66 protein-coding genes, 1 tRNA gene and 2 pseudogenes (1 of these 69 cut by a window edge) are annotated in these 55,672 nt (G+C 48.6%); 10 read left to right on the forward strand and 59 right to left on the reverse strand.

The genetic code is table 11. From position 1 onward, the window contains the following. The first annotated feature begins 136 nt into the window (after window positions 1–136). Together CKW00_RS06845 and CKW00_RS06850 are read left to right on the forward strand one after the other, a co-directional pair. Window positions 137–874 (forward strand): tryptophan-rich sensory protein, encoded by a 738-nt coding sequence (locus CKW00_RS06845; RefSeq protein WP_095821945.1) that lies wholly within the window; start codon window positions 137–139, stop codon window positions 872–874. Window positions 875–958: 84 nt separating this feature from the next. Next, a pseudogene (locus tag CKW00_RS06850) lies at window positions 959–1,231 on the forward strand (DNA/RNA non-specific endonuclease); the annotation flags it as partial. A gap of 1,012 nt (window positions 1,232–2,243) precedes the next feature. Here the strand turns inward: CKW00_RS06850 and CKW00_RS06855 are convergent. From CKW00_RS06855 to CKW00_RS06875, 5 genes are all read right to left on the reverse strand, one after another. Beyond that, window positions 2,244–2,951 carry a Crp/Fnr family transcriptional regulator gene (locus tag CKW00_RS06855; RefSeq protein ID WP_095821946.1) on the reverse strand — a complete coding sequence of 236 codons (708 nt, stop codon included), beginning with the start codon at window positions 2,949–2,951 and terminating at the stop codon, window positions 2,244–2,246. A 64-nt stretch (window positions 2,952–3,015) separates the two neighbouring features. Continuing rightward, window positions 3,016–3,249 (reverse strand): heavy-metal-associated domain-containing protein, encoded by a 234-nt coding sequence (locus CKW00_RS06860; RefSeq protein WP_026907428.1) that lies wholly within the window; start codon window positions 3,247–3,249, stop codon window positions 3,016–3,018. Between the two features lie 65 nt (window positions 3,250–3,314). Further along, complete coding sequence (locus CKW00_RS06865) at window positions 3,315–3,614, reverse strand: hypothetical protein (RefSeq protein ID WP_026907429.1); 300 nt, start codon at window positions 3,612–3,614, stop codon at window positions 3,315–3,317. 33 nt (window positions 3,615–3,647) lie between these two features. Beyond that, window positions 3,648–3,881 carry a heavy-metal-associated domain-containing protein gene (locus CKW00_RS06870; RefSeq protein WP_054788693.1) on the reverse strand — a complete coding sequence of 78 codons (234 nt, stop codon included), beginning with the start codon at window positions 3,879–3,881 and terminating at the stop codon, window positions 3,648–3,650. Window positions 3,882–4,073: 192 nt separating this feature from the next. Continuing rightward, complete coding sequence (locus tag CKW00_RS06875) at window positions 4,074–5,927, reverse strand: heavy metal translocating P-type ATPase (RefSeq protein ID WP_095821947.1); 1,854 nt, start codon at window positions 5,925–5,927, stop codon at window positions 4,074–4,076. Between the two features lie 458 nt (window positions 5,928–6,385). Here CKW00_RS06875 and CKW00_RS13675 point away from each other — a divergent pair, with 458 nt between their 5' ends. Continuing rightward, on the forward strand, window positions 6,386–6,541 hold the full coding sequence (locus tag CKW00_RS13675) for a hypothetical protein (RefSeq protein WP_158221284.1): 156 nt from the start codon (window positions 6,386–6,388) through the stop codon (window positions 6,539–6,541). 139 nt (window positions 6,542–6,680) lie between these two features. Here the strand turns inward: CKW00_RS13675 and CKW00_RS06880 are convergent, their stop codons facing one another. From CKW00_RS06880 to CKW00_RS06905, 6 genes are all read right to left on the reverse strand, one after another. Further along, on the reverse strand, window positions 6,681–8,306 hold the full coding sequence (locus tag CKW00_RS06880) for an L-lactate permease (RefSeq protein ID WP_095821948.1): 1,626 nt from the start codon (window positions 8,304–8,306) through the stop codon (window positions 6,681–6,683). A gap of 39 nt (window positions 8,307–8,345) precedes the next feature. Beyond that, window positions 8,346–9,299 (reverse strand): L-lactate dehydrogenase, encoded by a 954-nt coding sequence (locus tag CKW00_RS06885; protein ID WP_095821949.1) that lies wholly within the window; start codon window positions 9,297–9,299, stop codon window positions 8,346–8,348. A gap of 204 nt (window positions 9,300–9,503) precedes the next feature. Further along, a complete protein-coding gene (locus CKW00_RS06890; RefSeq protein ID WP_095821950.1) occupies window positions 9,504–9,686 on the reverse strand; it encodes a PspC domain-containing protein in 183 nt (60 codons plus the stop codon). Window positions 9,687–10,284: 598 nt separating this feature from the next. Next, on the reverse strand, window positions 10,285–10,704 hold the full coding sequence (locus CKW00_RS06895) for a PaaI family thioesterase (RefSeq protein ID WP_095821951.1): 420 nt from the start codon (window positions 10,702–10,704) through the stop codon (window positions 10,285–10,287). Window positions 10,705–11,256: 552 nt separating this feature from the next. Next, the gene (rlmH, locus tag CKW00_RS06900; RefSeq protein WP_095821952.1) at window positions 11,257–11,736 is read right to left on the reverse strand and encodes a 23S rRNA (pseudouridine(1915)-N(3))-methyltransferase RlmH; all 480 of its coding nucleotides are present in this window, start codon (window positions 11,734–11,736) and stop codon (window positions 11,257–11,259) included. Further along, window positions 11,733–12,179: a MarR family winged helix-turn-helix transcriptional regulator gene (locus tag CKW00_RS06905; RefSeq protein WP_095821953.1), complete on the reverse strand. Its 447-nt coding sequence runs from the start codon at window positions 12,177–12,179 to the stop codon at window positions 11,733–11,735. Before CKW00_RS06905 ends, rlmH begins: the two co-directional genes overlap by 4 nt. A 130-nt stretch (window positions 12,180–12,309) precedes the next feature. On the opposite strand from CKW00_RS06905, the gene CKW00_RS06910 reads away from it, so the two are divergent. Continuing rightward, window positions 12,310–12,732: an organic hydroperoxide resistance protein gene (locus CKW00_RS06910; RefSeq protein ID WP_095821954.1), complete on the forward strand. Its 423-nt coding sequence runs from the start codon at window positions 12,310–12,312 to the stop codon at window positions 12,730–12,732. 110 nt (window positions 12,733–12,842) lie between these two features. Here the strand turns inward: CKW00_RS06910 and CKW00_RS06915 are convergent, their stop codons facing one another. The 28 genes and pseudogenes from CKW00_RS06915 to CKW00_RS07035 all read right to left on the reverse strand — a co-directional run bounded on the left by CKW00_RS06915 (window position 12,843) and on the right by CKW00_RS07035 (window position 32,215). Beyond that, complete coding sequence (locus CKW00_RS06915; RefSeq protein ID WP_095821955.1) at window positions 12,843–13,466, reverse strand: flavodoxin family protein; 624 nt, start codon at window positions 13,464–13,466, stop codon at window positions 12,843–12,845. 68 nt (window positions 13,467–13,534) lie between these two features. Further along, window positions 13,535–14,767 (reverse strand): M48 family metallopeptidase, encoded by a 1,233-nt coding sequence (locus CKW00_RS06920; protein WP_233129733.1) that lies wholly within the window; start codon window positions 14,765–14,767, stop codon window positions 13,535–13,537. A 391-nt stretch (window positions 14,768–15,158) separates the two neighbouring features. Further along, the gene (locus tag CKW00_RS06925) at window positions 15,159–16,376 is read right to left on the reverse strand and encodes a S1C family serine protease (RefSeq protein ID WP_095821956.1); all 1,218 of its coding nucleotides are present in this window, start codon (window positions 16,374–16,376) and stop codon (window positions 15,159–15,161) included. A gap of 60 nt (window positions 16,377–16,436) precedes the next feature. Next, window positions 16,437–17,231 (reverse strand): MBL fold metallo-hydrolase, encoded by a 795-nt coding sequence (locus CKW00_RS06930; RefSeq protein ID WP_095821957.1) that lies wholly within the window; start codon window positions 17,229–17,231, stop codon window positions 16,437–16,439. Then, window positions 17,232–18,113, reverse strand: a complete 882-nt coding sequence (locus tag CKW00_RS06935) for a two-component system regulatory protein YycI (RefSeq protein ID WP_158221285.1) — start codon at window positions 18,111–18,113, stop codon at window positions 17,232–17,234. Continuing rightward, window positions 18,113–19,450, reverse strand: a complete 1,338-nt coding sequence (locus CKW00_RS06940; protein ID WP_095821959.1) for a YycH family regulatory protein — start codon at window positions 19,448–19,450, stop codon at window positions 18,113–18,115. Before CKW00_RS06940 ends, CKW00_RS06935 begins: the two co-directional genes overlap by 1 nt. Continuing rightward, complete coding sequence (gene walK, locus CKW00_RS06945; RefSeq protein WP_095821960.1) at window positions 19,447–21,300, reverse strand: cell wall metabolism sensor histidine kinase WalK; 1,854 nt, start codon at window positions 21,298–21,300, stop codon at window positions 19,447–19,449. The genes CKW00_RS06940 and walK overlap by 4 nt, the downstream gene beginning before the upstream one ends. Before the next feature lie 6 nt (window positions 21,301–21,306). Further along, window positions 21,307–22,011 carry a response regulator YycF gene (gene yycF / locus CKW00_RS06950; protein WP_095821961.1) on the reverse strand — a complete coding sequence of 235 codons (705 nt, stop codon included), beginning with the start codon at window positions 22,009–22,011 and terminating at the stop codon, window positions 21,307–21,309. Window positions 22,012–22,303: 292 nt separating this feature from the next. Then, a tRNA-Phe gene (locus CKW00_RS06955) sits at window positions 22,304–22,376 on the reverse strand. 380 nt (window positions 22,377–22,756) lie between these two features. Continuing rightward, a complete protein-coding gene (locus CKW00_RS13680) occupies window positions 22,757–22,924 on the reverse strand; it encodes a hypothetical protein (protein ID WP_158221286.1) in 168 nt (55 codons plus the stop codon). 133 nt (window positions 22,925–23,057) lie between these two features. Then, window positions 23,058–23,378 (reverse strand): hypothetical protein, encoded by a 321-nt coding sequence (locus tag CKW00_RS06960; RefSeq protein WP_095821962.1) that lies wholly within the window; start codon window positions 23,376–23,378, stop codon window positions 23,058–23,060. A gap of 89 nt (window positions 23,379–23,467) precedes the next feature. After that, entirely contained in the window at window positions 23,468–23,788 is a 321-nt protein-coding gene (locus CKW00_RS06965) for a 3-isopropylmalate dehydratase small subunit (protein ID WP_095821963.1), read from the reverse strand. Continuing rightward, the gene (locus CKW00_RS06970; protein ID WP_095821964.1) at window positions 23,772–24,443 is read right to left on the reverse strand and encodes a hypothetical protein; all 672 of its coding nucleotides are present in this window, start codon (window positions 24,441–24,443) and stop codon (window positions 23,772–23,774) included. Before CKW00_RS06970 ends, CKW00_RS06965 begins: the two co-directional genes overlap by 17 nt. 2 nt (window positions 24,444–24,445) lie before the next feature. Continuing rightward, window positions 24,446–24,865 (reverse strand): hypothetical protein, encoded by a 420-nt coding sequence (locus tag CKW00_RS06975; RefSeq protein WP_095821965.1) that lies wholly within the window; start codon window positions 24,863–24,865, stop codon window positions 24,446–24,448. Between the two features lie 197 nt (window positions 24,866–25,062). Further along, window positions 25,063–25,260, reverse strand: coding sequence for a hypothetical protein (locus CKW00_RS06985; protein ID WP_095821967.1), 198 nt, complete (start codon window positions 25,258–25,260; stop codon window positions 25,063–25,065). Next, window positions 25,260–25,985: a hypothetical protein gene (locus CKW00_RS06990; protein ID WP_095821968.1), complete on the reverse strand. Its 726-nt coding sequence runs from the start codon at window positions 25,983–25,985 to the stop codon at window positions 25,260–25,262. Before CKW00_RS06990 ends, CKW00_RS06985 begins: the two co-directional genes overlap by 1 nt. 139 nt (window positions 25,986–26,124) lie before the next feature. Further along, window positions 26,125–26,502, reverse strand: a complete 378-nt coding sequence (locus CKW00_RS13935; RefSeq protein ID WP_408640531.1) for a cysteine-rich VLP protein — start codon at window positions 26,500–26,502, stop codon at window positions 26,125–26,127. Between the two features lie 132 nt (window positions 26,503–26,634). Continuing rightward, a complete protein-coding gene (locus CKW00_RS13835; protein ID WP_095821970.1) occupies window positions 26,635–26,817 on the reverse strand; it encodes a hypothetical protein in 183 nt (60 codons plus the stop codon). A 30-nt stretch (window positions 26,818–26,847) separates the two neighbouring features. Next, window positions 26,848–26,952 (reverse strand): annotated as a pseudogene (locus CKW00_RS13940) (hypothetical protein); the annotation flags it as partial. Between the two features lie 250 nt (window positions 26,953–27,202). Further along, complete coding sequence (locus tag CKW00_RS13685) at window positions 27,203–27,355, reverse strand: hypothetical protein (protein ID WP_158221288.1); 153 nt, start codon at window positions 27,353–27,355, stop codon at window positions 27,203–27,205. Between the two features lie 29 nt (window positions 27,356–27,384). Next, entirely contained in the window at window positions 27,385–27,543 is a 159-nt protein-coding gene (locus tag CKW00_RS13690) for a hypothetical protein (RefSeq protein ID WP_158221289.1), read from the reverse strand. Between the two features lie 111 nt (window positions 27,544–27,654). After that, complete coding sequence (locus tag CKW00_RS13905; protein ID WP_269845285.1) at window positions 27,655–27,783, reverse strand: hypothetical protein; 129 nt, start codon at window positions 27,781–27,783, stop codon at window positions 27,655–27,657. Window positions 27,784–27,827: 44 nt separating this feature from the next. After that, the gene (locus CKW00_RS07010) at window positions 27,828–28,358 is read right to left on the reverse strand and encodes a hypothetical protein (protein WP_095821972.1); all 531 of its coding nucleotides are present in this window, start codon (window positions 28,356–28,358) and stop codon (window positions 27,828–27,830) included. A gap of 372 nt (window positions 28,359–28,730) precedes the next feature. Then, on the reverse strand, window positions 28,731–29,279 hold the full coding sequence (locus CKW00_RS07015; protein WP_095821973.1) for a helix-turn-helix domain-containing protein: 549 nt from the start codon (window positions 29,277–29,279) through the stop codon (window positions 28,731–28,733). 22 nt (window positions 29,280–29,301) lie between these two features. Continuing rightward, the gene (locus CKW00_RS07020; RefSeq protein WP_095821974.1) at window positions 29,302–29,487 is read right to left on the reverse strand and encodes a hypothetical protein; all 186 of its coding nucleotides are present in this window, start codon (window positions 29,485–29,487) and stop codon (window positions 29,302–29,304) included. A 42-nt stretch (window positions 29,488–29,529) separates the two neighbouring features. After that, window positions 29,530–30,471: a hypothetical protein gene (locus tag CKW00_RS07025; protein ID WP_095821975.1), complete on the reverse strand. Its 942-nt coding sequence runs from the start codon at window positions 30,469–30,471 to the stop codon at window positions 29,530–29,532. A 527-nt stretch (window positions 30,472–30,998) separates the two neighbouring features. Beyond that, window positions 30,999–31,223, reverse strand: coding sequence for a helix-turn-helix domain-containing protein (locus CKW00_RS07030; protein ID WP_095821976.1), 225 nt, complete (start codon window positions 31,221–31,223; stop codon window positions 30,999–31,001). A gap of 704 nt (window positions 31,224–31,927) precedes the next feature. Further along, entirely contained in the window at window positions 31,928–32,215 is a 288-nt protein-coding gene (locus CKW00_RS07035; protein ID WP_095821977.1) for a hypothetical protein, read from the reverse strand. A 256-nt stretch (window positions 32,216–32,471) separates the two neighbouring features. Between CKW00_RS07035 and CKW00_RS07040 the strand changes: the two genes are divergently transcribed. From CKW00_RS07040 to CKW00_RS13695, 3 genes are all read left to right on the forward strand, one after another. Then, the gene (locus CKW00_RS07040) at window positions 32,472–32,696 is read left to right on the forward strand and encodes a helix-turn-helix domain-containing protein (protein WP_095821978.1); all 225 of its coding nucleotides are present in this window, start codon (window positions 32,472–32,474) and stop codon (window positions 32,694–32,696) included. Between the two features lie 32 nt (window positions 32,697–32,728). Next, window positions 32,729–32,989 (forward strand): helix-turn-helix domain-containing protein, encoded by a 261-nt coding sequence (locus tag CKW00_RS07045; RefSeq protein WP_158221290.1) that lies wholly within the window; start codon window positions 32,729–32,731, stop codon window positions 32,987–32,989. A 138-nt stretch (window positions 32,990–33,127) separates the two neighbouring features. Then, entirely contained in the window at window positions 33,128–33,268 is a 141-nt protein-coding gene (locus CKW00_RS13695) for a hypothetical protein (protein ID WP_158221291.1), read from the forward strand. 781 nt (window positions 33,269–34,049) lie between these two features. Here CKW00_RS13695 and CKW00_RS07050 read toward each other — a convergent pair. From CKW00_RS07050 to CKW00_RS07085, 8 genes are all read right to left on the reverse strand, one after another. Further along, the gene (locus CKW00_RS07050) at window positions 34,050–34,892 is read right to left on the reverse strand and encodes a helix-turn-helix domain-containing protein (protein WP_143544231.1); all 843 of its coding nucleotides are present in this window, start codon (window positions 34,890–34,892) and stop codon (window positions 34,050–34,052) included. A 251-nt stretch (window positions 34,893–35,143) separates the two neighbouring features. Continuing rightward, window positions 35,144–36,124, reverse strand: coding sequence for a tyrosine-type recombinase/integrase (locus tag CKW00_RS07055; protein ID WP_095821981.1), 981 nt, complete (start codon window positions 36,122–36,124; stop codon window positions 35,144–35,146). Window positions 36,125–36,381: 257 nt separating this feature from the next. Beyond that, window positions 36,382–36,924: an LOG family protein gene (locus CKW00_RS07060; protein ID WP_095821982.1), complete on the reverse strand. Its 543-nt coding sequence runs from the start codon at window positions 36,922–36,924 to the stop codon at window positions 36,382–36,384. Between the two features lie 78 nt (window positions 36,925–37,002). Further along, complete coding sequence (locus tag CKW00_RS07065) at window positions 37,003–38,295, reverse strand: adenylosuccinate synthase (RefSeq protein WP_095821983.1); 1,293 nt, start codon at window positions 38,293–38,295, stop codon at window positions 37,003–37,005. 138 nt (window positions 38,296–38,433) lie between these two features. Further along, on the reverse strand, window positions 38,434–39,795 hold the full coding sequence (gene dnaB / locus CKW00_RS07070) for a replicative DNA helicase (RefSeq protein ID WP_008590355.1): 1,362 nt from the start codon (window positions 39,793–39,795) through the stop codon (window positions 38,434–38,436). 28 nt (window positions 39,796–39,823) lie between these two features. Continuing rightward, entirely contained in the window at window positions 39,824–40,270 is a 447-nt protein-coding gene (gene rplI, locus CKW00_RS07075) for a 50S ribosomal protein L9 (RefSeq protein WP_095821984.1), read from the reverse strand. Next, complete coding sequence (locus CKW00_RS07080) at window positions 40,267–42,240, reverse strand: DHH family phosphoesterase (RefSeq protein ID WP_095821985.1); 1,974 nt, start codon at window positions 42,238–42,240, stop codon at window positions 40,267–40,269. Before CKW00_RS07080 ends, rplI begins: the two co-directional genes overlap by 4 nt. Before the next feature lie 30 nt (window positions 42,241–42,270). After that, entirely contained in the window at window positions 42,271–43,218 is a 948-nt protein-coding gene (locus CKW00_RS07085) for a YybS family protein (RefSeq protein ID WP_095821986.1), read from the reverse strand. Between the two features lie 154 nt (window positions 43,219–43,372). On the opposite strand from CKW00_RS07085, the gene CKW00_RS07090 reads away from it, so the two are divergent. Beyond that, entirely contained in the window at window positions 43,373–44,188 is an 816-nt protein-coding gene (locus CKW00_RS07090) for a histidinol-phosphatase (RefSeq protein WP_095821987.1), read from the forward strand. Window positions 44,189–44,334: 146 nt separating this feature from the next. Here CKW00_RS07090 and serA read toward each other — a convergent pair whose 3' ends face one another. Next, complete coding sequence (gene serA / locus CKW00_RS07095; protein ID WP_180962539.1) at window positions 44,335–45,918, reverse strand: phosphoglycerate dehydrogenase; 1,584 nt, start codon at window positions 45,916–45,918, stop codon at window positions 44,335–44,337. Between the two features lie 215 nt (window positions 45,919–46,133). Between serA and CKW00_RS07100 the strand changes: the two genes are divergently transcribed. Together CKW00_RS07100 and CKW00_RS07105 are read left to right on the forward strand one after the other, a co-directional pair. Then, the gene (locus CKW00_RS07100; RefSeq protein ID WP_095821989.1) at window positions 46,134–47,810 is read left to right on the forward strand and encodes a peptide ABC transporter substrate-binding protein; all 1,677 of its coding nucleotides are present in this window, start codon (window positions 46,134–46,136) and stop codon (window positions 47,808–47,810) included. 136 nt (window positions 47,811–47,946) lie between these two features. Beyond that, a complete protein-coding gene (locus tag CKW00_RS07105) occupies window positions 47,947–48,582 on the forward strand; it encodes a YczE/YyaS/YitT family protein (RefSeq protein WP_095821990.1) in 636 nt (211 codons plus the stop codon). 55 nt (window positions 48,583–48,637) lie between these two features. Here CKW00_RS07105 and CKW00_RS07110 read toward each other — a convergent pair whose 3' ends face one another. From CKW00_RS07110 to CKW00_RS07160, 11 genes are all read right to left on the reverse strand, one after another. After that, window positions 48,638–49,165 (reverse strand): YceI family protein, encoded by a 528-nt coding sequence (locus CKW00_RS07110; RefSeq protein WP_095821991.1) that lies wholly within the window; start codon window positions 49,163–49,165, stop codon window positions 48,638–48,640. 111 nt (window positions 49,166–49,276) lie between these two features. Next, window positions 49,277–49,576: a TIGR04104 family putative zinc finger protein gene (locus CKW00_RS13700; protein WP_158221292.1), complete on the reverse strand. Its 300-nt coding sequence runs from the start codon at window positions 49,574–49,576 to the stop codon at window positions 49,277–49,279. 101 nt (window positions 49,577–49,677) lie between these two features. Next, the gene (gene rpsR / locus CKW00_RS07120) at window positions 49,678–49,902 is read right to left on the reverse strand and encodes a 30S ribosomal protein S18 (RefSeq protein WP_008590340.1); all 225 of its coding nucleotides are present in this window, start codon (window positions 49,900–49,902) and stop codon (window positions 49,678–49,680) included. 47 nt (window positions 49,903–49,949) lie between these two features. Beyond that, window positions 49,950–50,432 (reverse strand): single-stranded DNA-binding protein, encoded by a 483-nt coding sequence (gene ssb, locus CKW00_RS07125; protein ID WP_095821993.1) that lies wholly within the window; start codon window positions 50,430–50,432, stop codon window positions 49,950–49,952. A gap of 12 nt (window positions 50,433–50,444) precedes the next feature. Then, window positions 50,445–50,735 (reverse strand): 30S ribosomal protein S6, encoded by a 291-nt coding sequence (gene rpsF, locus CKW00_RS07130; protein ID WP_008590335.1) that lies wholly within the window; start codon window positions 50,733–50,735, stop codon window positions 50,445–50,447. 120 nt (window positions 50,736–50,855) lie between these two features. Beyond that, window positions 50,856–51,953 (reverse strand): redox-regulated ATPase YchF, encoded by a 1,098-nt coding sequence (ychF, locus tag CKW00_RS07135; protein WP_095821994.1) that lies wholly within the window; start codon window positions 51,951–51,953, stop codon window positions 50,856–50,858. 161 nt (window positions 51,954–52,114) lie between these two features. Continuing rightward, window positions 52,115–52,273 carry a DUF951 domain-containing protein gene (locus CKW00_RS13840; RefSeq protein WP_233129735.1) on the reverse strand — a complete coding sequence of 53 codons (159 nt, stop codon included), beginning with the start codon at window positions 52,271–52,273 and terminating at the stop codon, window positions 52,115–52,117. 19 nt (window positions 52,274–52,292) lie between these two features. Beyond that, a complete protein-coding gene (locus tag CKW00_RS07145; RefSeq protein WP_095822041.1) occupies window positions 52,293–53,138 on the reverse strand; it encodes a mechanosensitive ion channel family protein in 846 nt (281 codons plus the stop codon). A gap of 154 nt (window positions 53,139–53,292) precedes the next feature. Further along, complete coding sequence (locus CKW00_RS07150) at window positions 53,293–53,997, reverse strand: DUF554 domain-containing protein (RefSeq protein ID WP_095822042.1); 705 nt, start codon at window positions 53,995–53,997, stop codon at window positions 53,293–53,295. A 92-nt stretch (window positions 53,998–54,089) separates the two neighbouring features. Continuing rightward, window positions 54,090–54,923, reverse strand: a complete 834-nt coding sequence (locus CKW00_RS07155) for a ParB/RepB/Spo0J family partition protein (RefSeq protein ID WP_095821995.1) — start codon at window positions 54,921–54,923, stop codon at window positions 54,090–54,092. Next, window positions 54,904–55,672 carry the 3' portion of a ParA family protein gene (locus tag CKW00_RS07160; protein ID WP_095821996.1) on the reverse strand. The gene runs 5 nt beyond the window's last position, so 769 of the gene's 774 nt are visible here — the last part of the coding sequence; the start codon falls outside the window, past its right edge; the stop codon is at window positions 54,904–54,906. The genes CKW00_RS07155 and CKW00_RS07160 overlap by 20 nt, the downstream gene beginning before the upstream one ends.

The raw sequence follows: 55,672 nt of genomic DNA on the forward strand, positions 1-55,672 counted from the left end.
CCCATATTCCAAATATCCCCTTTATTTTCATATAAAGGTTTCGACCGCAACCATAAACTTCTATAGTTCTAAAGAAAATGGACGAAAAACGAAGAAATTCTAAGAAAACGTTAATTTAAAGAGGGAGTGAGGCTAGATGCCTAAACAACGAATATGGGCTATCGCTTATCCGATAGCTTTTGGCCTTATGATCTTTTTAAACTACTGGAGCGCCACGAATGTCGGTATCGTAGCCGACAATAACCAGGCGATTATCCAGCCTGCAGGGTTCGCCTTTTCCATTTGGGGACTGATTTATATCCTGCTTTTCATCTGGATCATCAAACGGTTTTTCGATAACACGTGGGTAGGGTCCCTGGCGTCCCGCTTAACTTTCTGGCCCATTGTCAACTTTCTCCTGAACGGGCTCTGGATCGTCGTGTTTACCCAGCAGTTGCTGGTTGTATCAACCCTGGTGATCGCAGCCATTCTGACTACCCTCGTCTTTATTCATACCTCAATTACGAAGGGTGACTATAACTGGTTCGATCGGCTGCCGTTCTCCATTTATTTTGCCTGGGTGACCGTTGCGACGATTGTGAACGTGTTCGCGGTAACCGCCAGCCTGGAGGTGGAAACCATCCTCGGTCTCGGCGAGCTGGACTGGACGCTTATCATGCTTGCGGCAGCAACCCTCATCGGCAGTATCGTCGCCTTCCGCTATAGCGACTGGCTCTATCCACTCGTCATTCTCTGGCCGTTCTATGGTATTTATGTGGTCAATGAAAATGAATACAGCAGTTTGAATATAACGCTGCTGATCACCAGTATCGTGCTGGTAATCGTGGCCCTCATTACGGTTGTTAAGAAGTTCCGGACCAAACAAACAGCATAGGTGTATCCGTGGGGATGCAAATAGAAAATACCAAGCGCTGGAATTGGTAAGGAAACCGGCACTTGGTATTTTTCTAATCGAACAAACGAGATTATGGACACTTTTGATAACGTGAACCCGGATGAAGTGAATGCGTCTCTCGGACTGACACAGGATGATGCTTCCGATTCCTCTCCTTCTTCTGATGCCCCCAGCAATGCCGAAGAAGGGGATGTTTCCAGCGTGGATGCGAATGGCAATGGCCAGGTGACCATCCAGGAGGCTAAAGATGCCGGTTTCTCTATGCCGATCACCAGTGATCACTGGTTGTATCCATACATGGATGATAGAGATGGTGATGGAACGGTGGGAGAATAAACCTCTCCAGGAGACGGAGAAGAACATTCTTAGCCAGCCTCGGAGGATAAAAGAAGCAGACGAGAAGAAAGGCGTTCCCTTCTCTCTTTATTTTAGAATAAACGTCTATGACTGCCTCCCCATTGCACAAAGGGAGTGTTTGCTATGAGTGAATAACCTCCTGATTTTCTCACTTTCTAGTTACCTGTTTTCATGTTTCTTACGTAATCATTAACACAATAGCACAATGATTTAATGGCACAATGTCACATTAACTCAATAACACAATTACTCAATAACACAAAAAAGAAGACATTCTAGGGTAGATCTTATACTACCAAATCATTTGTAGGAAAGCGTTCGTCATCTGTTTACGAATGACCAGTTTTCCCTTTTCTTTATAGATGTCATAAGTCATATGTAGTATAGCTTTAAAAGAAAGGGTGTTCGTTCCCCTCTAGTTATCTAAAACAATCACTTCCAAAAAGAAACGGTCCTCTTCTTCCAGTGTCAGGTGAGTATCAATCGATATTCAACATTGACTGAACACTCCAAACACCCGAAATGGCAGTAATATCTTTGTTTACTTAAATTATACCCTGTTTGAACATTCAAGGTAAAATGGCAACCCCTAAGCCTTAAGGCAAATAGTTTTATTCAGCAATCGCGCCCGATTGTGGAAGATGGTTATTTAACTAAAGCCCCCGTTACTTTAAGTACACTAATTCACAATCCAAATTATAATGTTAACATAAATTTCCAATTACTTAGTTATTTATCAGAGGAATTAGCTTAGTTATTAGGGGGTGTTTTGCTAATGAATTATGCAGTTGACACAAGTTTATGTCGTCTTGGTAAAATAAGTGCCAAATAAGTAGCCATTTCTCTTTCTTTTTGTAGATAAACATTGTTAAATCAACAAAAATTAGCAATCCATTTTATATGCTAATTGGATTGCTAAAAGGTTTGTTATTTTATGTTTTGTACTATTAAACTTAACACGTTAGATGATGGCACGCTACTCTGCTTATATTTATTCAGTATGAAGTAACAATTGATCTAAATCCATTATTTTAATTTTCTTTTTCGGTAACTGTTTAATCAATCCAAGTTCTTCTAGAGTAGTAAATTTACGGCTGATTGTTTCTGGTGTGGTACCAAGATACGAGGCTAAATCCTTTTTGGACATTGGTAAGATAATCGTTGGACTATCGCCACTTCCCTTTTCAACATTCTCAGCTAAAAAGGATATAATGCGGGTTTCTACATTTTCAATCGCTACTTGTGTGGTTTGTTTTTCAGAATCCTTTAAACGCATCGTTACTTCTGACAGTATTTTTAATGAGATTTGCGGATATTCCACCAAATACTTCTGTAAATCACCTCGTTTAATTAAACAAATGGATGTATTTTGTAGTGCTTCCGCATAATTCTCATGAATACTTCCAGGTTGGAAAATGGCGACTTCACCTGTAAAATCACTAGGATTTAAAATGCGAACAAGTTGTTCTTTTCCAGAATCCGATAAGCGGTAAATCCGAGCCTTACCTGAATTGATAATATATAAGGTATCATCTTCCTCATCTGCACGGAATAACATTTCCCCTTTTTTAAGATGAAGTATCTTGGCAGATTCCGCAATCAAATCCATTTGTGAGTCTTCCAAATGGTTGAAAATGGGAACAATACGAATACATTCTGCATGTCCATGTTGGTGATGACAACATTGGTTTTGTTCCAAAATAACCTCTCCCTTTTATAAAAAGCCTAAGAGGGCATCCTAGGCTTCCTTTCTATTCACTCGATTAAGCAGGTTTTACCTTTGATTTGACAACAGGATATCCTAAGTCTTCAATTGCCTTTTCGATATCGTTAATAGCGACTGCTTCTGAATCAAAATCTACTTTTACTTTACTTGCATTGAACATTACTTTCAAGCTATCTTGATTCACACCGTTTATTCCTTTCACCGCATTTTCAATCTTTTGGAGACAAGATGGGCAAGATAAGGTTTCTAATTGAATCGTTGCTTTTTGCATAAATCATTTCCCCCTTCATTTTTTAACGACCGTAAACCAATCTATTCTTTTGTTTTTGAGTTACTTTAAGCCTGATATGCTTTATCTACTTCTGATAACATCTCGAATGTGCCTGCATACGTTTCACATACATCTCCAGGAATGGTGTAGTTGTCTGTGATTTTTCGTAATTGAGCAAATTCAGCATCTAAGTCAGGTTTGTTCGTACCTGCGTCTTTTACTTTTCCACTAATTGTTTCAAACAATTCACGTACTTCAAAGGCTTCTGGGTGATTCTTACCATGGGCCCGTGTAATTGCAGTGGTGTATAAATCCAGTTTTTCAAAATGGTTTGTTATTACTTCGTTAAATGTTTGTTCAGACATTATTCGTTCCCTCTTTCTTGTGATTTTTTGGTCTTAGGCCGATTTTACTTTTGATTTGACGACTGGATATCCTAAGTCTTCAATGGCTTTTTCGATATCGTTAATGGTGATCGTTTCTGAATCAAAATCTACTTTTACTTTACTAGCATTAAATAATACTTTTAAGCTATCTTGATTAACCCCGTTTAATCCTTTCACCGCATTTTCAATCTTTTGCATACAAGATGGACAAGATAATGTTTCTAATTGAATAACTCCTTTTTGCATGAATTATTTCTCCTTTCATCTTATCTTTGATTTTTTTGTTTTCCCTCTTCTTTTTTACAATTTAAGTATAGTTCAGGTTCAACGAAATGAAATTGATGCAAATCAAGTTTTAAGAAAAAGTAGGGGAGTATTTTGTTCTTCCTACCTGAATACTTCCCCTTTATCATTCATCAAGACTGGTTTCTATTAAAATTATTCTCTCAAACGGTATCGAAGCAATCTCATACCATTCAAGATGACTACTAAGATACTTGCTTCATGAACCAACATCCCGATTGACATATTCATCCATTCACTAAATAGTAGGCTGGCAAGTAAGACTAATACCACACCAACTGCTATGGTAATGTTCTGTTTCATGTTTCTTGAAGTTGATTTTGTTAAGCCTAATGCGTGTGGTAAACGACTAAAGTCAGAATTCATTAAAACAACATCTGATGTTTCAATTGCAACATCTGTTCCACTTCCCATGGCGATTCCGATATCTGCTAAGGCTAGTGAAGGACTATCATTCACTCCATCACCGACAAAGGCAATGATCCCGCCTTCTGCTTGCATTTTTTCGATATAAGCAGATTTTCCTTCCGGTAGCATATGACCATGTGCTTCTGTTAACCCAAGTTCTCGAGCAACTAAATCTACGGTTCCTTGGTTGTCCCCAGAAAGAACGACAAGGTTTTTGACCCCTAGTTTTTTCAGTTTTTGAAGATCTTTTTTAACACCTGGACGGATTTGATCCCGAATACCCATCAGAACGTTTAATTCTCCGTCGACCGCAGTTAACACAAGAGAATTCCCATTTTTCTCAAAGCGTTCGACGTCTTTTTTAGCTTTTTCGCTTAATTTCACATTTTCCTTTTCCATTAAAGCTACGTTACCAACGGCTATACGATGAACACCTATTTTTGCTACAATTCCGCCACCTTTAACGACTTCGGTTTCTTCAACAGTAGAGAAAGTTGTCTCGCCAATATCCTGTAGGACAGCTTTCGCTAGTGGGTGGTCCGATTCACGCTCCACACTTGCTAAATATCCTAGAACCTCTTCAGTATTTTTTCCGTAAAATTCTTTTTCGGCAACTTCAGGGTTTCCTACTGTCAATGTTCCTGTTTTATCAAAAACGATAGTATCTACTCTGCTAAAGTCATTGATAACTTCACTACCTTTTAGGAGGACACCATTACGTGCACCGTTTCCGATACCGGCAACGTTGGATACAGGTACCCCGATAACTAATGCACCTGGACATCCTAAAACAAGAATCGTGATAGCTAGTTCAATATCTTTTGAGAAAAACCAAACAATAAAACCAAGGACTAACACAGCTGGTGTATAGTATTTTGAGAATCGGTCAATGAAACGTTCTGCTTCTGATTTGGAATCCTGTGCCTCTTCCACTAATTCGATAATTCTACCAAATGTTGTATCTTCTCCAACACGATCAGCTCGAATTTGGATCGTTCCATTTTCTAAGATAGATCCTGCAAATACTTCAGAATCAACCTTTTTACTTACAGGTAGAGATTCTCCAGTAATACTTGCTTCATTAATGTGACCTTCACCAATTAACACTGTTCCATCTACCGGAACTTTTACACCCGTTTTAACTAATAAAATATCACCTTCGTCTACATCATCGACATCTACTTCTTCAAATTCTCCGTTTTCCATTTGCTTTAAAGCACTTTCTGGTGCCAGCTCTGTTAATTCTTTAATGGCAGAACGTGTTTTGTTCAAGGTACGTTGCTCCAAGTAAGAACCAAATAAGAATAAGAAAGTAACGATGGCTGATTCCTCATAATTTTGAATCAATACTGCCCCAATAACTGCAATGGTAACTAAAACATCAATACTGACAACTTTTACTTTTAATGCCTGATAGGCTTGAATCGCAATTGGTGCTACACCAAGAATAGATGCAATGATGAGCGACCAATTGAAAATGGCCATGTTGTCTAAGGAAAATCGTCCGAAGAATGCAAGTGCAATCAAAATTGCACTGATCAGTGTAATGGAATTCTTTTTACTTAATATATATCTTTGCATGTTGATTCCCTCCAATTTCATTTTCATTTGTATTCCTTGTTGATGACTCTAGTATAGGATGTTTCTATGAAATAAAAATTGATTCGAATCAAGTTCTATTGGGGGTAGTACCAACATTTCACCGTAAAACTCACGCTAAGTTATTTTTAACCACTAAATCAACCTTCTCCACTACAATAAGAAGTGGAAAAATAATTCTACGCTATATATTAGGGAAGATATAAAAGGCAAAAAGGCGCTGGATGGCCCATCCTTTGGTGTTTGTCTAAATAAAAATAGCGTAGAATGAGACATCTACGCTATTTTACAACTTCATTTGTAAATAAAATACTTAACGTGAGTAATGTGTTAAAAAGTTGGTGGTACCCCTATTGTAAAAGTGAAAAATTATAAAAGAACAGCATAACAAAACCAGGGACCTTCAGGAAAAGTATGGGAACAGAAAGGGACGTGTCCTCATGGATCGTACCATAGCTATCGAAGAAGCTTTGGCCGGGACAGGCGAAAAAGATTGGATCCTGATTACAGGGAAAGGGCATGAAACGTATCAGCAAAGCTATCATTATCCTGTGAAAAACGATGAAGAAGCTGTTTCGTTTTTGGACGAAAAGTGATGGGGGAGAAAGCATATTGTCCGTGCATGGAGTGGCTGTGAATGGTGAATTGTGGTTTGACTTAACATAACGAAGATGGAAAACACGCGGGGTTCTTTGCGGGAACCGGCGTGTTTTCCATGTTTGTAGCCGAGCGTGGTCAGATACCGGCTAAAGATAATAAAAATGTAACGAGACAAACGATTAGCAACAAACCTAAACTGTATTTCAAGGTCATTTGGAACAACTTGGATTCCTTGCCTGTCTCTTTTACCGCGGCGGTGGCTATCGCAATAGATTGCGGAGAAATAAGCTTAGCCATGACTCCGCCTGCTGTATTGGCTGCAAGTAACAGGGATGGGTTGGCCATGATCTGGTTCGCCGTAACAACCTGTAAATGGCCGAACAGGGCGTTGTTGCTGACGACAGAACCGGTGATGAAGACACCGATCCATCCGAGGATAGGACTGAATAAAGGAAACAGATCCCCTGTTTCAGCTAATGCCAGTCCGATAGTGGAACTTAGCCCGGCAAAATTGGACAGATTTGCAAAGCCCATGACGAAACAGATCGTCAGCACAGGAATCCATAATTCCTTGATCGTCAACTTCAATGACTTCATTCCTTCAGTCAAGGTGATCGCAGAACTGAACCACCCCGTAAGAAGAACAGCCACTAAAATGGCAGTACCGGTTGCAGATAACAGATCCAGTTTGAAGAGAGCATCCAGCGTTGTGACTTCAGGTGCAATCGGCGGTGCTTTCTGTATTTCCTGATGAAGAAAAGGAATGGGTATAAAGGTCGTCGTTTGTTCCAAAAGCCCGTCTTCCCTGAATAGAGCTTTGAAAGAAGGTAAGCTCCACAATGTGATGGTTGCGGTCAGAATATAGAAAGGAGACCAGGCTTTGATGATTTCTTTCAGGCTGTAGGATTCTCCCTGTTGAACCTCTGGAGCATTCGCTTCCCGGTGTATAGTCTTCGGTTGCCATTTTCTCAGAAACAGGGCGAGACCACCCATGCTTAATAGAGCAGCGAGAATGTTCGCAAGCTCAGGACCGAGGAATAGAATCGTGAAGATCTGCGTTCCTGTGTAAATACCGCTGACAACGAATAATGCCGGTAATGTTTCAGCTACTCCTTTGAAGCCACTCAGGATGAAGACGAGTAAGAATGGTATGATAAACGAAATCATCGGTAATAGGTAGACCAGGGTACGTGAGAGTTCCATCGTTTCAAGGTTCCCCATCTGTGCCCCTACGATGACAGGGATCCCGATGGCTCCGAAGGCTCCGGACGCCGCGTTGGCAATCAGGCATAGAGCTGCGGCTTTCAGTGGACGGAATCCGAGTTCCACAAGTAGAGCAGCACTGATGGCGATCGGCACCCCGAAGCCCGCGGCTCCTTCGAGAAAGGCATTGAAACTGAAGCCGATCAGCAATAATTGAAGCCGCTGGTCATGGGAGATGGAAGCTATACTGGAACGAATGACTGTGAATTTCCCCGTGTGTACGGCAATTTTGTATAACCAGACAGCCATAATGACGATATAGCCGATCGGCCACAAACCATTGGCTACCCCGTGAAGAGAAGCGGACAGAGCTTTCGTGATCGGCATATCAAAAAATAGGACGGACACGAAGATGCTTAGCATAAGCGTCAGAAATGCAGCCAAGATCCCTTTCATTTTGAACCGTGTCAGCGCGAGAAAGAAGAAGAATATAGGTAAAGCCGCAAGGAGAGAACTGATAAACATATTTCCAAAAGGGTCGTACTGCTGTAACCACATAAGGCATCACTCATTTCTGGAATTGAATTAAGATGTCGGCTAGTTTTCGAAGTTGGTAGTCAGGATGTTTTTCAGCACTTCAGCGCTGTGGTTGAACAACTGTTGTTCCTTTTCATTCAGGCTCACTTCTACGATATTACGGATGCCCTCCCGGTTTACAATGGCCGGTACGCCCATATATACATCTTCTGTTCCGTACTGGCCGTTCAGATAAGCACTCACGGTCAGAATCACATTTTCGTTATTGAGGATCGCTTTCGTCATGCGAGTGAGTCCCATGGCGATTCCATAGTACGTTGCACCTTTTTTCTCGATGATGTGATACGCAGCATCCCGCACATTTATGAAAATCTCCTCAAGATCTTCCACTTTATATTCTTCATGACGTTCCACCAGTTCAAGGATAGGAACTCCTCCAACGGTTGCGTGACTCCATACAGGCAACTCTGTGTCGCCATGTTCTCCGATGATATTGGCATGGATATTAGAAGGTGTCACATCGAAATACTCTCCGAGAAGGTAGCGGAATCGGCTGGAGTCGAGGATGGTTCCACTACCGATGACACGTTCTTTTGGAAGTCCACTGAATTTCCAGGTCGCGTACGTGAGGATATCTACAGGGTTCGTCGCAACGATGAAGATTCCATTGAATCCACTGGCCATCACTTCAGAAACGATGTTTTGGAAGATGGCAAGGTTCTTTTTCACGAGGTCCAGTCTGGTTTCCCCGGGCTGTTGGTTCGCTCCCGCACTGATACATACAATCTCAGCATCTTTGCAGTCCTGATAAGTACCGGCCCATGTTTTGGTAGGGTTCGGAGCGAATACCTTTCCATGATTCAGATCCATAGCGTCGCCTGTAGCTTTATCTTCATTCACATCGATAATGACAAATTCTTCAGCGACAGCCTGGTTAAGCATAGCGAATGCGTAACTGCTTCCTACAGCGCCTGCGCCGATAAGTACAACACGATTAACGTTTTCTTTTTTCATGGGAAATCCTCCTAAGTTCTAACTTTGTGAAATTTATCACATACTTATTATCTAACATTCTCTTTATTAAATCAACAATATTTGTGAAATATTTCATATTCAATTCGTTATCTTTGTTAAGTAGTATGCAATTTTTATAAAAAAGCTTGACTATTTTCTACTTGTGATCTTCCTCAATTGCGCCCAGTTGCATAACTGCCTAATTTATAACGAGGCCTTTTTATCCAAGCCCCAAACCAAAAATATATAAATCCAAAAAGAGTAGCCAAAGGTAAAGAGAAATATTACACGCACGATGAAAGTAGATATACCAAAATACTCTGCTATACCCCCACAAACTCCGTACAATTCTTTATCAGTTGATGATTTGGTTAATTTACGACGCATAATAGTCCCCCTTCTTCTTTAACAATCTGGCCCGTTTCAGGCATAGTGCTTTTTCCACGACTGCATGTACCCTTTTCACTCCACCTTTACCGTTTTTCAAAAAATGGTTTCCTCCCCTTCTGGTTATCTACTTCTTTTTTCATTAAATTAAGCTTTCAGTAACACAATAGAACAATGATACAATGGCACAATTACTCAATAACACAAAAAAAGAAGGCATTCTGAGGTAGATTTCAAATTACCGAATCATTTAGCAGGAAAGCGTTCGTCCCTTGTGTACGAATGACCAGGTTTCCCTTTTCTTTATAGATGTCATAAGTCATATGTAGTGTAGCTTTACAAGAAAGGGTGTTCGTTCCCCTCTAGTGATCTAGAACAATCACTTTCACAAAGAAAAGGTTCTCTTCTTCCAGTGTCAGGTGAGTATCAATCGATATTCAACATTGACTGAACACTCCAAACACCCGAAATGGCAATAATATCGTTCGTTCAAATAGGCTATACCCTGTTTGAACATTCAAGGTAAAATGGCAACCCCTAAGCCTTTAAGCAAATGGTTCTATTCAACAATTGCGCCCGTTTGTCGTACTTATCATTTTTAGGATGAAACAGACACAATTGTTCCCTGTGATGTAGCACACAATTTTTCTTCTCCTTCGACATCTTGAACAAATACGTCACAACGACATACAGCTTGCCGTTTTCCCGAATATATTACACTCGCACGTGCAATCAATTTTTCGCCGAAAGCTGGTCTGACGTAATTTATTTTATACTCTGATGTTAATACATTGGGTCCTAATGTAGACCCTCCTGCAAAGGTTAATGCATTATCAGCTGCATAACTAACAACACCACCGTGAACAAATTTATGTTGTTGTAATAAGTTATCCTTTATTGGAATTTCCAACACAACTTCTCCAGGCTTATACTCTTTCAGTTCTGTGCCAACAAGTTGACTAAAAGTTTGTGCTTTTAAAGCCTGCTCTGCTCTATCAAAAAAATCGTTATTACCCATGTTAATCCCTCCAAAAGTATTTAATAATTTTTCATCCTAAATAAGATAAGATGTATTAGTTCATAGGCAATCTGGCCCATTTGTTGCATTATCACCATCTAGCTAGATAATGCCATTATATCAAACGTTTTCATACATGATCGGGCTTTATGTTAAAGCCACAAGTAGGAATATAGGAATAGCAATCTTCGAGAGAAGAAAATGCTTGTTCCGTTTCTTCTGCTATCACTTCATACAGACCATGAGCGTTACAGTGAATTTCTGTATGGTCATTAAGATCATAATTGGAGGTTTTGATATAAAGGGTCCTGGTCAACGTTCAAAAAATAATCGTTTTACCGCCTTTCTGTATAGTAAACAAAAGAGAAGGGCATGTACCCTCCTCATGCTACTTTTCCTATTTTCAACGAATGAATGTCTATGACTTCTTCCAAATCGCATAAACGAATACCAGCATAGAGGCATCTGTAGAAATACAAATAGAAAATACCAAGCGCTGGAATGTTAAGAAAACCGGCACTTGGTATTTTTATAATCAAACGTATAACATACTCACTTATGATACGGTTCATTCTTCAAAATCTTAAACGCCCGGTACACCTGCTCCAGCAGCATCAGGCGCATCATCTGGTGAGGGAACGTCATCTTCGAGAAGGAAAGGGCGTAGTCGCTGCGATCCTGGACCTGGCTGCTAATGCCGAGGGAGCCGCCGATGACGAAAACGATTTTGCTGGAACCGTAGGTCATGAGGTTGTCGAAGCGGGAGGCGAGCTGTTCCGAGGTCAGCTGTTTGCCTTCGATTTCAAGCGTGATGACGTAGGCGTCCTTTGGTACTTTTGCAAGAATCCGCTCCCCTTCCTTCTGTTTCACTTCCTCCATCTCGGCTTCACTCAAATTCTCCGGTGCTTTCTCGTCCGCCACTTCTATGATCTCCGTTTTCACATACGGACCGAGCCGCTTCGTATACTCGTCGATCCCCTGTTTCAAATATTTTTCTTTCAGTTTTCCGACGCTGATGATCGATACCTTCATAGGCCTTCCCCTTTCTCTCTTGCTCCTTCCAGCATACGTTGTAATGTGTGCTGGAGCTGAAGGATTTGTTCTTCATTCATATCAATATTTTCAAGTAACAGATCGGGGATACACGCAGCTTTCTGTTCTGCGTCCCGCCCTTCTTTTGTCAGCCCTATCAGTACTTTGCGTTCGTCTTCCCTGGAACGGTAGCGTTCGATGAGGCCCACTTTTTCCATTCGTTTCAGCATCGGGGTCAGCGTTCCGGAATCAAGGTACAGACGTCCTCCCAGTTCTTTCACGCTGAGCGGGCTGCTGTCCCATAAAGCGAGCAGTACCAGGTACTGCGGATACGTTATATCCAGGTCGGCAAGCAGCGGGCGATACAATTTCGTCATTTCACGGGTCGTCGCATATAAAGAAAAGCATATCTGGTTTTCGAGTTTCATTTTGTCTTCGGCCATCATTCATTCCTCCTGTAGCCATTATAGCAAAGCCTTTCCGATCCCTCATGCATATGACTTGTCACCCGCCAATAAATTGTGTACTATTTAATTGTGCACAATTAAAATAACACGAAGGAGCGGATAAACAATGAGTAAAATCCTTTACACAGCAAAAGCAACAGCAGAAGGTGGACGTGAAGGGAACGTCAAAACGGACAGTAACACGCTGGATCTCGACCTCGCCATGCCTTCCTCCCTGGGCGGAGAAGATAAAGAAGGAGCGACTAATCCGGAGGAACTGTTCGCAGCCGGCTATGCAGCCTGTTTCGACAGCGCCCTGCAACTCGCAGCTTCTCAGGCTAAAAAGGAAATCAGTTCCCGCGTTTCCTCCGAAGTGAGCATCGGCAAACAATCGGATGGCCTTGGTCTCTCTGCGAAACTTCACATAGAAGTAAAAGGCGCCACCCAGGAAGAGGCGGAAGAACTTGTCTCCAAAGCTCACAAGCTCTGCCCGTATTCCAAGGCGACCCGCGGTAACATGGACGTGGAAATCGAAACGAACGCTGTATAAACAATACCTCGCCGACAAGGCGGGGATTATTTTTCTCCATCCATTATCCCCCCGCAAATTCTCTGTAACTGCAATGAAAAAGACCAGCGTTTTCAGCTGGTCTCTTCCTGTTATTCCATTGCGTTCCCTTCCGGAGGGATCGGTGTGTTTTTCAAAATGCGGGCAAGATGAAGCGTGTTGTAGGCGAGCATTTTCACGTGGGATTTCGTGAACTCGTTGTCCATGTCCGTTTCCATGTAGGACGGTCCCGGACCCGCTTCTCCGACCCAGTAGGCGTCCACGTTCGGCGGTATGGTAAAGCCGATGTGGGACAGACCGTACAGAAGAGAGGCGGCAGCGTGCTTCGCTCCGTCTTCGTTTCCGGTTACGACGGCACCGCCGACTTTGTTGTAGTAAATCGACTGGCCGTTGTCCTGCGTCTCTCCGCTTGATGCGTAAAGTCGCTCCATCGCCATTGTGGTGACACTGCTTTTCTCACCAATCCAGAGCGGTGTTCCCATAATAACGATGTCGGCTTGCTTCACTTTATCAAAAATCTTCGGCCATTCGTCGCCGCCCCCCATGTCAGGGGCCATACCGAATTTGATATCGTAGTCGGCGAGGCGCACTTCTTCGACAGAAGCTCCTTCTTTTTCCATAATTTCAGCTACTTCGTTGAATAGAACATGTGTGTTGGAGTAATCGTTGGAATCTTTCAGCGATCCATTTAAAAATAATGCCTGAATATTGCTCATATCGATTTCCTCCTCTCATTATGTTTCCTTATACCTCATTCCCTCTCCCGTCTGTAACGAAACGGCCGCTATTCCTCCGCCTTCCTGATCCTCTCGAGCATCGTCGGATGACCGTAGCGCAGGTATTTAATGAGAGCGGGCGGATGAACGTCGGATTTGCCGTGGCGTATCATTTCCTGGAAAGCTCCGACGGCCGCATCCGGGTCGCCGGTCTGTTCGAGCGCATACTCATCGGCGGCCCGTTCCGCCTGACGGGACACCGCCATCTCCACCGGTTGGGCGAGGAAGGACAACAGGGAGACGAGCAGAAGGATCAGCGGAAGTGAGGCGATATCTCCCGTTCCCTTTATCCTGAACGAACTCCCGAATCTGTGAAGAAGGACGGGCAGCAGCCGGTACAGAAGGTAAAGACCGATGAAGCTCCCGGCAAGCGCGCCGAACAGGGACTTCAGCAGATGATTTTTTACGTAGTGGCCGATTTCGTGCGCCATAATGAACAGCACTTCCTCCTCCTCAAGACTCCGAAGCGTCGTATCCCACAGCACGATCCGCAGATTATCTCCGATGCCGTTGACGTAGGCGTTCAGAGCGTTCGTCTCCTCCGATTTGTCCACGACGTACACGCGGTCCGCCGGCACACCCGATCCGCCTGCGAGTGACAGAATACGTTCTTCCAGCTGAGAATCCGAAAGACGATCGAACTCATTGTACAGAGGGTCGATGAGGACCGGCTGGATATACATGAAAAAGGCGAGAAACGGCACGAGGAGAAGCCAGGCGTACAGCCACCATCTCTGTGCCGACATACGTATGAGCCGGTAAAGGACGAGGGCGGCTGTAATCATCAACAACGTATCGAGCGAGAAGCTGATGATGTGGTCCTGCAGCCATTTCGAAAACGGCTCGACGGAGACATCGTACGAAAGAGATAAGCGTCTTCCCGCGTAACTGACCGGAAGCGTGAGCACCCACACCAGCCCGGAAAGGAAGAACACATAGAGTGGGAGTTTGGAAAAAGCCGCTTTCTTCAGCGTATAGGCAAGGCCGAAGACGAGAACTCCCGTATAGATCAGCCACTCCACCGGCAGCGTAAGCAGATACAGCAGATGCCTGAGCGTGGCGTACTCCCTTATCTCCTCCGCTTCCCTGGTGCCGAGAAACTGAGCCGGATCAGCCGCACTCCCCTCTGCCGCTTGGGGCACCCCGGGGTCGTGCAGGACGAACAGGTAAAGCAGCACGCCGAGTGTGTATGTAAGATAGATAATTAGTGTCCAGATGAGAAACTTTTTCCTCACGACCATCTCTCCTTTCCTGCTTTTGATAATTTTTTAAAACCTGGAGAAAAAGGCGTAAATTTCCGTGAAAAAACCGGCATTTTTTACAATAAAAAAAAATAGCCGGGTGTAAGCGGATTTGCAAAATGAAAAATAACGGTACAAGTTACTCACATTTGTCCACAGAGTTATGCACAGTCTGTGTGAACATCATTTTGTGCACAAGTTATACAGAACTATCAACAGGTTATCCACAAATTCACACTCACATGTTGTTGTATATCGTATCAGACCTTATGTTCCCTACTATATATGGAAGTTATCCAGAGTTTTATACACACGCTGTGGATATTATTTTTTATAAAAAAGCGCATGTATGTTATCCACATACACACGCTTTTTTTCCAATTACGATAGTTTATTCCTGGGAGGCCAGTGTCACGGTCGTCGTGTCCTTTTCACCGTCCCGGTAATACGTTACTTCCATCTCATCGCCCGGACCTTTTTCCCGGTAGAGATACTGCCTTAGCTCGATGATATCGGTCACTTTGTTTCCGTCGAGTTTCGTAATGACGTCCATCGCTTCAAGGCCGGCTTTGATGGCCGGAGACCCTTCACTTACGCTGCGGATGTACAGACCGCCCTCGACATCTTCCGGCAGCCCGAGCGTACTCTGCCATTCCGAGGATGGTACTTCATTCAGACCGTACGCTTCCACGCCGAGGAAGGCGCGGCTCACTTCGCCATTCTTCTCAAGCTCTTCCATAATCGGTCTGGCTGCGCTGATCGGTATCGCAAACCCGATACCTTCGACAGCAGAACGGGCGATTTTCATCGAGTTGATGCCGACGAGCTGCCCTTCGATGTTGATGAGCGCTCCGCCGCTGTTACCCGGGTTGATCGCGGCGTCGGTCTGGATGACTTCCGCCTGCCAGTCTTCCACCCCGTCCCCGTTCAGATCCTGCGGTATCGCCCGCTGCGTGCCGCTGATGATGCCTTTCGTTACGGAACCGGAGAAGTTCAGACTGAGCGGGTTCCCGATAGCGACAGCCGGCTCTCCGGCTTTCAGATTATCCGAGTTTCCGAGTTCAATCGTATGTTCCACGTTCTCCCCTGACATTTCCAGGACGGCGAGGTCCGTGAATATGTCACTTCCGACGATTTCTGCTTTGACTCTCGTCTCGTCCGCCAGAACGACTTCAAGCTCCGAAGCTCCTTCCACGACGTGGTGGTTGGTCACTACGTAAGCCGTGCCGTCCTGTTTTTTGTAGATGACACCGGAACCGATTCCCGCCTGCTGAGGGTCCGAGGGCTGGTCCCAGAAGTTCGTCTGCGACTGCATATTCACCACGCCCACTACGGCGGGTCTTACTTTATCAACGATGTCGGTGATCTGTGTATTAACGTCTACGTCGACGGTTTTCGTCGTATTTCCGGTGAGCCCCTGTTCCCCTTCGGTCAGGCCGCTCTCATCTTCCGGAATCGTTATGTCGTAGGGAAGCATTTCCGTCTGTACGAGTGCCGGCAGCGCCAGCAGTACCAGCACCGCTCCAAGTACAAGACCTACCACGGTAGGAACGGCCCACCGTCTCTTCTTTTCCCGCTTCTTCGGGGAATGTTCGTCGTAGTAGCCCATGCATCGTCACCCTCTTTCTATTATTGTTTAGTCCTGTCCCTTTTTTCTTACCCTGCCCGGTTACACATCATACATCGATGTCGGCTTTTCGGGAAAAGTATCGTGCACGTCGAGCCGTGAACCGACTTCGAATCCTCTCTCTTTCAAAACGTTCGATACCGACATGTTCGCAAGGTCGATCATATTGTTATCAAGACTCAAGTGAGCCAGATAAATGCGCTTCGTATTGTCGTCGATGATATCGGTGAGCGCAAGCGCCGAATCTTCGTTGGAGACGTGGCCGACGTCCCCGAGTATGCGCCGCTTCACACTCCACGGATAGCGTCCCATCCGCAGCATGTGTACGTCATGGTTCGCTTCGAAAATATAGGCATCCGCTTTCTCCACCGTTTTCTTGATTCTTTCCGAGACGTAGCCGAGGTCCGTGACGAGCGCTGCTTTCTTCCCGTCCTGATGGAAGGTGAAAAACATCGGGTCGGCCGCATCGTGGGAGACAGCGAACGACTCCACGTCGATGCCCCCGAACGTCTGCACACTCTCCATGGGAAAGTGGAACTTCTGATCCAGCGGCACTTTCCCGATCTGGCCTTCCATCGCTTCCCACGTCTTCTCGTTGGCGTGGATGGGAAGCTTGTAGCGGCGCGCCATAATGCCGAGACCTTTGATATGATCACTATGTTCGTGCGTGACGAGAATCCGGGAAAGGTCTTTCGGATCGACGTGTACCTGATGAAGCAGATTTTCGATTTTCTTACCCGACAGACCCGCATCCACGAGAATCTTTTCTTCGCCCGATTCGATATAAAACGCATTTCCCGTACTGCCTGAAGCTAGAACACTAAATCGTAGACTCATTTATTCCTCCGTCTCCTCTTCTGATGGCTGTACCGGCCCGGGCGCGCCCGAGCTCAGCTGATTATCGTAAGCTTTGATCGTCGATTCGATGAAATCCCCTTCGTTGTTGGTAAGAACCTGGCCGTTCGTCGCGTGGACGAAATAAAATTCTTCCCCGATCCTCACTCTCCACGTAGGGGCGAATACCTGCTCCCCGTACTCTTCCCCCGCATTCAGGTTCACGAGGGAGTAGTACCCTACTTTCATATCTTCAATTGTATCATTTTCCTGCAAATATCCGTTGTTGTAAAGGAGGGAGACGATGTCCATCGGTGGAATCAGATCCTGCTGGATCTCCCCCGACTCCCCTTCCACCTGATCAAGAAGCGTCGCCGTATACCCCGTTATTTTCCCGTCCTCGGTGCGGATCATCAGAAGGGCGCCCTGACTGTAGTAAATCGTGCGGTTGTTCATCTTCTGAAAAAACAGGGCGGTCGTTTCGTCTTCGTTCCATCCCCAGTACGAATAGAGATTGCTGATGGGGACGATGTCCGATATGCTCTCCTGAATGTTATCTTTATCTATCTCTACCGGTTCCTTGAACGTCGCTATGACGAGGCGGTCGTTGTACACTTCCACGTTCTGGTTCTCTTTTTCCCGGAGGCTGTTGAGCTCCTGCTCGGAAAAACCTTTCGGTGCGGCGTTCAGGAATGTGACGTTCGGCACCTCGGAGGGTACGTTTGAGATATCGATGTTCTGCACTTCCAGCTCTTCCTCGAGCGTCGTGTCCGTCTGTTCCTGTATGACGTCGTTCTCGCGGTTCGCCCACAGCTGCATCAAAAGAAACAGGTCGAGGAGAAGAAAACTGATAATGAAGATGGTCTTAATCTGTCCCCACTGCATTACACTCCTCCCCCTCTCCGGACGGTCGTATCCACATCCTTGAGTTCTTTCCATTCATCGTTGACCTGGATGAACCAGGCCGGAATCAGATCGTAATAGTTACTGAATCCCCCGCCCTGGGATACAAGTTTATATCCTATTTCGATGTCGGTGATTTCCCCCTTATCGTATTTCGGTGAATCGATGATGACCGTTTCCACGGTCTTACCGGAAACAAGCGTGCTCACCTGGTTTTCACCCGGGGCATCGGCTTCCGACTGATAAGGGTTGATGGAAACCATCGGACGCTTGTACTCCTGCAGAATACCTTCCTCGAACCGGACGTTTATTCCCGTGAAGTTCTCGCTGTCCTTGAGGATCGGGCGGTTGTTGTAATACATATCGAAACTGACGTCGCCGTAGGCGGAACGTACATTACGGACGCGGAACGGATCCGTGAACCCGTAATGGTTGTTGACGAAGGAGACGCTTTCCTGCAGCACTTCCTCCGGATTGAACGCCGACGTCGACTGGCTCGAATTTTCCGTGACCAGGTTCAGGTAGCGCATCTTCTTCTGTCCGGCGATCAGGTCCATCCGGCTCAGCCCGTCCGAATGTCTTAAGTCACCTCCGGAGAGAGGGAACTGTTTGACGACGGTCGGGTCTTCGAACAGGACGTTTTTCAGTGGTTTCGACGGAAGTGTTTCCGTCACCACGACGTCCTTCGGTACTTCTTTGCGCTCGGCGGGCAGGTAAATGCGCCGGTCTTCATCCTGCTGGAACATCGTGTGCTCTTCCCACATGGAGTCATCATCCACTTCCTGTGTTATCGCGGTCATGTCCCCCGGGCGAATCGAAGCCTCGAGCATCTGTCCGCCCTCCGGCGTAAGAAACCTTATTTCCGCCTCGCCGCCTTTCCACTGGACGAAGGCCCGGTCGAAGGAAAGTGAAGGGAGAGTCACTTCCTGGTTTTCGATCGGAAAAATGTTCCGTATCGATTCCGAATTGAGTGTGGAAGGGAAAATTATTTCAAGACTCCCTTCCTCCTCCGGAATCTCCGCTTCGGATACGCTTATATTGAAAAGCGACCAGTACTGCATCCGCCTGTAGGCTTCTTCAATGTATTCCTGATTTTTATATCCATAGTGGGTCCCGTCGTTGTGATAAATGATCTGTTCGGGGGCGAGGAGCTTTCTTACGTTCTTCTCCGACCCTCCGATATCCGTTTCCTCAATCAGTCCGTCGCCCTGGTCCACGGTCTCAAGGTTCGGCTGATAATTCCAAAGTGCGAGGGTCAAAAGCAGACTGAAAGCGACCAGAATAATTAAGATGATGGTTTTAATCGCTTCTCGGCTCATTTATTTCCCCTCCGCTTCTGGCGCATGAGCGGGAGCGTGAAGAATACGGTCGTCCCTTTACCTTCCTGGCTTTCCGCCCATATTTCCCCGTGGTGCGCTTCGATTATTTCCCGGGCAATAGCGAGACCGAGGCCGGTGCCGCCGATTTCCCGCGATCTTGCTTTGTCGACACGGTAAAACCGGTCGAATATTTTCTCCACCGTATGGGCCGGCATTCCGAGCCCTTCGTCTTTAATGCTTACCTGCAGTTTCTGACGTACCCGCTTCACGGCGAAGTGGATCGTACCGCCTTCCGGGGAGTACTTCGTGGCGTTGGAGATGACGTTATCAAGCACCTGCGTCACTTTATCCTTATCCAGCCACACGTACACGTTGTCAGACGGCAGCTGTTTTGAAAACTGGATATCTTCCCTCTTGTTCATCTCGAAACGTTCGATAATCTGTTCGAGGAAAGATACGAACTCCACTTTTTCCTTATAGAAATTCGATTCCTTATGGTCCATTTTCGTCAGCTGCAGCAGATCGTTCACGAGCCGGATCATCCGGTCGGTTTCGTTCTGCGTCACGTCGAGGAATCTCGGAGCAATCTCCTCATCTCGCCAGGCACCGTCATTGAGTGCTTCCAGATAGCTGCGCATCGTAGTGAGCGGCGTACGCAGTTCGTGGGAGACGTTGGAGACGAATTCCCTCCGCTCCTGGTCGGCACGCTGCTGTTCGGTCACGTCACTGATAACGGTGATGAACCCGTTCATTTCGTAATGTTCGTCCTGGACGACGGAGAAGTTGGCTTTCAACAGCAGATGCTGATCATTGGTGCTCATATCGACGATTACGGAATCGAGGTCTTCCATCTCCTTCGCACTCGACACCTGATCCTCGAGACCGAGGACGTCGATGAGCGGTTTCCCCTGCACCTGCTCAAAGCGCTGGCCGATCAGGTGCGAAGCGGGAGCGTTCATCAGTGTGATGATACCTAAACGGTCCGTGGCGATCACCCCGTCCGACATGTGGGAGAGAACGGAACTGAGCTTTCGCCGTTCGCCCTCCGTCGTCGCCTGGGAGATCTTCAGTTTATCGTTCAGGTCGTTGAACGTGTGGCCGAGCTGGCCGATTTCATCATTTCCGTGGACGTTCACTTTCTGGGAAAAGTCCCCGGTCGCCATAATCTGCGCCTGTCTCCGCATCTCGATGAGCGGCTTCGTAATCGTACCGGCTACGATTATTCCGAGTATCGCCGTAACGATAATGGAAATGACCGTTCCGTTCGCGAAAATCGTATTGATATCCTGAAGCTCTTCATACACCGGACTCATGTCCGCTTCAAAATAAATGGCAGCCACCGTCTCGTCCACGTCATTCGTGATGGTCCGCGTTCCGACCCACAGCCTCTGCCCCGTCTCGGAATCCACCCGCGTCTCCGGGCTTGACTGCTCCTGAAGCAGAAATGCAGAAAGAACGTCCGGATTTGTAGTCTTTTTCCCGACGTTCGCCTGAGGGGTCGCGTCTCCGCTTGCATAGGCGGCGATAACGACGTTCGATCCTTCCTCTATTACCTGGAGCTGTCTGATTTCATTCCGCACGTACCCTTCGTTGAACGAGTTCAGAATGCTCTGGACGTCACTTTCAAGAGACGGGTCCTCTTCCGTCCTGTCCTCTTCGAAGGCCTGCTGAATGTTGAACGCCAGAGCGTCCAGCCGGCTTTCCACAGACTCCGTGAAGTTGTTCTCCAGCTGTGCTTCCAGCCGATCGACGAAATAGGCACCGATCACCTGAAGACCGAGCAGAATAAGCAGGATGTATACAATAATCAGCTTCAGCCGGACCGACTGAAAAAAACCAACCTTACTCATACACGCCTACTCCTGTTCGGGATTTCTTAAATAATAACCGACACCGCGTCTGGTAACAATCCAGGCCGGAGTGCTCGGATTCTCCTCGATTTTTTCACGAAGGCGTCTGACAGTTACGTCGACTGTCCGGACGTCCCCGTAATAGTCATAACCCCACACCGTCTCCAGCAGATGTTCCCTGGTCATCACCTGTCCCGTATGGCGGGCCAGGTAATAAAGAAGTTCGAACTCACGGTGAGTCAGCTCGATATAGTTCCCGTCCCTTTTGACCGTGTAGGCATCCGGCTGGATACTGAGACGGCCGATTTCGATTTCCTTCGTACGCTGCACCCCTTCTTCCGGGTCCTGCTGCTGGCGGCGAAGGTTCGCTTTTACGCGTGCGATGAGCTCGCGGTTGCTGAACGGTTTCGTAACGTAATCATCCGCCCCCATTTCAAGGCCGAGCACTTTGTCGATTTCGGCATCTTTCGCCGTAAGCATAATGATCGGCATGGCGTGCGTCTTCCGGATTTCCCGGCACACTTCGTTCCCGTCTTTTTCCGGAAGCATAATGTCCAGAAGAACAAGATCGGGATCTTCCTCTTTGGCACTCGCGATCGCCTCGTCCCCGTCGTGGGCACAAACGACCTGATAGCCTTCTTTCTCCAGGTTGAATTTCAGTATATCCGCAATCGGTTTTTCATCATCTACTACTAATATTTTGTGAGCCATGTACGTTCACTTCCCTTTCTTCTGAACTTTCGTGCTCCTTATCTATTCTAACTCATTTTTTTTATCTTGTCCTTTTTTGATGAAAGAAAAAGGAGCCGGTACTTGTGAAAAAGATGGTCGTTGACGGCGTTTGTGCCGCTCGGGACGTCGCAGTCTTCACGAAGGGCACGATAATGGAGGAATCGTTACCTTCGGAGAAGAATTGTCCCTCTGAAGGGCACGATTCCTGCTCCTGCCTGAATTTTTTTATAAAAAAAGTACCCTGATCAATATCAGAGTACTTCATCTGGAGTGGCTCGGGACGGAATCGAACCGCCGACACACGGATTTTCAGTCCGTTGCTCTACCGACTGAGCTACCGAGCCGCAGCGTATAAAGACGCTAACCTCACGTTAGTTCCCCGATTATATCACGTTTACTTTCATCGTACAACGGACGGAGGGGAAATTTTGCAGTGAACGGGGGGAACGTAAGGAAAAACGAATCTAATTCGCTTGTATGGCGTTTCTCTGCGTTCACTCTTCCGGTAGGTCGTCGTAAAAGCCGCCTTTTATTAAGCGGTCGTGGCGGAGTCATCTTCGCAGGGGGTCGTAGAATGCGTGTAGGTGGTCGTAGCTTGCACGGGGGCGATTGCGGTGTAATCTCGCGTAGTACGTACATATGCTTCGGCAGTACGCGGAAATTCCCTTTAATTTTCGCATAAAAAAACGCCTCTCCCGAAGGAAAGACGTTTCGCTAAATTTAATTATTCGCTGTCCTCTCCGTGATACGTCGCGAACGTTACGGAGAGAGTGCCGTTCCGTAACGCCCTCACGTCTAATATACGCCCGCCGTCGGCTTTAACCGCCTGTTCTAACTGCTCGTACTCTTCCTGTGTCTGCATGTTGCGCCACTCACGTTTTTCTACCTTCATCTAATCGCGCCCCTTCCTCGCTAACTCTCGGATAGCTTCGTTTTATTTCGGCCTAATCTAACGATAGTTAAAAATAGCCGCCTTCTCCGGCTTAATCGCCATCATCGAAGGGGCTTCGCTTGCTTCCGCCTGTTTAGGCAAAGGTTACGCTGTTTATCTCGGCTGTCGTCGTAAATCTATCGTTTATCCGCGTCTGATCCGCCGCCGTTACCGTCGTGCCGGTAATATTCAGCGTTAAATCGTGTGGCCCGTCCTGGTCGGCTTTCTCCAATTGAACGACATAATCTAACGCCTGTTCAATCGCTATTACGTCCACACCTGTTTTAATGCGGCTGTACTCGCGTTCCTTACCGTTGCTGTACGTGAAGGTTGCGCTTATTGACCGGAAAGGCGTCGTTTTGCCTAGTCGGTCGAGTTGGCCGTCTTTCAGTTCGATGTCTGCCGTGATATTCATATGAAGCTCACCCCTTCCGTGATTTATTCGCCCCGTGCTTCGCACCCCTCCGGCTTGGCGCCCTCATCGAGGCGCTTACTTCGCTTTTCCTACGTGAATTGAACGCTCTCGATCATCGGCTCCGTTGTTAGCCGCGTTTTCAATTGCGCTTCCTGCTCGTCCGTCATGCGTAGCTTCACCGGTAGCTTAACGGTTAGTTGAAACGGCTCTTCTCCGGCATGAATCGCGCCCATAACGATCACTTCCGTTGCCTCTTCAACGATAGCCGCGGGATTTCTGCCGTTCATGTGCTGCAACAACCGGTTGCCGTTATGCGTGGCGCCGATGGTACGGAAAGGCTTGCGTAACGAGTGGCCTTCCGATTCAGAGTAGGTTAGCGTTAGCTGCTTCTTCTTACTTTGTCGGGTCAATGTAGCTCATCCCTTCGTAGTTGCTCGCCTGTTTCTTTCCGTTAAAGGTCGGGTGCGTCGCTTTCAACGTTGTATAGCCGCGGAAGGGGTCGCCAGTTTCTACGCTTGCACTTTGCGCCAGTTCGTCGAATGCCTCCCGTTCCTCCGTTTTGACGTCGCTTAACGTATGATGTACTACCCTCGCCTTGTTTACGGCTTCCTTATCGCCACTAATTGCCTGCACAAGCGCCGGGAATCTCTGTTTCACCGCCAGCAACTCGCCGCGCTCAAGTTCGGCCAGTTTATCGGACAGCTCGCGTTGTGCGACGCCCTTCTCTCTCGTAGACGTGGCAAGGGTTAGTTGCGTCTGAAACTCGCCTAGTAGCTCCTCGGCTTTTTGCGTTTCCGAAGAGGTCGGCTTGTACTGCGCCTTGCCTGCTGTTTCCTTCGCTTCAACAAGAATAGCGTCTTTTTCCCGTTCGTGCTGCGCGCGGAGGTGCGTTACCTCTTCGTCTAGATCGGCTTTCAAGTCGTCAAGAGTCGCTTGCTTGAATCGTGCGTCTTTGTAGCGTGGGTCAAGGCTGTTTTCCACCGCTTGGACTTCCTTCTTGTACTTATTCGTTGCCGCCTTTACGCTGTTTTCCGTGTTTTGTTTTAGCTGTTCAATTTGGTTCATAATTATTCGTCCCCTTTTCGGAATGGATTTTTAAATTTCGTCTTTGCCTGCGTGCCGTAGCCGTTCGGGTCGCCGTAGCTTTTCTTCTGCTTGGCGCGCTCGCCTTCTTCGATGTCCTCGGCTAATTCTTTCGCGGCTTTCTCTACCTCCGCCGGATCGTCCGTTTCAATGTACTTTACGTACCTGCCAGCTTTTTCTAACGGTATATTCTCGTCAGTTAATGCTTTCTTTTTTAGCGCGTCAAGGTAAAGTTTTCGGTAGTCCGTTCCTTCCGGCTCTGTTTGCGCCTGCTGCTCGGCTTCCTGCGCCTGCTCCATCTCTTGCAAGCGTTGTTCGATGATTTCTTCGGCTTCCGCCTGTGTGAATCGCTTTTCCGAAAAATACTGTAAGTTCAGCCGTAGCTTTTTAATCTTTTCCGCCATTGCGCTTTGCCTCCTCTATTTCGCTTTCTAGTCGGTCAACTTCCGCCTTTACTTCCTCGTAAAGTGCCTTGTAATCCGGCGTAGGGCGTTCTACCGGGCGTTGTCTACCTCTGAATCGCGCCAACCGGCCTCTTAGTATTCGGTCTACGTCGGTTTGTGTGAACCGCTTTTCGTCCATACTTATCCGTCCTTTCCGTTTAGTTGTGGTCTGAACGTAGTCTCCGCGCACTTTCCGGGCTTCCCTTGCGCTTGCCCTTCGGCGCTTCCTCTGCGTCCGTGCCGTCGTGCAGATCGTTTAATAGCTTGTCCGCCCATGTCGTGCCGTCTGTCGGCTTCTTGCGGTTTCTGGCGTCCTTCATACTGCGGAAGGCTTCGTTTTTCTTTTTGCGTCCCATCAGTCGCTCACCCCCGCGCCGGAAGGCAACGGCTCATTAAACGTTGTTTCTATACTTCCTCTACGTTCGATTGCGTCCTCTGCCAGCGCCTTTACCTCTGCCATGCTGCGCTTTTGCTTGCCTTCATATTTAAAGGTCATACGGTCGGTAAAAAGACGTTGAGCAGGGGAAGGTAATTGCCTGGCGTACTTAATTATTCCGTGCTCTCCCTCGTTCAGTTGCGCCTCAATGTACCGCGCTACCTCTCCGTAGGCTTTCCGGTCAGAAAGGTTTTCAGCTACGTAAAAGCTTCCGATTGCTAACGTTTTCCGGCGCTGATACTCAATTAAGCCTATCGCCGTTTCTCCGGCGGCTTCCTCACGGTAAATAAACGCCTTAAAGTAGCGTCGTTTTTCTGGCATTTGAGCACCTCCGTATTCTTCGATAAATCGCTCGTAACTCGTCTTTATCTGTTCCTGTGGCGTGTCTATTTCTATACGTGGCTTAACGTTCAATCCTCTTCGCGCCAGTTCCTCGACGATTTGCCGGGGCTGGCGTGACTTCCCGCGTCCGATTACCTCGCCTTCCGTCGTTTTCAGCTTATAGCCCTTCGTGTTAATGCGGAGGGTAGGAGGCTTGTCCGTGGAAATAAGGCGTCGGGGCTTGCCGTTCTGTTTCCGGGTGAAAAGCTCGGCGCGGGCGTAACTGCCGGCGTAGTAGGTGCGGTGGGTTTCGATACATTTCATAAATACCGCCTTCCTTCCGTTAAGTGTGTTTAGACGTTAAAATCGGGGTGTCGGGGGTTTAGGTATTCAGCGTATTTCAGAATCGCGAGAAACCGCCTCTACGCCCTAAAATCACGGTGAATACGCCGTCTAAACGTCCTTAATACCCCTTACTCTTCCGGTAGTATCGTTTGTTCTGTCGGCTTTTCTGCGCCTGCCTGCGTTGCTCGCCACACTCGGCGCAATATACTTGCCGGTTGCTTGCCGGCGTGAATGGTGCTTCGCATTCCGCGCATACCTTTATACCTTCGCCCTGGTGTGCGCCTCGTCTGCGCCAATAGTCGTATTCTAGCGCCGGATCATTCGGAAGCACCGCGCGTTCAAAGTAGGGGCAGCGTGTAGGTTCGTCGCTGAACAACGGACATTCCCGCCCACTTTCGCCTAGTCCTGTTTGCAGGTGGCATTTGCCGTGCTGGTCGTAGTTGGCGCACCAGTCTTTCACCAATTTACGTTCCTTCTGTTCGCTCAAAGTTCTCACCTCCGCCCTGCTGCTCGAATAAAGCCGCAATTAACTTTCCGTTTTCCTTCCGGCATTCAACGCGTAGGTTCATGCCTTCTTCGTTTAACAGGCGCCGGATCGTGCGTTGTGAGTCCGTGTATATGGCGTTGCTCATTCTGCGCTCACGGCTTCCGCCTGCGCTTCTGCCTGCTCTATCTGTGCCGCGTACTTCTCTTTGAAATACCGTCGCATATCCTCATAGAGTTCATCGAACGTTTCCTTGAAGCTCTGCGCCCTTCTCAACGCTAGTCTATTGATAATCTGAACCGTTCTCTCTTCCGGTAGTTCCTGCATAGAGTAAACGATAAAAGGCCGGTTGTTTTTCCTGCTATTACAAGAAGTGCAGGCCATCATTATATTCCCGAACGCGTTTCCTCCGTCGGCTGTGACGTGCTCTAGCGTCCTTTGCGCCTCTTCCGTGTGCTCTCCGCAATAACAGCATAATTAGTCTGAAATAACGAACGCCACGTCATAGAAAGATAGCGTTCCGGCGTGGTTCCTGTTCGCGTCCTTCGTTGCTAGGCGGGCTTTCCGGCGTAAAGTACCCGCGCGTTGCTGGTCGTAGGTGCGCTGGCATTCCTTACATTTCCGCATATGGCCGTCCTTTTGCGTTTTGTCACCGTAGAAGTGCGTCAGAGGCTTTTCGACTGAACAACCGTTGCATTGTTTCGTCTGTGGCTTATGCATGACGCTTCGCCTCGCTTTCGTTTTCCTTCGCTTCAAGGCGTTCCGTCCGTGCGTCAATCCGTTCCGTGCGTGCGTCCATACGGTCTAGCTTCTCGTCCATCGCTTCCAGTCGTTTAATAATATGTTGATAAATTACTTGTTCCATTATTCATCATCGCTCCTCATCTTCGTTTTTTATTCTTCGTCGTCGTCAATTCCGATTTCCTTCTCGATTTGTTTCAGCGCCCGGCTTATTTCCGTATTGCAACGGTGGCCAGAATCGTGCAGGTGCGCCAACGCCTTAAGGTACTCTGTTAGGTCGGTTAGGTTTCTATCGCTCGTCATCTTCGTCATCACCTCCTATGTAGGTTGGTTGTGCGCCCCTCCGGCGGTTTTCCTTGCCATCATCGGGTCGGCGTGTTATACTAATAATTGGGGTAGCTTGTGCGTTTTTAGATTTATGCACTAAAAAAGAACAACCGCCCTCATTTCGCTCACCTGGGCGTATAGGCTTTCGAGTTCTTCATCGTCAATATCGTAAAAGCGCTCTAGCTCCGCGCCTGTGTATTCGTTTATAATCATAGCGTTATACATTGAAGTGCCTCCTCTCAATACCGGTTATTTGTCGCCAGTTTAAATTAGTCTAGTCGCTCATGCGTAACTACCTTCCGGTTTCCTCCGCCGTATATTTCCTGCTCGGCGCTTATCCGGTCTATGGCGTCATGGTTCATAAATGACTCGCCGTCGATCCGGCTACTTAACATCGCCTGTTCGCTCACCCAAAACGGGTACTCGTAGTGGGCGTAGTATTTGTGGCCGCGGTTTTCTTTCGGAGGCTCTTCGACGGTTTTTACCTTACGTTGCTTCCGTTTCTGCAACGTTTTAAGCCCCCGTTTGCATTCGTCGGAACAGGTGCGCTTGTTATTGCGCTTAGAATCGTCGTGCCATAGGTACCGGCAAAAGTCGCAACGCTTCACGCGCTTATTATCCGGTTTCTGGTCGATGATTGCCGCCATGAGGTCGAGTAGTTCTTCTCGGTCGGCGTCCGGGTTTTCTTCGAGGTATTGCGCCGTGATTGCTCGGGCGTACTGTATGACGCCTTCACCCGGCTCCTCGAATAGGTAGTGCCCCGGCTGCAATTCGTTTTCATACGGTTGTTTAATAGTCAATTAAATCTCCCCTTAGATGCGTTATAGTCGTTTGCACAGGCGCGCGTCGCTGGCGGCCTCATGCTAGGTTTTGAACTTGAAATTCTATGCGAAAATGTATATACCCTCTTATTCCCGACACAATGACTGAGCGTAAGCGAAGGAATAAGTGTCGAAGGGTTTGAACTTGTACTCGTTCTTTCTTTCGCTCTTCCTGTTAGATGCGCTTTTCTGAGCGTAAGCGAAGGAAAGCATGGTCTTACGGTCTTGAACTCGTTACAAACGTAAGTTTCTGTAGTACGTTTATATACGTATATTTATATAACGTATCAAAATGAACCGTACCTACGTATCAAAATGATCCATGCTACGTATCAAAATGATCCGTACCCCCTAAAACTCCCATCCTTCCGGGTCATCGTCGCCCTCTATCGTTATGCTAAACACCGGCTCTTCTGCGCCCTCTTCGCCTTCGTTCGGCTCTTCCGCCTCTTTCCTGTATGCGCTGAGCCGTTCCTTGTCGCTCTTTGCGCCTGCCTCAATCTTCTCCAGCCGTTTTTCTACGTCCGTCTGTATCTCCGGAAACTTAGCGTACAGACCTTCGAGGGTCGTGACCGGCTTTTTAACGACATATACGTTATTGCCGTGCGTTGGCGACTTCCTGCGCTCGATCAGGTCGAGTTTTTCCAGCGCCCGTAAGTGACGCTTCACCGTTGCGTTGCCTAGCATACTATCTCGCTCCAATTGCGGAATGGTCGGAAAAGCGTAGCCGTAATGCGGGTTGTAATAATCGAATAGTAGCTCGTAAATTAGCTTCATGCCCGGCTTAAAGTCCGGGTGCTTCGTATAAACTCGGTTCATACTGTTTAGGCTCAACGCGTAATGCTCGTCCACCTGGAACGGATAATTATTGTTGGTCGGTTGTGGTTGCTTAATAGACATAAAATAGACTTTCCTTCGTTTGTTATTTAATTACAATGCCGCGTGCTTCCGCGACTTCTGCAAGGTCTGCGGTAAACTTCGCCGTTACCTCGAACACGAATGCGGCGTTACCCTTCGCCTTTGTGCTCGGCTTGATTTCTATTACACGGTTCCCACGCTTAACTAACTCGTTGGCGATTCCTAGGGACAAAATGACTTTACTGTTCATCCGTTTTTACCTCCTCGATTGATATGATTCCGCGCACGGCGTTCATCGGAATAGTACCCGTAGTCCTTCTAGCGCTTCCCCACTTCCCGCGTAAACAACGCTAGGATTAACGATAATGTACTTGCTTCGGGCGTCGCCGTCGTCCTCAACTAGTTTGAAAACGGATTGCCCATTGTATTTAACTTCCCGTAAACTTTGGGATAGCTTTCGTGCACTCTGATAACCTATGGCTTCCGCCAATTCTCCTATCGTCATAGCGTTCAACTCGTCCGGGTTGTTCGTAACCGGATTTTTGCAGACGACATTCACCCGGAAATTAACGTAGGGCAGAACGGAATAAACAAGCCCTAGCTTCTTCATCGACCGCGCGTCGAATTGTCCGTAAAGGTCTTTGATTGTTTTCCGATACATTCGCGTATGCTGTAACGCTTCCGTAGATTTCGAGGCGTCTTTCGCATGGCCACGGTAGAATACCTCCGGACTCATCATAAGCCCTGCGTCCGTTTCGTGCAGAATACCGTTCGCTTTCAACTTCCGGTAGAATTGCGAAAACTTATTTCGGCTCATGCCGAGTAGTTCGCCCAGTCCTTTTTTGTCGAGCTTCTTTCCGTTAGCATGAACGATTAGATTTGTGCCGAACGACATATGAACGCCGATAAACATAAGGCTCGCCAGGTCGGCTTGGTTTAGGTCGGGGAAGCGCTCGTTCATTTGCTTACACGCTTCATAATAAGCGAAAACAAAACCACCGTTCTCTTCGTTGTGGTCGTGTATAGCTTCCTTCACCTTCGCGCCTTCCTTGCGGCGTTCGATCACCTCGCCGGACACAACCGGTAGTAATTCGTACTGGTCGTTGACTACCTCGCCTGTGTCCGTGTCGATTACGTTCCCTTCTTCTACGATGAAGTTTTTCGTCATGGCCTTCCGTTTTGTCTCCGGGTGTAGTTCTCTGAATGCCTTTTCTTCCGCCTTGTAATCTCTCATTCAATCGCTTCCCTTCCGTTTGTTTGTAGCTTGCGTTAAAAATATGTGCCTTTTCGTGTGCAAAATCGGGGAGATATGTGCCTTTTCGTGTGCATTATTTCCGCCTGTATTTCGCGCCTATATGTCCATATATTGCGTATATATGGCGATTTTCGGCGTTATACTACTACATGTTGTGGTTATATAGTGTTTAGGCTGCGTTTCCCACTCATCTTAATCACTCCATGTTTGGGAAGTACGGGTGCGAAAATAGGTAATAACGTATAGGCGTAAATAGCGCCCCTTCGCTTACAACCGTTCATAACGCTTAACTCGTCTGGTCGCGGCCCCGATAAGGGGGCGCAATGGTCTTGAATTTAACCTAGCGATAGCTCCGGCATATAACGCTTTATATCGTAACCTATGAGGCTAACGCCTGCATATCGTCGCTTCGCTCCTTTATGCGAACCTAACCTTGTAGCGTCCTCTACGGTTACAATACGTTGCTTCCGTTTTCTCCGTTTAACCCTCGCTTCTACCGCCTCCCATTACCGGTTATCTGTCGCCAGTTTCGCCCGAGTCAACTCGCTCACCTGCGCTACATATGCCGCCCCGAACTCCTGGCGCAACCTATCGTTTAGAAACTCCGGATAAGGCGCGTACATACCTTCGATCTTAGCGATGTATCCCCGGCTTATGCCTACGCGCTCTGCCATTGCGTATTGCGTTAGGCCGTTTAGCTTGCGGATTGCTATGAATAGCTCTACGCTCATAGTGCGTTCACCTCCGATTAAGTTAATAAATTTGTTCCTCTTCCGTAAATAAAAAGAGCGGCTTTCTTCCGTCGTGCCTGCGTAAACCTTCCTCACTACTTAGTGGGACTAACGCCCTCTCGCGTGTATATCCTCTCATTACCTAGTGGGACTAACGGGGCTCTATGTCCCCTACCGCCCAAAATTCGCACAAACCTTCTTCAATAACTAGTACAACTAAAGCCTTCTCATGTCCCCTTCAACTCCTAGTGGTACTGAGCGCCTTTCATATCCCCTTCACTCTCTAGTACAAATAACGCCTTCTCGCGTGTATATCCCTTCATACTCTAGTACGACTATGACGCTAAAATATGGCGTTCCCCTTCATAACTTAGTACGACTAACGCCTTCTCATGTGTATATGGCTTCCTATCTCCTAGTACAACTAACGCCCTTTCAGACAAGTATCGGAATAAACCTTCCTCATACTCTAGTTGGACTGTGACGCTAAAATATGGCTATCCGCATAAACCTTCCTCTACTCCTAGTGCGCATTTGCCCGCCTCGGACAAGTATCTGACGATAGTCCTGCAAAAATTTGCGCCCCCTCCGCCTCACGCAAAAGCCGGCAGCTACGCCAATAGCTACCGTTTTGCTTCGTATATAAATCGGTGAGAAGTTCCGCCACTGCTCGAATAATCCGTCCGTTCCCTCGATCGTCCTGACTAATCTGCGCTAATCCATATAAAGCTCGGTTCCTGCGCCCCAACTCCGTCCACTTCCGCCGTTAATTCGTCGTAAAGCTCCTCGAATTGCTCCGGCGTCCATTCGCCAGCCTCTAACGCCTTCTCCGCAACCCACGCCGGCACGCCTTTCCGCGCCAGGTATTCCTTGATTAGCGCTTCCTCTGCGTCTGTTGAGTCGTCGGCCCATTCCGCATATTGCTCGGGGTTGGCGCTAAACCTCCGTGGGTCGTTTTCAAGCTGCTCCCATTGCGTCAAAAGCTCGTTCATAACGCCCCACCCCCGATTATTAATGCTGCGTAAAGGAATACGAGGGATAAAACCGAAGCCCCTCCATGCAAAAATTCGTTGCTCACTACGCCCACCTCCGAGTAAGATTTGCGCCGACTACGTTCTTTAGTCAACGCGATACCTTCACTTTACACCGACTACAAAACGTTGTCAATAGGTGCGCGTAAATTCTTCCGCCCGACCCGTTAGGCGTGGTACACTAGACGAAACAACCAACGGAAAGCAGGGAAGTACAATGGCGAAGTACATTTCATCGAAGCGATTGAAAACGATCATGGACGAACGGGGGCTTTCTATCCGCGCCCTGGCGACGGCCACCGGCTTAAAGTACGAAACAATCCGGCGGTTACGGAACGATCAGACGAAGCAATATCAACGTGATTCTTTGGCGGCTGTCTGCGTAGCTTTAGGCGTAGAGGTGGAAGATATATTGACGCTGGAAGAAGCCGCGGAAGGTTAGGCGGAAAACACCGGACGAAAGCTAACGCCAGTTTGACGGTTAAGGAATTGCGCCAGTTGAAGGCGGAGAAGGAACGGGCGGAACAGGCGGGGCTTTCGCGGAATCAACTCGCCGTAGAAGGACGCATAAGGCCCGCGACGCTCTCCGACCTGGTGAACGGCAAAGTAAAGTCGGTGTCCTTCGCGACGATCATACGTATAGTAGAAACGCTGGATAAACTCGATTCGTCGCGGAAGCATAACGTAGAAGATATTTTCGTAGTGGCGGAAGAGGCGGAAGAGGACGTAGAGTAATCGGAGAGTTAGGCGGGTCAAACGTAACCACGTGGTTACAGGTCGGGCAACGAGCGTTATACGAAATCGCAACGCTTCCGCCGGAAGAGCGCGAGAAGGAACACGACGGAAAGAAACCCGACGAAAGCTAACGCCAGTTTGACGGTTAAGGAATTGCGCCAGTTGAAGGCGAAGAAGGAACGGGCAGACGGGGCGGACGAAAGCCGGAAATGGACGAGATTTTCGCCCCCGAGGTTGCGAAATTTTGCCGGAAAATTTTCGGGGGTCGACCTTCTGTAACCTGAAAGCTAGTTTCGGAGCCCCGGCGGGAGGTTCCAGCGCCCAACGCCCCCGCCCCCTTTTGCGCCTGTGCTCCGCTTGCTTCCGCCTGTGCCGCCCCTCTCCGCCGACTCTCCGATCACCTCCGCCGGTGCCTTCCGCCCCTGCCGGTGCCTCCGCCTGCTTCGCCGGTGCCCTGCGGTGCCCCTTCCGTTTCCTTCCGTGCCTTCCGGTGCCCTGCGTTGCCTCCCGTTGCCTTCGGTGAATGACTTGTATGCGACGTGTATATCGTATTCAAAATCAGTTTACATAATACAACCTATGGGAAGTTACCCACGAAACAAAACGTTGATATGACGGCGTTCATCGTACTTCCGAATATTATCGATTATGCACGATTTTATACATCGTTGATATGGCGGGGTTTGTCGGGTGTCTGTTCGTATCGTACAACGTATAAAACTACCGTACTTTATGCGTACAGAATACGGGGCAAACTGCGTCTGAATATCGGTCAAACTGCCGCCTAACCTCGCCGTTTACCACATAATAACCGGATCACTTTCGCACCTAGCAACCCCCGGAAAGGCCAACGTCTACCAAGCGGATTGACTGCGGTGGGGGTCGGTGTTTTTGCGGTGCGTGCGTCGTGAACAGATCGCCCGGCAATTGTTCGGTACTCACTGGCGTACATTTCGCCTACCTCCGCCCCTTCACGTAAACTCTTCTATCGCCATTTCTCCGGAAGTGTGCCGAGTTTCTTCTATAATATATCCGTAAAGTATTTCGCCTTGACAGACGTTTACGTTGCGATTCCCTCCGCCACCTCTTGCGAAATCTCTCGCGACAACTCTTGCGCGAACCAGTCCGATAATCCCGACGTACTACCTCGGCTTTCCCGCCGTGCTTCGCGTCTACTGATCGTACTTGTTACCGCCTGCCAGGTCGAATAGAGATAGCCGTTTAAATTGCGTATATACCCTTCTTTAAACCTTCTCATCACGTTCATAAAGGCGCCTGTATAGTCGCTGTGCTCTTCGCATAGGATCGACGGGTCTACGCTTGCCTTCGATTTGTATAACGTTCCTATGGCGTTGTATAGCCCTTCTACGTCGCCCTCAAAGAACGGGGCCATCACGTCGTATAACCTTTTCGGAATAGCATGGCGTAACATAGCCGTCCCCGTTTCGTTTGTGTAGTTCTGTATTTCTCGCTTACTCGAAGGTTCTTTCCGGGAATTGCCGCCCTCGTCGCTTGCATGGCGTGGGTTCTCGGCTGCCTGCCGGTCTGCCACTCGCTCGGACAGGAACGGTTGTATAACGATTATATTCGCCCCTGTGCCGCCTGACTTCGGACGGGTGAAGGTAACTCTTTCGATGATGTTTAGCGCCTCTAGCTTGCTTAAAATGCGCCGTACAGTTCGCTCGCTTTTCTCCGTGCCTTCTGCGATGGTGGACGCCTTTAAATGACTGGCGCCGGCATACTTCACGGAATACCTTGCGATAAATCGGAGAACGGTTCGATTACTTGCGGTTAGCTTTTCGTGGTTCGCCTGTTCGTGCTGGCTTACGTTGTAGTTAAGTTCCTGCGTAGAATTGAACGTTGCATGATCCGATAAATAAATCGTCATTGTTTCGCCTCCCATTTACGAACGTATGTTCTTTTCGTGGGTAGACGTGCAGAAAACCGTTGTACATCGTTTTAAAACTGTGCTACAATGTACGTACTAGGTTGGTTTTGTACGTGTCTACCTGGCGTCTACCCGGCGTCTACCCACGTATAGAATCTTTAAGGTCTCTGACGTTCCTGCGTCGAGGCCTTTTTTATTTGTGTTCATTCCCGTTGTCCTATATAAATAAGTTCTTCTTACCGAAAACGTACACTTGCCCTTCGCCCTCACAAGTACCGTTGTAATGGCGTTGCCTTCGCGTGCTGGCTACGTATATACTCCATATCCGGCGATACATACGTTTTAGTTGTCGTTATGCTTGCGTGGTCTAATATCCGTTGCAGCGTGAATAAATCGCCGCCGGCTTTTAAATACTCACGGGCGAAGGTGTGGCGAAACATATGCGGTGAAAGCTTTTCAATCCCGATTTTATCGCGTAGCCGAATACACCTCCGCCGAAATGCGTCCGCCGTAAACTGCTCCCCGAACCCGTTGCGGAAAACTGCCTCCGACTCCCCGAAGTGAAACTCCGTCTCTTCAATTAGCTTGCGGATTAGCGTTAATACCTCGGAACTTACCGGCACGCTTCGATAACTCCGATTCTTCGCCGCCTCGGACGGGACTAAAATTTCATGGTGCGTGAAATTAACGTGTGCCTTCTTCAAGTAAACGGCTTCATTTATACGTAGTCCTGTGTCGAGTAGCAGGTACATTAACACACGATCCCGCCAGTGCCCGAAATATTTATCGTTCAGCCCGTCGAATATCTTCCGTAGTTCTTCCCGTGTAAGTCCCCGGCTTTCTTCTCCCCGATCGTCTCTCACCGGCTTAATATTTTCCATCGCGTTTTGCGCGGCGTAGCCTTCCCGGTTCCAGTAGGCACACATCGTTTTAAGCGTGCGTAAGCGAATGTTTACCGTGCTGGGAGATAATCCCCGGCGTTGCCCTTCATGCCGTGGCTTGCGGTGGTATAGTAAATACCGAATGTAGCTACGTATAGCCTCCGGGGTCACGTCGGTTACGTGCACCGGGTCTTTTCGGAGGTAAAACGTCAAAAACTCGTTGAGGTAACGGTAATGCTCCCGGTAGTCCTTAACGCTTCTCTCTCGTACCCCTTCCGCCTTTTTCACCCGAACGAATAACTCTACGCCTTCCTCTAACGTGGGTTGCCGGTGTTCCTTCCGTCGTTCCGCCAACTTTTTGCGCATAGAAAAAACCGCCCCCTCGCTGGTGTAATAACCAACGTGAGGACGGCTTTCATACGTCCGACGGTGTTCTCCGTCTTTTATGTGAGATAATCGCGTTATAATCGTAAATGCCCCATGATTCCCGGCAACCGCCGACACACGGATTTTCAGTCCGTTGCTCTACCGACTGAGCTACCGAGCCGTGAAAATGACAGGCGCCGATGCCTGACAACGAAACCTATCTTACCATAGCTTGTCGCTGTCGGCAATAGCGGGTGTCATTTCTTTACTTCCCACAGAGCATTTACGAGGTCGGCGGGTTCTTCTTCCAGCTTCAGGCGGTTCGCGTGTTCAAGGTCCACAAACCCGGATTCTACGGCGTGCTCTACCATCGTCATAAAAGGGGTATAGTAGCCTGCCACGTTCAGAAGTCCGACCGGTTTGTCGTGGATGCCTATCTGCGCCCACGTAATCGTTTCCGTCAGTTCCTCAAGCGTACCGAAACCGCCGGGAAGGGCGATATAGCCGTCCGCGAGTTCAGCCATTTTCGCTTTGCGCTCATGCATCGTGTCCACCTGGATGAGCTGCGTCAGTTTCGTGTGGGATACTTCGATGCCGTCGAGCTGGCGGGGCATGACGCCGATCACCTCACCGCCCTCCGACAGCGCACCGTTGGCGAGAGCACCCATAAGTCCCGCACTCGATCCTCCGTAGACGACCGCGATTCCCTGCCCGGCGAGCAGTCTGCCGAGTTCACCGGCTTTTTCTTCATACTCGGGATTCTCCCCTTTACGGGATCCTGCAAAAATACATATTTTCATCTTTATTCCTCCACAGCCGATTTTTTTCTGGATAAAGGAAAGACCCTTTGACTATGCAAAAGGTCTTTGGCAAAACGTTTACGATTCCCGGTACACACTGCGGACCACGTTCGTCTGCGTACGGTCCGGACCGACGGAGAAAATGGACAGCGGGATGCCTGTAAGCTGCGCAATACGTTCCAGATAATGACGCGCATTCGCCGGCAGGTCATCCAGACTTTCGGCTTTCGTAATGTCTTCATTCCAGCCCGGAAGCTCTTCGTATACAGGCTCACATTCCGCCAGTTTTTTGAGGCTTGCCGGGAACTCTTCGATAATCTCGCCTTTATACTTATAAGACGTACAGATTTTCAGCGTGTCGATGCCTGTAAGTACGTCCAGGGAATTCAGCGACAGATCGGTAATACCGCTCACGCGGCGGGCGTGACGGACGACGACACTGTCGAACCAGCCGACGCGGCGCGGACGTCCGGTCGTCGTTCCGTACTCATTCCCGGTTTCGCGGATCTGATCTCCGATTTCGTCTGTCAATTCCGTCGGGAAAGGTCCGTCTCCGACTCTCGTCGTGTAGGCTTTGGAGACGCCGACGACGTTCTTGATTTTCGAAGGGCCGACACCGGCACCGATCGTTACTCCGCCTGCAATCGGGTTGGAGGAAGTAACGAATGGATACGTACCCTGATCGATATCAAGCATGACTCCCTGCGCTCCTTCAAACAGAACGCGGCGTCCTTCGTCCAGGTTATCGTCCAGAACGACGGACGTGTCACATACATACTTTTCGACTTCCTGGCCGTACTGATAGTATTCTTCAAGGATATCGTCGATCTCAAACGGGCGGTCTCCGTAGACCTTCTCGAACAGACGGTTTTTCTCGGTCAGGTTCTGTTCCAGTTTCTCCCGGAAGCTTTCCTTATCCAGAAGATCGGCGATCCGTATACCCATACGGGCTGCCTTGTCCATATAGGCAGGACCGATTCCTTTTTTCGTCGTACCGATTTTGTTATCACCTTTATCCGCTTCCTGAAGCTCGTCGAGTTTCAGGTGATAGGGAAGGATGACGTGCGCCCGGTTACTGATACGCAAGTTGTCCGTTGAAATACCACGCTCATGTAAATAGGCCAGTTCTTCCTTCAGTGCTTTCGGATCGATGACCATACCGTTTCCGAGCACGCAAAGTTTATCTTCAAAGAAAATCCCTGAAGGAATCAGGTGCAATTTATATGTAGCATTATCAAATTTGATTGTGTGACCTGCGTTGTTCCCACCCTGATAGCGGGCTACGACTTCCGCATGCTGGGATAGATAATCCGTAATTTTGCCTTTTCCTTCGTCCCCCCACTGGGTTCCGACTACTACTACTGATGACATGAAGGCACCTCCTACGTTAATTCTTCTTCAGTTTACCAATAATCCGCTTTACCGTCAACAAAAACCGAACATTAAACAATTAATAACTGTGAACATTCGTCAAATTACTAATTATGCTGAAAAAAATCCCCCTCTGCGCTAGGCAGGGGGGATGTCCGAATCGCTGTAGCGGTGGTCGAGGTCGACGAACTTGTTGTATTCTTTCACGAAGGCAAGTTCGACGTTACCGACCGGGCCGTTCCGCTGTTTCGCTATAATGATTTCGATAATGTTCTGGTTCTCTGATTCCTGATCGTAATAATCGTCCCGGTACAGGAAACCGACGATATCGGCATCCTGCTCAATCGACCCGGACTCCCTCAGATCGGACATCATCGGACGTTTGTCCTGACGCGACTCCACTCCACGGGAGAGCTGGGATAGGGCGATGAGCGGAACGTTCAGTTCACGCGCGAGCCCTTTCAGGGAACGGGAGATCTCCGATACTTCCTGCTGGCGGTTCTCCCGGGAGTTTCCGCTCCCCTGGATGAGCTGCAGGTAATCGATGAGGATCATCCCGATGCCGTGCTCCTGTTTTAGGCGACGGCATTTCGAACGGATTTCGTTGACGCGCACGCCCGGCGTGTCGTCTATATAAATTCCCGCGTTCGACAGACTCCCCATCGCCATCGTCAGTTTGTTCCAGTCGTCGGATTCCATTTTCCCGGTACGCAGACGCTGGGCATCTATGTTACCTTCCGCACAGAGCATACGGGAGACGAGCTGATCGGCGCCCATTTCCAGACTGAAGATCGCAACGTTCTCTCCTGTCTGGCCGGCTACGTTCTGCGCGATATTCAGGGCGAATGCCGTCTTACCCATCGACGGACGGGCCGCGATGATGATCAGGTCGTTCCGCTGGAAACCGGACGTAATCGTATCGAGATCCCTGTAGCCGGTCGGGATTCCGGTGATGTTGCCGTCACTTTGATGAAGCTGTTCAATATTATCATAAACGTCGATCAGGACGTCTTTGATGTTTTTGAAAGCCTGGGAGTTCTTCCGCTGGGACACGTCGAGAATTTCTTTTTCCGCCTGGTTCAGTACGTCCTCGATGTCGTCTTCTTCCGCATAGCCGTTCGTCACAATTTCCGTCGCTGTCCGGATCAATTGCCGGAGCGTCGATTTCTCGCTGACGATATCCGTGTAGTAGCTGATATTTGCAGCGGTCGGCACCGAATTGGCGATGTCGCTCAAATAGGAGACCCCGCCGATCTCTTCGAGTGTCCGATTGTTCGACAGAGCTGTCGTCACCGTCACAAGGTCGATCGGTTCTCCGCGATCGGAAAGCCCGAGCATCACTTCAAAAATCCGCTGATGACTGGCACGGTAAAAATCTTCAGGAAGCAGATGTTCAGCTGCGGTCGTCATCGCCGAAGGCTCCAGGAAGACGGCGCCGAGCACCGCCTGTTCCGCTTCTATATTGTGAGGTGGCGTACGGTCCTGAAAAAATTCATTCACTGGTTTTGCCTCCTCTTAATCATTGCTCCTATTTCTCCGCTACGTGTACCCGGATCGTGCCGGTCACTTCCGGATGAAGCTTCACCGGGACTTCCGTGTATCCGAGCGTACGGATCGGGTCGTCCATCTCGATTTTACGTTTGTCGATGGAGATGTCGTGGTCTTTCTTCAGCTGCTCGGAAATCTGTTTGCTCGGAATCGAGCCGAAGAGGCGGCCGCTGCCTCCGGACTTGGCTGAAAGCTTCACTTCGATGTTTTTCAGATTTTCTTTCAGCTGCTTCGCTTCTTCCACTTCCTGCTGGGCTTTTTCTTCTTCTTTCTTGTCTTTGGCTTTCTGTGCGTCCACGTTCGCTTTGGTGGCTTCGACAGCAAGGTTGTGTTTCAGAAGATAGTTGCGGGCGTAGCCGTCGGAAACGTTCTTGATTTCTCCTTTTTTGCCTTTGCCTTTGACGTCTTTGTTGAATATTACTTTCATTCTTCTTCTCCCCCTTCAAAATACTCGTCGATTATATCTTGCAATAATGCTTTCGCATCTTCAATCGTTGTGTCTTCAAGCTGGGTGGCGGCGTTCGTGAGGTGCCCGCCGCCGTTCATCTGTTCCATGATCACCTGTACGTTTACGTCTCCGAGGGAACGGGCACTTATGCCGACCTGGCCGTCTTTCCGGTCGGATATGACGAAAGAGGCTTCGATGCCGCTCATCGTAAGGAGCGTGTCTGCAGCCTGGGCGATGACGACCGGCCCGAAGATATCCCCTTTTTCCGCAGCCGAAATAGCGACGCCGTCCCTGTAAATCTCCGCCTGCTCAATCAGGCGGCTCCGCCGGACGTAAATGTCGAGATCCTCTTTCAGGAATTTCTGCACGAGGACGGTGTCCGCCCCTTTTCCTCTCAGGTAGGAAGCGGCATCGAACGTCCGGGATCCTGTACGGAGGGTGAAACTTTTCGTATCGACGATGATACCTGCAAGGAGCGAGGTGGCTTCAAGCATCGACAGTTTCAGTTTCTTCGGCTGGTACTCCAGAAGCTCGGTGACCAGTTCCGCCGTCGACGAGGCGTACGGTTCCATATAAACGAGAGTCGGATCCGCTATGAAGTCCTCTGCTCTTCTGTGGTGGTCGATGACGACGACGTGTTCTGTTTTGTTCAGAAGTTTCTCCTCGGCCACCATTTTCGGTTTATGAGTATCCACGACGACAATCAGCGTCTCATTCGTAACGGTTTCCAGTGCTTCATCAGGAGATATGAAATAATCCCACAGTTCTTCGTCTTTCTTGATTTCATCCATCATCCGTTGCACACCCGTATCGATATCTTCCGGATCCACGACGACCGAGGCGTCTTTCTGGTTGGCCTGTGCGATTTTCAGAATCCCGATCGCCGCACCGACCGAATCCATGTCCGGCGACTTGTGTCCCATCACGAGTACTTTCTCGCTGCTCTGGACGAGGTCCTTCATAGCGTGGGAGATGACGCGGGCCCGCACGCGGGTCCGTTTTTCCATCGGGTTCGTCTTTCCGCCGTAGAAGCGTACTTTTCCAGTCTCATCTTTAATGGCCACCTGATCACCGCCGCGACCGAGAGCAAGGTCGAGACTGGACTGGGCCAGATCCCCCATCTCAGGGAGCGTGATCGGGCCGACGCCGATACCGAAGCTTAACGTAAGCGGCATATTCTGATCCGTAATCAGCTCACGGACCTCATCGAGAATTTCGAATTTCGTCTTCTCGAGTCCGGCCAGAATCTCTTTTGTCATCACGGCGATGAACCGTTCCTGGGACGTACGTTTCAAGTAAATGCCGTGCTCGCCCGCCCATTTGTTCAGAATCGAGGTCACCTGGGAGTTGATGCGGCTTTTCGACGTATCGTCCATCCCCTGGGTGATCTCTTCATAGTTATCAAGGAAGATTACCGCGAGCACGCTCTGTTCATTCCGGTAACGCGATTCCACCTCGGTCTGTTTCGTCCGGTCGAACAGATACAGCAGCCGGTCTTCCTGCTTCATGATGGTCTGCATCTGGTTACCGCCGAGATCGATCCACGCTTCGTCTTTATTCTCTTTAATGTTCGGAATCAGTTTCTCCGACAGTTCGTTCAACGAGGAGCCTACTACGGTATCCCCATCCACAAACTTGTTCATGTAGGGGTTCGCCCATTCCACTTTGTAATTCTCACTGTACAGAATGATGCCGATCGGCATTTCGAGAAGGGCTTCTTCCCCCACTTTTTTCACCCGATAGGAAAGTGTCGATATATATTCCTCTGTGTCATTGATCACCTGCTGTTCGGTACGGATACTGTAAAAAATCGAACCGATAAGCAGCAGCGTCATCACGAGTCCAAACATCCACTGATAATACCAGATGAAAGCCAGCAGAATCACGGACAGGAAGTAAATTACCCATAAATGTCCGCTCATCGCCGATGTTTTCTTTACATTTGCCATTCGCTTCAGCTCCTATTAAGAATCTCCGAGCTATTTCTTTTTTTCCACTTTGTCCCTTAACGGGAATCCTATATCAATTATACCCAAGATGCGAACGAGATAAAGAAAGAGTTGCGGCAGCAGAACCGACAGTATGATTGCCATGATCGGCACCGCTTTGGGCCACTGTTTCTCCCGGCTGTAGAAAAAGATAAAAGAAAAGCCCTGGAAAATAAGCAGCATGCCCGTCAGCAGCGATACGTTAACGGCCGCCATGTACCATATTCCTTCCCCGTCCATAAATATCAGATTGAGAATCATGGCGATGAAGTAATACCACAAAATAGAGACAGGCAGCCTCATCTCCCGCACCGGCGGGAAGAAGAGACCGGCTTTTTCAAGACGGTTGAGCAGTTTGTAACTCAGCCACTGACTGATAAGCGCCATCACTATTCCGGTAACGGCGAGAATACCCGGTAAGTAGTCCGGCAGACTCTCCATTTGTTCCCGGATCATCTGCACAGTCGCTTCGGTTTCTTCTCCGCCGATGGAAGTGAGTACGTCCTCTGTCATACTGATGGACTGATCGATGGCCCTCTGAATTTCCTCCATCCAGTTTAATCCAAACAGCAGCTGTGTCAAAACGTAAACAGCTACGAGGCCGCCAATAAAACCGAGCGACCCCGATATCCATGTTTCGTAAGCGTTTCTTTTGTTATACATCGCCCCGCCAAGACTCACTCCACCAAGCCCCGAAAGCAGCGTAACCGGAAACGAAAACACGGTGGCCACAACCGATGCAAGCACGGTAGCTCCGACAAGCATCACCAGCCCCGGTCTGAATCCGAAATGGTAACTGTAGATGACAAACGGTATAGGGAGCGCAAACATTAAGAAAGTCCCGATAATCGGGATCGGTAAAAACAGAAGAATGAGGAGCATTACCAGGTAAATACCAGTCAGCAGCGCTCCTTCCGTAATTTGTTTCGTATTTTTCATTTCGTAACCCCGCTTTTTTTCACCATAAATAACTCTCCTTATTCTAACATAGACAGGAGGTTCCGGGTCGAATGAAAAGTAATGATTTTGCCTCCGCCTGCCAATACTGTTATGATGATTTTTAATTACAGGGAAGAGTGGAGGAGGAAAAAACATGCGTACTGATTACCACGTACATATGGCTGAGACAGGAGAACTGAGCGTCGATTATCTGAAAGATTACGTCCGAAAGGCGAAAGAAGAGGGGATCGAAGAGCTCGGCATCTCGGAACACGCCTATTTCTTTCAGGAAACACGTCCGATCCTTTCCAATCCGTGGGTGGAAAACCGCAGAACCCTCGATTTCAGCGACTATCAGACGCTTTTCGATGAAGCGGAAAAAGAGAACCTCGGCGTGAAGATGGGGATCGAAATGGACTACATGCCGGGAAAAGAAAAAGAGATGGAAACGTTCATCAGGGAACATCCTTTCGACTACGTGATCGGCTCCGTGCACTGGATCGACGAGTGGGGGATCGACCTTGCCATCTACCGCGAAGAATACGAAAACCGTAACGTATACGACGTGTACGAACAGTATTTCGACCGCGTCGTCACGCTCGCCGAGTCCGGACTTTTCGACTTCGTCGGGCACATCGACGTCATCAAAGTGTTCGGCTATGAACCGGACGACCAGGAATTTCTGCAGCGGCAGTACGACCGGGCTGCGAGCGCACTCGCGAAAACCGGGACGCTGATTGAAATCAGTACCGCCGGGCTCCGCAAACCGGTAGGGAAAATGTATCCGGAACCCGATTTCCTTAAGACATGCAAAGAGTACGGCGTCGGCATTACGCTCTGCTCCGATGCTCATAAGCCGGATCATCTCGGCTACCGTTACGATGAAGCGGTGGAATTTGCGAAATCGATCGGGTACGACGAAGTCCATACGTTCACCCGCCGGGAAAAGTCCGCCCACCCGCTTACCTGAACAGAAAAACCGCCTCCCGGGGCGGTTTTTTTATGCGGTGCGATACGGTTTCGTTCCCTTCAGGCACGCAAATGGCTTCCGAAGGTCACGATAACGGATATTCCACGAAAAAAACCTCCGGGCAGCCGGAGGTTTCCTTCATTCTTTTACAGTTTCAAATACTGAACGCGGTTAATATCTTCCACGTGGGCCAGATGTTCCTGACATTCCGGTCCGACTTCCTTGTCGATCGTCAAAATCATGATAGCAGCACCGCCGATGTCGGTACGACCCACCTGCATCGTCGCAATGTTGACGTCGTGCTCGGCAAGCAGGCTTCCCACGCGGCCAATCGCCCCTGGCTGGTCTTTGTGGTGGATGCTGATCAGGTGTCCCTCCGGTATGACGTCCACGGAGTAGCCGTCGAGACGGACGACCCGGGCTCCGAGTCCGTTCAGCAGCGTTCCTGCAATGCTTCGCGTCTCTTCATCCGTTTCAAGTTCCACGGTCAGAAGGTTCGTAAAGCCTTTTGTCGATGTCGTTTTCTGCTCGTTGATTTCGATTCCTTTGTCTTTGGCTATCTTGTAGGAATTGACGTCATTCACACGATTACCGACAAAAAGCTGAAGCACGCTTTTCACTACTTTTCTCGTGAGCGGTGTCGGATCGACATCCGTAAGCTCGCCCGAATAATAAACGTTGATGTTGTTCAGCCCGCCGCGGACGATGCTGCCGAGAAAGGCCCCCAGTTTTTCCGAGAGGGTAATGTAAGGTGTGAGTTTGTCCTGCATCTCTTCCGGTATGGACGGAATATTCACCGGCTGTTTTGCATTTCCTCCGCGCAGCACTTCCATTACGTCGTTGCTCACGTCGACCGCCACGTTCTCCTGGGCTTCGACCGTGCTCGCTCCGAGGTGCGGAACACTTACGACCTGCGGAAGTTCAAGCAGTTTGTTGTTGACGGCAGGTTCTTCCTCGAACACGTCGAGCGCCGCTCCTGCGATCTTACCGGACTGCAGTGCTTCGTAAAGGGCTTCCTCCTCGATGATACCGCCACGGGCACAGTTGAGGATTCTCGCTCCGTCTTTCATTTTCGCAAATGCATCCTTATTGATGAGGTGATGCGTTGCAGCGATAAGCGGCGTATGTACGGTAATAAAATCCGCCTGGGCGAGTACTTCATCAAGTGTACCGTGCTCCACTCCCGCTTTCTCCGCTTTTTCCCGGGTCAGAAACGGGTCGTAGGCGATTACGTTCATCCGGTGCCCCTTGGCCCGGCGCGTAACTACCCGGCCGATACGACCAAAACCGACGACACCGAGCGTCTTGTTCTTCAGCTCCACGCCCACATATTTCTTACGGTCCCAGTTCCCCTGCTGGAGAGAATGATAAGCCTGCGGAATGTTACGCGCCATCGACATAAGCATAGCCATCGTATGTTCCGCCGTGGAAATCGTGTTACCGTCCGGAGCATTTACGACAACGACCCCGTTGTCTGTCGCCGCATCGAGATCGATATTATCGACTCCGACTCCCGCACGACCGACAATCTTCAGATTTACGCCATGCTCCAGCACTTCCTGCGTCACCTGCGTCTGGCTTCTTACGATAAGTGCATCCGCTTTGGCTACTTCTTCCAATAGTTCTTCCTTTTCCATGGAAGGTTTCTGAATAACTTCGGTGTCCGCCGCTTCTAAAAGCGGTTTAATCCCGTCTTCGCTCAACGGGTCACTGATGAGTACTCGATGCATAATACAATTCCTCCTTTAGAGTCGCTGATTATATTAGAAACAGGAAAACCTTCCGTGAATCTAAAAAATATATAATTCATTATCCTATCAGAGACCGGCGTAATGTCAATCTATTGAGATATTTCGCCACTTGAAATTATTAAAGGAAAACTGTATACTCAAAAAAGTGACATTATTCTGAAAAATTCTACATATTTAAGAGGGGGAAAAAGAGAGTGAGCAGAAAACTGTTTTTAGGTCTTATTTTATCTATTACTTTATTATTTGTTCTGGCCGCTTGTGGCGGGAACGGAGGAAGCGAATCTTCCGGCGAAGGTTCGGAGGGTGATTCTTCGGAAGGTTCGGATTCCGGAAGTGATCAGTCCATTTCCTTCACTGCAAAGAGTGAGCTGCCGAGCATGGATCCAAGTCTTATCACCGACTCCGTAGCTTTCCAGTGGGCGGGAGAGACATATGAAGGTCTCTATCGACTTGACGAAAACGGCGAACTGGCCGAAGGGATCGCTAAAGATCATGAAGTATCCGAAGACGGTACTACGTGGACATTCAACCTCCGTGAAGACGCCAAGTGGGAAAATGGCGACCCGGTCACGGCTAACGACTTCGTGTACGCCTGGCAGCGTGCCGTCACCCCGGATACCGGTTCTGAGTATGGACCTTATTTTCTCGGCGGCGTAGTGAAGAACGCTTCCGCTATCGCTGATGGGGAAATGAAACCGGAAGAACTTGGCGTAAAAGCCGTCGACGATTATACGTTTGAAGTGAACCTGGAACAGCCTGTTCCTTACTTCGACAGCATGACTGTCTTCATCACGTTCATGCCTCTCAATAAGAGTTACGTCGAAGAACAGGGTGACAGCTTCTCCACGGAAGCGGACAACACGCTTGCCAACGGTCCTTTCAAAATGACGGAATGGAGCCACGGAGAAGGATGGAAAGTCGTGAAGAACGAAAATTACTGGGATGCTGATGCTGTAGAACTGGAAGAGATCGACGTAAAAGTCATTAAGGAAACGTCCACAGCCGTCAATCTGTTCCAGTCGGGAGAACTCGACCAGGCTGAACTGAACGCTGAATTCGTGGATGAGTACCGCTCCTCCGAGCATTTCGAAGTAGTAGAAAACCCGTACCTGTACTTCTTCAAGTTCAATCAGGAACATGAAGTACTCGGTAATGCCGATGCCCGTAAAGCCATCTCCATGGCGATTGACCGCAAGTCGCTTACGGATGTCATTTTGAACGACGGTTCCGTACCGGCTAATGGTTATGTACCTTCGAACTTTGTAACCGTACCCGGTTCGGACGGAAAAGATTTCCGCGAAGTACAGGGAGCCCTTGTCGGTCATGACGTAGACAAAGCGAAAGAACATTGGCAGAAAGCTCTGGAAGCACTCGGTAAGGACTCTGTGACTCTCGAACTGATGGGTGACGACACCGATTCTTCCCAGAACGCCATGGCTTACTACAAAGAACAGCTCGAGTCCAATCTTGAAGGTCTTTCCGTCAAGGTCGTGGAAGTACCGTTCAAAGAGCGCGTACGTCGTGATCAGGAAAGCGAATTCGAAATCGAAGCCGCTACCTGGGGCCCTGACTATGCCGATGCAAACACGTATCTGAACATGTACCTTACCGATGGACAGAACAACAATATGAACTACTCAAGTGAAGAATATGACAGTCTCATCAACAAAGCGAATACGGAACTTGCACAGAAACCTGAAAAACGTTATGAAACATTCATGGAAGCAGAAAGTCTTCTTATCGAAGAAGATGCCGCTGTCGCTCCCCTTTACCAGGATGCGAAATCACAACTGCTCCGCTCAAATATCGAAGGAGTTTTCCCTACAGCTACCGGGCCGAACTTCGAATTCAAATGGGCAAGCGTCAAATAATTGCATAAACGTATGAAAGCCTTGCAGAAGTCTCTGCAAGGTTTTTTTACTGTCTCTCCGGTCCTTTTGCCTTTTCATTGAAAAAAAACCTTATTTTATGTATAGTAGCATGATACGTATAAAGGAGGGATGCACAGTGAAACGGATTTATCAGCGGGCCGGGTACTATTTTTCCGGACTGCTCATACTCACTCTCGGCATCTCTCTCACGGTTCTCGGCGGACTGGGAACTTCCCCCTTCGACGCGCTGCTCGTCGGTTTGTATCGTACCGTCGGCCTGACGATCGGCAGTTGGGAAATCGTCGTCGGTATTTCGATGATTATTTTCAACGCGGTGGCCGAGAAAAGACGCCCCGAAATGCTCGCCATCGTCACTTCTCTCATTACCGGGGCCGGAATCGACTTCTGGGTCTTTACGCTGGAGGGGATCGTCACTCCGGAAAGTGTATGGCTGCAGAGTATTGTATTCTTTCTCGGTATGGTAATCTCGGCGCTCGGCATCTCCATTAACCTGCAGGCGGACTTCGCTCCCATCCCGTTTGACCGGATGATGCTCGTCATCCATAACCTTACCGGATGGAACGTAACGATATCCCGTGCTGCCATCAGCGTCGTACTCGTCCTTTTCGCTCTTTATTTCAACGGGGCTGTAGGAGTCGGTACCATTATCATTATGCTTTTCAGTGGCGTATTCATCCAGTATTTCATGGGCTGGATCCAGCGTTTCGACCGTACCCTCCTCTCCAAAGAACAGCAGAAAATCCAGTACTAAAAAAACCGGACCGTCAGGGCACCCCTGGCAGTCCGGTTTTCTTTACTAATTTGCTTTATTCTACGATGAATTCGAAGTTTCCTGTGAATTTCACGTCGCGGCCGAGCATTACGCCACCGGTTTCAAGCGGTGCGTTGAACGCTACGCCGTATGCTTCACGGTTGATTTTTCCTTCCACGTCGAAGCCGGCTACGGTGCTGCCGTCCATCGGGCTTTTCGAAGTCCCGTTGTATTCAACAGTGAATGTTTCTTCGTTGGTGACACCTTTCATCGTGAAGTCACCTGTGAACTTGTATTCATCATCAGAGATTTTCTCGATTTTTTTACTTACGAACTCGAGGTTCGGATGGTTTTCCGCTTCAAAGAAATCTCCGTTTTTCAGGTGATTGTCACGGTCTTTTTGTCCTGTGTCGATGGATTCAACCGGAATCACTACTTTAACAGAAGCATTCTCCAAATCTTCAATACTTCCTTCGAACTCAACGTCGAAGTTTTGGAAAGTACCCTTTGCTTTGGATACCATCATGTGTTTAATCTGAAAATCAAGACTGCTGTGAACTTTGTCTAGTGCTATGCTTGTCATTGTTATACCTCCAATATTTCGAATCTGAGATAATTATAAAACATATTTATCTCGAATGCAAGATATTTTTAAAGATTTTTTTATCCAAAAAAAGAAGACGTCTGTCTCCTTTCAATACAGGGCTTCCTGTTCACTGGTAAGCTTGTACACACGGGGAATTACGAAAATCATCAGGATGAAAAATAAAACGAACAGCATCGTAATCGACCATGAAAGCGGAAGATCGAACAGTGCCTGAGCGATAAGAATAAGAAACACGAGCATCATGTACATGCTGCCACGCTTCCTCGATTTAGCCGTCACGTACTGCATCGTTCCGCACGAAGGACACGTGCCTCTCGCCTGTACGGAAAGTTTTCTCCATACGTCTCTCCGCCTCCACCTGTAGCCGCAATGATCACAAATCGGCACCTTTTCTCCCCCTTTGTTGACTATCTTTCTCTCAAGAATAACAAAATTCCATAAAAAAATCTCCCGACTCTTCGAGAAAAGTCGGGAGATTCCGTCTGCTACTATTCTGTGGAATAAGGAAGCAGAGCCATTTGACGGGAGCGTTTGATAGCTTTCGTCAATTTACGCTGATATTTTGCAGACGTTCCTGTTACCCGGCGAGGAAGGATCTTCCCACGCTCAGAGATGAAACGTTTAAGCAGCTCAGTGTCTTTGTAATCGATATGGGTTATGCCATTTGCTGTGAAATAACAAACCTTCTTACGTCTACGTCCACGACGTGCCATATGCGTTCACTCCTTTTCATTTAGAATTTGTAAAGAGTACCGTACTCTTAGAATGGTAGATCATCATCCGATATGTCAATAGGTTCCCCGTCATCTGCGAACGGGTCATCATTTTTTGACTGTCCGTAATTACCTTGTGATGGTTGGTTCTGATTGCCCTGGTATCCTGAAGACTGATTGCTGCGGGAACTTTGTCCGCCGCCGGAACTGCCTTTTGATTCCAGAAACTGGACGCTGTCGGCTACGACTTCCGTAACAAACACACGACGACCTTCTTTGTTATCGAAGCTCCGGGTCTGCAACCGTCCGTCTACACCGACCTGACTGCCTTTACTCATAAAGTTCGCCAGGTTTTCCGCTGCTCTTCTCCATACGACGCAGTTAATGAAATCCGCATCGTTGTTTCCCTGGTTGTTGGAAAACGGGCGATTTACAGCGATGGTGAAATTAGCGACAGCTACACCATTCGGTGTATAGCGCAAATCAGGATCCTTCGTTAACCTGCCGACTAAAACGACACGATTCAACATCAGACCACCCCTTTATTGATCGTCTTCGCGTACAGCGATATGACGAATAATATCATCAGAGAACTTAGCCTGGCGATCAAATTCATTGATAGCGTCAGCTGTTCCTTTGAAATTGACTGTTACATAGATACCGTCGCGATAATCTTTGATTTCGTGGAAAAGGCGACGTTTACCCATTTCTTTTGTCTCATCAATCTCCGCACCGTTCTCAGAAAGGATATTGTTGAAGCGTTCTTTGACAGAAGTCTTCGCATCCTCCTCAATATCCGGGCGGATGATGTACATGATTTCGTAATTTCTCATCCGTGTTCACCTCCTTATGGACTTAGCGGCCTTCTGCTCTGCAAAAGGCAAGGAGTAATCGTATATTATTACTCACAGCTAGTTATAATACCATAATTCCTGATTTTTTGCAACCATCACTTAAACATTGAATCGGAAGTGAATGACGTCTCCGTCTTTTACGATATACTCTTTACCTTCTAAACGTACTTTACCGTTTTCCTTGGCTTTCGCCATGGAACCGCCTTCGATGAGATCTTCATATGACACGGTTTCGGCTTTGATGAACCCTTTTTCGAAATCGGTGTGGATGATTCCTGCCGCCTGCGGAGCAGTCATCCCTTTGCGGAAGGTCCACGCCCGGACTTCTTCCTCCCCGGCTGTAAAGTAAGTGGCGAGCCCAAGAAGGTTGTACGTCGCTTTGATGAGCTGGTCGAGACCGGCTTCGGCTATTCCCAGGTCTTCGAGGAATTCCGCTCTTTCCTCCCCTTCAAGCTCGGCGATTTCCGATTCGATTTTTGCACAGATGGTGATGACTTCTGCATCTTCTTTCTCCGCGAATTCACGAATGCGTTTCACGTTTTCGTTTTCGGCTTCCCCGATTTCATCCTCTGCGACGTTCGCTACGTAAAGAATCGGTTTTGCCGTAAGCAGGTGCAGTCCTTTCCGGTACTTCTCCTGTTCTTTCGAAAGCTCCAGGGCGCGGGCCGGCTGTTCGGATTCAAGTGCTTCTTTCAGACGGGTGAGTACATCTTTCTCGGCGAGCGCTTCTTTGTCTTTCTGTCTCGCCATTTTCTCCACGCGGTCGAGACGTTTGTTGATTGTCTCAAGATCGGCAAGAATCAGCTCCAGATTGATGGTTTCAATGTCCGAAATCGGATCGACCCGACCGGAGACGTGAGTCACTTCATCGTCTTCAAAAGCACGGACTACATGACAGATCGCATCCACCTGACGAATGTGGGAGAGGAACTGGTTACCAAGTCCTTCCCCTTTACTGGCTCCTTCGACGATGCCGGCGATATCCGTAAATTCAAAAGCAGTGGGGGTCGTTTTTTTCGGATTCACAAGTTCCGTAAGCTTCTGCAGACGGGCGTCCGGAACTTCCACGATGCCGACGTTCGGGTCGATCGTTGCGAACGGATAGTTCGCAGAGACGGCTCCCGCCTGTGTAATTGCGTTAAATAGCGTAGACTTTCCGACGTTCGGTAAGCCTGCGATTCCTGCTGTTAGTGCCATTTAGGTTTTCCTCCTTAGAGACTTTGCGCATATGTCATACCAATTATAGATAGTACTCTCCAAAATAACAACCGATAGAAAAGGAAAAAAGAGTCCTCACTATCGGCTGAAATAAATGATTTTCCTCTATGAAAATTTCTGTATTGTTCCACGTGAAACAGTCAGTCTTCGGCTTTCACCAGTACTTTCTTCATCTTTTTGTTGAATTCGCGGCGGGGGACCATTACACTGTGCCCGCATCCTTCACATTTAATACGGATGTCCGCGCCCATTCTGATGATCTTCCACCGGTTCTCCCCGCACGGATGAGCTTTTTTCATTTCCACAATATCATTCAACTTATACTCTTTCTCCACCTTGCACCCCTCCTGTACCTTCTCGTGAATACATAACAATACGAGGGAACGGAATTTCGATTCCTTCCTCATCAAGACGCAGTTTCACTTCCTTCCTGATCGCCCTTCCGACAGGCCAGTGTTCCATCGGCAGCGTCTCGGCGAAAATACGCAACGTGATCTCAGAAGGCGCCAAGTCCACGACCCCCAGTATTTCAGGCGTGGAAATCATGCTGCTGTAGCGGGAAGGCATCTCTTTAAGGAGCTCATTGATTACCTGCTCCGCTCTCTCGAAATCACTCTCATAGGCCACTTTCACATCGACGATCGCAGCAGCATTGTCGATGGAATAGTTCGTCACCTGTGTAATGTTACCGTTCGGAATGATATGGATTTCGCCTCCCCAGCTTTTCACTTTGCTGGTCCGGAGTCCGATTTCTATTACGAACCCTTCCACACCGGCTGTTCCGATGAAATCCCCGACAGAGAACTGGTCTTCGAAAATGATGAAGAATCCGCTGATAATATCCCGGACCAGGTTCTGGGCACCGAAACCGATCGCAAGACCCGCGACCCCGGCTCCGGCGATCAAGGCTCCCACGTTTATGGAAAACGTCTCAAGAATCATCACGAGAGCTGTGAAATACACGACGTAGATCAGCGTATTTTTGGACAGCTTCGTAAGCGTCGTCTCCCGTCGTGCAGAAATGCGGAAAGGACCTTTTTTCCTTCTGCCGTAAAACTGATCGATAATCTTCGTTCCTACTTTAATTACTACCGTTGCAAGTATTACGATGAAAATGACCTGGAGTATCGCTTCCCCTAATCTGATCCAGAGTTCAGGGTTCATCAGAGCCTCTTTCCATATATTCCAGGTTTCTTCCACAGTTTCTCCTTCTCCGTTCAACGCCTTCACCTCTTTCTCTGTTCTGCTTCTGTTTTATTATAAATGTATGAAAAATACACAGGGAAGTAAAGAAAGGTGCAGCCCTCTCTTTCTTCAATCAGAAAAGCTGCTGGATATAAAGGATGACCCCCACCATGACGAGGGCAGGTAAGAGGTTCGCTACACGTATTTTGGTGACATTAAGGATGTTCAGCCCGATTGCCACAATCATAAGACCTCCGGTAGCGGTCATGTCCGTTATAAACAGATCAAGCATCTGCTCAGGCACCCACCGGTTTATCTGCGTAGCAAGCAAGGCGATACTTCCTTCATAAAGGACGACCGGGATGACGGAGAAGATCACTCCCACCCCGAACGTAGAGGTCAGCACGACGGCTACGAAACCGTCGATGATGCCTTTCGTGATGAGCACCTCGTGATCGTTCCTCAATCCCCCGTCCAGCGCTCCGATTACGGACAAAGCCCCTATTACGAAGATGAGGGAAGCCGTGATGAAAGCTTCGGCAAGTCCTGTCTGGGAACCCGATTTCATGAATTTCCGCTCCAGCCACTTTCCGAACGCCTCCAGCCGGTCTTCCAGATGAAGGGCTTCACCGATAATCGCTCCTGACAGAAGGCTTAAAAGAACGATTACGATACTGTTCACTTCGAACCCCATCTGCAGCCCGATCAGTATGACGGCAAGGCCGACGCCGTTCATGACCGTCTCTTTGAAAGTTGCCGGAATCTTCGTAAAGAAAAGACCGACAAGTGTTCCTCCCACGATACATATTCCGTTGATTATCGTCCCCAGCAGTACCATATTTTCCCCTTCTTCCTGCACGAAACCGTAAAAAGTAATGCCGTCCCCCTCCCCGACTGTCCGGAAAAGGAAACGACAGTTACTGTTCTTTATTAATCAAACCAGTGGAGAAGTCTTTCCAGATCTTCGTCACTTGCGAATTCGATTTCGATTTTTCCTTTTTTCTTTCCTTTTTTGATTTTTACTCCGGTTCCGAGTCGCTGCTTCAGCACATCTTCCCGTTCCTGAATAAAAATATCTTTCGTTTCTTTCGCTTTACTCTTCACAGCCGGCTGGTTCAGGCGGGACACGAGCTGCTCCGTCTGTCTGACGTTCAACCCCTCATTCTCGATCCGCACGGCTACAGAAAGCAGTTTGCTGTCATCCTCGAGGCTTAAAAGAGCCCGGGCATGCCCCATCGTCAGCAGTCCTTCATTCACCTTTTGCGTGATTTCGGGCGGAAGCGACAGGAGACGGACGAGGTTGGCGATATGGGAGCGGCTCTTCCCGAGACGTTCCGAAAGTTCCTGCTGGGTAACGCCGAGTTCTTCCATAAGATTACGGTAGGCCGCTCCTTCTTCGAGAGCGGTCAAATCTTCCCGCTGCAGGTTCTCCAGCAGCGCAAGTTCCATCATCTGCTGGTCGGTCATGTCCCTTACGACCGCCGGGATCTTCTCGAGACCCGCCATTTTTGCAGCACGGAACCTTCGTTCTCCCACTACGATTTCGTATCCGCGGATACTTTTTCTAACGATGATCGGCTGCAGAATGCCGTGTTCTTCAATGGATGTTTTCAGTTCTTCAATCGCTTCTTCTTCGAATTCTTTCCGGGGCTGATAAGGATTGGGACGACACTTGTTCAGTGAAACTTCCTTTATCTGCTCATCTCTGGATGCTTCCTCTTCCGAAAAGAAAGCATTCAGACCCCTACCTAACCCTTTCGCCATTGGCAACCACTTCCTTTGCGAGTTCTAAATAGACTTCGGCTCCGCGGGAACGGGGGTCATAGGTGATGATCGGTTCCCCGTAGCTCGGAGCTTCTCCGAGACGGACGTTTCGCGGTACTACTGCTTCATACACGCGATCCTGAAAATATTTCTTCACTTCCTCCATCACCTGGGAGGCCAGATTCGTCCGGGCGTCGAACATCGTAAGTACCACACCTTCGATAAGCAGCTGTTTGTTCAAATGCTTCTGTACCAGCCTGATGGTATTAAGCAGCTGACTCAATCCTTCGAGGGCATAGTATTCACACTGGACAGGAATCATAACCGTATCGGACGCCGTGAGGGAGTTGAGGGTAAGCAGCCCAAGTGAAGGGGGGCAGTCGATGATGACGTAGTCATAATTCTCTTTGACTTCATCAAGAGCATTCTTCAGACGGACTTCCCGGGAAATAGTCGGGACCAGTTCGATTTCGGCCCCGGCCAGCTGAATAGTGGCGGGAATGACGTCGAGACGTTCCGTAGAGGTCTTCTTAAGAACGCTCGTTATGCTTACATCTTCGATAAGCACATTATAGATGCACTCCTCCGTCTCCCCTTTTTCCACGCCTACTCCGCTCGTTGCGTTTCCCTGGGGGTCGATGTCGACGAGCAGAACGTTATATCCTAAATGCGCAAGACCTGCACTCAAGTTCACCGAGGTCGTCGTCTTCCCGACGCCCCCTTTTTGATTTGCGATAGAAATGATCTTT

Origin of the sequence: Salimicrobium humidisoli, from assembly GCF_002295105.1 — a bacterium.
GTDB classification, from domain to species: Bacteria; Bacillota; Bacilli; order Bacillales; family Halobacillaceae; genus Salimicrobium; species Salimicrobium humidisoli.

Coding starts and splice junctions, on each gene's coding strand:
- CKW00_RS06845 (WP_095821945.1), top strand. CDS start 137: ATGCCTAAACAACGAATATGGGCTATCGCTTATCCGATAGCTTTTGGC.
- CKW00_RS06860 (WP_026907428.1), bottom strand. CDS start 3,249: ATGCAAAAAGCAACGATTCAATTAGAAACCTTATCTTGCCCATCTTGT.
- CKW00_RS06865 (WP_026907429.1), bottom strand. CDS start 3,614: ATGTCTGAACAAACATTTAACGAAGTAATAACAAACCATTTTGAAAAA.
- CKW00_RS06870 (WP_054788693.1), bottom strand. CDS start 3,881: ATGCAAAAAGGAGTTATTCAATTAGAAACATTATCTTGTCCATCTTGT.
- CKW00_RS06875 (WP_095821947.1), bottom strand. CDS start 5,927: ATGCAAAGATATATATTAAGTAAAAAGAATTCCATTACACTGATCAGT.
- CKW00_RS13675 (WP_158221284.1), top strand. CDS start 6,386: ATGGATCGTACCATAGCTATCGAAGAAGCTTTGGCCGGGACAGGCGAA.
- CKW00_RS06880 (WP_095821948.1), bottom strand. CDS start 8,306: ATGTGGTTACAGCAGTACGACCCTTTTGGAAATATGTTTATCAGTTCT.
- CKW00_RS06885 (WP_095821949.1), bottom strand. CDS start 9,299: ATGAAAAAAGAAAACGTTAATCGTGTTGTACTTATCGGCGCAGGCGCT.
- CKW00_RS06890 (WP_095821950.1), bottom strand. CDS start 9,686: ATGCGTCGTAAATTAACCAAATCATCAACTGATAAAGAATTGTACGGA.
- CKW00_RS06895 (WP_095821951.1), bottom strand. CDS start 10,704: ATGGGTAATAACGATTTTTTTGATAGAGCAGAGCAGGCTTTAAAAGCA.
- rlmH (WP_095821952.1), bottom strand. CDS start 11,736: ATGAAGGTATCGATCATCAGCGTCGGAAAACTGAAAGAAAAATATTTG.
- CKW00_RS06905 (WP_095821953.1), bottom strand. CDS start 12,179: ATGGCCGAAGACAAAATGAAACTCGAAAACCAGATATGCTTTTCTTTA.
- CKW00_RS06910 (WP_095821954.1), top strand. CDS start 12,310: ATGAGTAAAATCCTTTACACAGCAAAAGCAACAGCAGAAGGTGGACGT.
- CKW00_RS06915 (WP_095821955.1), bottom strand. CDS start 13,466: ATGAGCAATATTCAGGCATTATTTTTAAATGGATCGCTGAAAGATTCC.
- CKW00_RS06920 (WP_233129733.1), bottom strand. CDS start 14,767: ATGGTCGTGAGGAAAAAGTTTCTCATCTGGACACTAATTATCTATCTT.
- CKW00_RS06925 (WP_095821956.1), bottom strand. CDS start 16,376: ATGGGCTACTACGACGAACATTCCCCGAAGAAGCGGGAAAAGAAGAGA.
- CKW00_RS06930 (WP_095821957.1), bottom strand. CDS start 17,231: ATGAGTCTACGATTTAGTGTTCTAGCTTCAGGCAGTACGGGAAATGCG.
- CKW00_RS06935 (WP_158221285.1), bottom strand. CDS start 18,113: ATGCAGTGGGGACAGATTAAGACCATCTTCATTATCAGTTTTCTTCTC.
- CKW00_RS06940 (WP_095821959.1), bottom strand. CDS start 19,450: ATGAGCCGAGAAGCGATTAAAACCATCATCTTAATTATTCTGGTCGCT.
- walK (WP_095821960.1), bottom strand. CDS start 21,300: ATGAGTAAGGTTGGTTTTTTTCAGTCGGTCCGGCTGAAGCTGATTATT.
- yycF (WP_095821961.1), bottom strand. CDS start 22,011: ATGGCTCACAAAATATTAGTAGTAGATGATGAAAAACCGATTGCGGAT.
- CKW00_RS13680 (WP_158221286.1), bottom strand. CDS start 22,924: ATGAAGGTAGAAAAACGTGAGTGGCGCAACATGCAGACACAGGAAGAG.
- CKW00_RS06960 (WP_095821962.1), bottom strand. CDS start 23,378: ATGAATATCACGGCAGACATCGAACTGAAAGACGGCCAACTCGACCGA.
- CKW00_RS06970 (WP_095821964.1), bottom strand. CDS start 24,443: ATGAACCAAATTGAACAGCTAAAACAAAACACGGAAAACAGCGTAAAG.
- CKW00_RS06975 (WP_095821965.1), bottom strand. CDS start 24,865: ATGGCGGAAAAGATTAAAAAGCTACGGCTGAACTTACAGTATTTTTCG.
- CKW00_RS06985 (WP_095821967.1), bottom strand. CDS start 25,260: ATGGGACGCAAAAAGAAAAACGAAGCCTTCCGCAGTATGAAGGACGCC.
- CKW00_RS06990 (WP_095821968.1), bottom strand. CDS start 25,985: ATGAAATGTATCGAAACCCACCGCACCTACTACGCCGGCAGTTACGCC.
- CKW00_RS13835 (WP_095821970.1), bottom strand. CDS start 26,817: ATGCAGGAACTACCGGAAGAGAGAACGGTTCAGATTATCAATAGACTA.
- CKW00_RS13685 (WP_158221288.1), bottom strand. CDS start 27,355: ATGGAACAAGTAATTTATCAACATATTATTAAACGACTGGAAGCGATG.
- CKW00_RS13690 (WP_158221289.1), bottom strand. CDS start 27,543: ATGACGAAGATGACGAGCGATAGAAACCTAACCGACCTAACAGAGTAC.
- CKW00_RS13905 (WP_269845285.1), bottom strand. CDS start 27,783: ATGTATAACGCTATGATTATAAACGAATACACAGGCGCGGAGCTAGAG.
- CKW00_RS07015 (WP_095821973.1), bottom strand. CDS start 29,279: ATGTCTATTAAGCAACCACAACCGACCAACAATAATTATCCGTTCCAG.
- CKW00_RS07020 (WP_095821974.1), bottom strand. CDS start 29,487: ATGAACAGTAAAGTCATTTTGTCCCTAGGAATCGCCAACGAGTTAGTT.
- CKW00_RS07025 (WP_095821975.1), bottom strand. CDS start 30,471: ATGAGAGATTACAAGGCGGAAGAAAAGGCATTCAGAGAACTACACCCG.
- CKW00_RS07030 (WP_095821976.1), bottom strand. CDS start 31,223: ATGAGCGTAGAGCTATTCATAGCAATCCGCAAGCTAAACGGCCTAACG.
- CKW00_RS07035 (WP_095821977.1), bottom strand. CDS start 32,215: ATGAACGAGCTTTTGACGCAATGGGAGCAGCTTGAAAACGACCCACGG.
- CKW00_RS07040 (WP_095821978.1), top strand. CDS start 32,472: ATGGCGAAGTACATTTCATCGAAGCGATTGAAAACGATCATGGACGAA.
- CKW00_RS07050 (WP_143544231.1), bottom strand. CDS start 34,892: ATGGGAGGCGAAACAATGACGATTTATTTATCGGATCATGCAACGTTC.
- CKW00_RS07055 (WP_095821981.1), bottom strand. CDS start 36,124: ATGCGCAAAAAGTTGGCGGAACGACGGAAGGAACACCGGCAACCCACG.
- CKW00_RS07060 (WP_095821982.1), bottom strand. CDS start 36,924: ATGAAAATATGTATTTTTGCAGGATCCCGTAAAGGGGAGAATCCCGAG.
- CKW00_RS07065 (WP_095821983.1), bottom strand. CDS start 38,295: ATGTCATCAGTAGTAGTAGTCGGAACCCAGTGGGGGGACGAAGGAAAA.
- rplI (WP_095821984.1), bottom strand. CDS start 40,270: ATGAAAGTAATATTCAACAAAGACGTCAAAGGCAAAGGCAAAAAAGGA.
- CKW00_RS07080 (WP_095821985.1), bottom strand. CDS start 42,240: ATGGCAAATGTAAAGAAAACATCGGCGATGAGCGGACATTTATGGGTA.
- CKW00_RS07085 (WP_095821986.1), bottom strand. CDS start 43,218: ATGAAAAATACGAAACAAATTACGGAAGGAGCGCTGCTGACTGGTATT.
- CKW00_RS07090 (WP_095821987.1), top strand. CDS start 43,373: ATGCGTACTGATTACCACGTACATATGGCTGAGACAGGAGAACTGAGC.
- serA (WP_180962539.1), bottom strand. CDS start 45,918: ATGCATCGAGTACTCATCAGTGACCCGTTGAGCGAAGACGGGATTAAA.
- CKW00_RS07110 (WP_095821991.1), bottom strand. CDS start 49,165: ATGACAAGCATAGCACTAGACAAAGTTCACAGCAGTCTTGATTTTCAG.
- rpsR (WP_008590340.1), bottom strand. CDS start 49,902: ATGGCACGTCGTGGACGTAGACGTAAGAAGGTTTGTTATTTCACAGCA.
- ssb (WP_095821993.1), bottom strand. CDS start 50,432: ATGTTGAATCGTGTCGTTTTAGTCGGCAGGTTAACGAAGGATCCTGAT.
- rpsF (WP_008590335.1), bottom strand. CDS start 50,735: ATGAGAAATTACGAAATCATGTACATCATCCGCCCGGATATTGAGGAG.
- ychF (WP_095821994.1), bottom strand. CDS start 51,953: ATGGCACTAACAGCAGGAATCGCAGGCTTACCGAACGTCGGAAAGTCT.
- CKW00_RS13840 (WP_233129735.1), bottom strand. CDS start 52,273: ATGAAAAAAGCTCATCCGTGCGGGGAGAACCGGTGGAAGATCATCAGA.
- CKW00_RS07145 (WP_095822041.1), bottom strand. CDS start 53,138: ATGAACCCTGAACTCTGGATCAGATTAGGGGAAGCGATACTCCAGGTC.
- CKW00_RS07150 (WP_095822042.1), bottom strand. CDS start 53,997: ATGGTACTGCTGGGGACGATAATCAACGGAATATGTATCGTGGGAGGA.
- CKW00_RS07155 (WP_095821995.1), bottom strand. CDS start 54,923: ATGGCGAAAGGGTTAGGTAGGGGTCTGAATGCTTTCTTTTCGGAAGAG.